Source organism: Gilliamella sp. Imp1-1 (assembly GCF_001690415.1).
GTDB classification, from domain to species: Bacteria; Pseudomonadota; Gammaproteobacteria; order Enterobacterales; family Orbaceae; genus Gilliamella; species Gilliamella bombi.
The window spans coordinates 1-41,988 of record NZ_LZHK01000124.1; the positions used below are offsets into that span (position 1 = coordinate 1).

The 41,988-nt window shown below is 34.7% G+C and carries 42 protein-coding genes, 4 pseudogenes and 1 riboswitch; of the genes and pseudogenes, 19 read left to right on the forward strand and 27 right to left on the reverse strand.

Annotated features, from left to right (window positions below; translation table 11 throughout):
• The 5 genes and pseudogenes from A9G38_RS10015 to ppdD all read right to left on the reverse strand — a co-directional run.
• Positions 1-269, reverse strand: a pseudogene (locus A9G38_RS10015) (HTH domain-containing protein); the annotation flags it as partial.
• Positions 270-384: 115 nt separating this feature from the next.
• Positions 385-1,134 (reverse strand): prepilin peptidase, encoded by a 750-nt coding sequence (locus A9G38_RS10020; RefSeq protein WP_051634201.1) that lies wholly within the window; start codon positions 1,132-1,134, stop codon positions 385-387.
• Entirely contained in the window at positions 1,134-2,309 is a 1,176-nt protein-coding gene (locus A9G38_RS10025; RefSeq protein ID WP_051634200.1) for a type II secretion system F family protein, read from the reverse strand. Before A9G38_RS10025 ends, A9G38_RS10020 begins: the two co-directional genes overlap by 1 nt.
• Positions 2,306-3,415 (reverse strand): ATPase, T2SS/T4P/T4SS family, encoded by a 1,110-nt coding sequence (locus tag A9G38_RS10030; protein WP_051634199.1) that lies wholly within the window; start codon positions 3,413-3,415, stop codon positions 2,306-2,308. Before A9G38_RS10030 ends, A9G38_RS10025 begins: the two co-directional genes overlap by 4 nt.
• Before the next feature lie 39 nt (positions 3,416-3,454).
• Positions 3,455-3,886, reverse strand: coding sequence for a prepilin peptidase-dependent pilin (gene ppdD / locus A9G38_RS10035; protein WP_034911395.1), 432 nt, complete (start codon positions 3,884-3,886; stop codon positions 3,455-3,457).
• 199 nt (positions 3,887-4,085) lie between these two features.
• Between ppdD and ampD the strand changes: the two are divergent.
• Both ampD and A9G38_RS12960 read left to right on the forward strand, forming a co-directional pair.
• Positions 4,086-4,634: pseudogene (gene ampD / locus A9G38_RS12955) on the forward strand (1,6-anhydro-N-acetylmuramyl-L-alanine amidase AmpD); the annotation flags it as partial.
• Positions 4,635-4,655: 21 nt separating this feature from the next.
• A pseudogene (locus A9G38_RS12960) lies at positions 4,656-4,964 on the forward strand (YqcC family protein); the annotation flags it as partial.
• A 73-nt stretch (positions 4,965-5,037) separates the two neighbouring features.
• Here the strand turns inward: A9G38_RS12960 and mltG are convergent.
• From mltG to A9G38_RS10055, 3 genes are all read right to left on the reverse strand, one after another.
• The gene (gene mltG, locus A9G38_RS10045) at positions 5,038-6,060 is read right to left on the reverse strand and encodes an endolytic transglycosylase MltG (RefSeq protein ID WP_034911392.1); all 1,023 of its coding nucleotides are present in this window, start codon (positions 6,058-6,060) and stop codon (positions 5,038-5,040) included.
• 8 nt (positions 6,061-6,068) lie between these two features.
• Entirely contained in the window at positions 6,069-7,154 is a 1,086-nt protein-coding gene (gene alr, locus A9G38_RS10050; RefSeq protein ID WP_034911389.1) for an alanine racemase, read from the reverse strand.
• Positions 7,155-7,360: 206 nt separating this feature from the next.
• Positions 7,361-7,690, reverse strand: a complete 330-nt coding sequence (locus tag A9G38_RS10055) for a nitrous oxide-stimulated promoter family protein (RefSeq protein WP_034911385.1) — start codon at positions 7,688-7,690, stop codon at positions 7,361-7,363.
• Positions 7,691-7,760: 70 nt separating this feature from the next.
• Between A9G38_RS10055 and A9G38_RS10060 the strand changes: the two genes are divergently transcribed.
• Positions 7,761-8,591, forward strand: a complete 831-nt coding sequence (locus A9G38_RS10060; RefSeq protein ID WP_034911381.1) for a shikimate 5-dehydrogenase — start codon at positions 7,761-7,763, stop codon at positions 8,589-8,591.
• Positions 8,592-8,652: 61 nt separating this feature from the next.
• Here the strand turns inward: A9G38_RS10060 and ycaO are convergent, their stop codons facing one another.
• Positions 8,653-10,419 (reverse strand): 30S ribosomal protein S12 methylthiotransferase accessory factor YcaO, encoded by a 1,767-nt coding sequence (ycaO, locus tag A9G38_RS10065; RefSeq protein WP_034911377.1) that lies wholly within the window; start codon positions 10,417-10,419, stop codon positions 8,653-8,655.
• A gap of 118 nt (positions 10,420-10,537) precedes the next feature.
• On the opposite strand from ycaO, the gene A9G38_RS10070 reads away from it, so the two are divergent.
• Entirely contained in the window at positions 10,538-10,894 is a 357-nt protein-coding gene (locus A9G38_RS10070) for a DUF4282 domain-containing protein (RefSeq protein ID WP_051634198.1), read from the forward strand.
• Positions 10,895-10,998: 104 nt separating this feature from the next.
• Here A9G38_RS10070 and tsaD read toward each other — a convergent pair whose 3' ends face one another.
• Genes tsaD through coaE form a run of 4 tightly spaced genes read right to left on the reverse strand, consistent with a single transcriptional unit; the run spans position 10,999 to position 13,617 of the window.
• On the reverse strand, positions 10,999-12,024 hold the full coding sequence (gene tsaD, locus A9G38_RS10075) for a tRNA (adenosine(37)-N6)-threonylcarbamoyltransferase complex transferase subunit TsaD (protein ID WP_034911373.1): 1,026 nt from the start codon (positions 12,022-12,024) through the stop codon (positions 10,999-11,001).
• Positions 12,024-12,239, reverse strand: a complete 216-nt coding sequence (gene yacG, locus A9G38_RS10080; protein WP_034911369.1) for a DNA gyrase inhibitor YacG — start codon at positions 12,237-12,239, stop codon at positions 12,024-12,026. The genes tsaD and yacG overlap by 1 nt, the downstream gene beginning before the upstream one ends.
• A gap of 29 nt (positions 12,240-12,268) precedes the next feature.
• Positions 12,269-13,006: a cell division protein ZapD gene (zapD, locus tag A9G38_RS10085; RefSeq protein ID WP_034911364.1), complete on the reverse strand. Its 738-nt coding sequence runs from the start codon at positions 13,004-13,006 to the stop codon at positions 12,269-12,271.
• A gap of 5 nt (positions 13,007-13,011) precedes the next feature.
• Positions 13,012-13,617, reverse strand: a complete 606-nt coding sequence (gene coaE / locus A9G38_RS10090) for a dephospho-CoA kinase (protein ID WP_034911360.1) — start codon at positions 13,615-13,617, stop codon at positions 13,012-13,014.
• A 253-nt stretch (positions 13,618-13,870) separates the two neighbouring features.
• On the opposite strand from coaE, the gene lexA reads away from it, so the two are divergent.
• Positions 13,871-14,497, forward strand: coding sequence for a transcriptional repressor LexA (gene lexA / locus A9G38_RS10095; protein ID WP_034911355.1), 627 nt, complete (start codon positions 13,871-13,873; stop codon positions 14,495-14,497).
• Positions 14,498-14,578: 81 nt separating this feature from the next.
• A complete protein-coding gene (locus A9G38_RS10100; RefSeq protein ID WP_034911352.1) occupies positions 14,579-14,953 on the forward strand; it encodes a hypothetical protein in 375 nt (124 codons plus the stop codon).
• A gap of 127 nt (positions 14,954-15,080) precedes the next feature.
• Here the strand turns inward: A9G38_RS10100 and hisM are convergent, their stop codons facing one another.
• From hisM to clpB, 4 genes are all read right to left on the reverse strand, one after another.
• On the reverse strand, positions 15,081-15,800 hold the full coding sequence (gene hisM / locus A9G38_RS10105; RefSeq protein ID WP_034911348.1) for a histidine ABC transporter permease HisM: 720 nt from the start codon (positions 15,798-15,800) through the stop codon (positions 15,081-15,083).
• Positions 15,801-15,806: 6 nt separating this feature from the next.
• Positions 15,807-16,490, reverse strand: a complete 684-nt coding sequence (locus tag A9G38_RS10110; RefSeq protein WP_034911345.1) for an ABC transporter permease — start codon at positions 16,488-16,490, stop codon at positions 15,807-15,809.
• A gap of 3 nt (positions 16,491-16,493) precedes the next feature.
• Positions 16,494-17,282 carry a lysine/arginine/ornithine ABC transporter substrate-binding protein gene (locus A9G38_RS10115; protein ID WP_034911343.1) on the reverse strand — a complete coding sequence of 263 codons (789 nt, stop codon included), beginning with the start codon at positions 17,280-17,282 and terminating at the stop codon, positions 16,494-16,496.
• 427 nt (positions 17,283-17,709) lie between these two features.
• Complete coding sequence (gene clpB / locus A9G38_RS10120) at positions 17,710-20,277, reverse strand: ATP-dependent chaperone ClpB (protein WP_034911339.1); 2,568 nt, start codon at positions 20,275-20,277, stop codon at positions 17,710-17,712.
• 285 nt (positions 20,278-20,562) lie between these two features.
• Positions 20,563-20,608, forward strand: a riboswitch (PreQ1 riboswitch).
• A 3-nt stretch (positions 20,609-20,611) separates the two neighbouring features.
• On the opposite strand from clpB, the gene queD reads away from it, so the two are divergent.
• The 5 genes from queD (at position 20,612) to A9G38_RS12965 (ending at position 22,825) form a co-directional block, all read left to right on the forward strand.
• Positions 20,612-21,034 carry a 6-carboxytetrahydropterin synthase QueD gene (gene queD, locus A9G38_RS10125; RefSeq protein ID WP_034911334.1) on the forward strand — a complete coding sequence of 141 codons (423 nt, stop codon included), beginning with the start codon at positions 20,612-20,614 and terminating at the stop codon, positions 21,032-21,034.
• Positions 21,035-21,036: 2 nt separating this feature from the next.
• Complete coding sequence (locus A9G38_RS10130; protein ID WP_051634197.1) at positions 21,037-21,651, forward strand: 7-carboxy-7-deazaguanine synthase QueE; 615 nt, start codon at positions 21,037-21,039, stop codon at positions 21,649-21,651.
• Positions 21,652-21,758: 107 nt separating this feature from the next.
• A complete protein-coding gene (locus tag A9G38_RS12655) occupies positions 21,759-22,073 on the forward strand; it encodes a DUF1176 domain-containing protein (RefSeq protein ID WP_080702326.1) in 315 nt (104 codons plus the stop codon).
• A 27-nt stretch (positions 22,074-22,100) separates the two neighbouring features.
• The gene (locus A9G38_RS12660; RefSeq protein ID WP_034911326.1) at positions 22,101-22,340 is read left to right on the forward strand and encodes a DUF1176 domain-containing protein; all 240 of its coding nucleotides are present in this window, start codon (positions 22,101-22,103) and stop codon (positions 22,338-22,340) included.
• 41 nt (positions 22,341-22,381) lie between these two features.
• On the forward strand, positions 22,382-22,825 hold the full coding sequence (locus A9G38_RS12965) for a DUF1176 domain-containing protein (RefSeq protein WP_442902868.1): 444 nt from the start codon (positions 22,382-22,384) through the stop codon (positions 22,823-22,825).
• Positions 22,826-22,968: 143 nt separating this feature from the next.
• On the opposite strand, the gene pgeF is transcribed toward A9G38_RS12965, so the two are convergent.
• Together pgeF and rluD are read right to left on the reverse strand one after the other, a co-directional pair.
• A complete protein-coding gene (gene pgeF / locus A9G38_RS10150; protein ID WP_034911320.1) occupies positions 22,969-23,739 on the reverse strand; it encodes a peptidoglycan editing factor PgeF in 771 nt (256 codons plus the stop codon).
• A gap of 5 nt (positions 23,740-23,744) precedes the next feature.
• Positions 23,745-24,719, reverse strand: coding sequence for a 23S rRNA pseudouridine(1911/1915/1917) synthase RluD (rluD, locus tag A9G38_RS10155; protein WP_034911317.1), 975 nt, complete (start codon positions 24,717-24,719; stop codon positions 23,745-23,747).
• A 92-nt stretch (positions 24,720-24,811) separates the two neighbouring features.
• Here rluD and bamD point away from each other — a divergent pair.
• The 6 genes and pseudogenes from bamD to infA all read left to right on the forward strand — a co-directional run.
• Positions 24,812-25,534 (forward strand): annotated as a pseudogene (gene bamD / locus A9G38_RS10160) (outer membrane protein assembly factor BamD); the annotation flags it as partial.
• A gap of 341 nt (positions 25,535-25,875) precedes the next feature.
• Positions 25,876-28,458, forward strand: a complete 2,583-nt coding sequence (gene leuS, locus A9G38_RS10165) for a leucine--tRNA ligase (protein ID WP_034911316.1) — start codon at positions 25,876-25,878, stop codon at positions 28,456-28,458.
• 35 nt (positions 28,459-28,493) lie between these two features.
• Positions 28,494-28,988: an LPS assembly lipoprotein LptE gene (gene lptE / locus A9G38_RS10170; protein ID WP_051634196.1), complete on the forward strand. Its 495-nt coding sequence runs from the start codon at positions 28,494-28,496 to the stop codon at positions 28,986-28,988.
• A 7-nt stretch (positions 28,989-28,995) separates the two neighbouring features.
• Entirely contained in the window at positions 28,996-30,000 is a 1,005-nt protein-coding gene (holA, locus tag A9G38_RS10175; RefSeq protein WP_034911313.1) for a DNA polymerase III subunit delta, read from the forward strand.
• Positions 29,994-30,647 (forward strand): nicotinate-nucleotide adenylyltransferase, encoded by a 654-nt coding sequence (gene nadD / locus A9G38_RS10180; protein WP_034911312.1) that lies wholly within the window; start codon positions 29,994-29,996, stop codon positions 30,645-30,647. The genes holA and nadD overlap by 7 nt, the downstream gene beginning before the upstream one ends.
• Positions 30,648-30,870: 223 nt before the next feature.
• Positions 30,871-31,089: a translation initiation factor IF-1 gene (gene infA / locus A9G38_RS10185; RefSeq protein WP_034911311.1), complete on the forward strand. Its 219-nt coding sequence runs from the start codon at positions 30,871-30,873 to the stop codon at positions 31,087-31,089.
• Between the two features lie 104 nt (positions 31,090-31,193).
• On the opposite strand, the gene A9G38_RS10190 is transcribed toward infA, so the two are convergent.
• The gene (locus A9G38_RS10190) at positions 31,194-32,648 is read right to left on the reverse strand and encodes an amino acid permease (RefSeq protein ID WP_034911310.1); all 1,455 of its coding nucleotides are present in this window, start codon (positions 32,646-32,648) and stop codon (positions 31,194-31,196) included.
• 203 nt (positions 32,649-32,851) lie between these two features.
• Entirely contained in the window at positions 32,852-33,118 is a 267-nt protein-coding gene (locus tag A9G38_RS10195; RefSeq protein WP_034911309.1) for a YkgJ family cysteine cluster protein, read from the reverse strand.
• 117 nt (positions 33,119-33,235) lie between these two features.
• Between A9G38_RS10195 and yeiP the strand changes: the two genes are divergently transcribed.
• Both yeiP and ttcA read left to right on the forward strand, forming a co-directional pair.
• A complete protein-coding gene (gene yeiP, locus A9G38_RS10200) occupies positions 33,236-33,808 on the forward strand; it encodes an elongation factor P-like protein YeiP (protein ID WP_034911308.1) in 573 nt (190 codons plus the stop codon).
• A 14-nt stretch (positions 33,809-33,822) separates the two neighbouring features.
• On the forward strand, positions 33,823-34,719 hold the full coding sequence (gene ttcA, locus A9G38_RS10205; RefSeq protein WP_034911307.1) for a tRNA 2-thiocytidine(32) synthetase TtcA: 897 nt from the start codon (positions 33,823-33,825) through the stop codon (positions 34,717-34,719).
• Positions 34,720-34,847: 128 nt separating this feature from the next.
• On the opposite strand, the gene glnE is transcribed toward ttcA, so the two are convergent.
• The 6 genes from glnE to A9G38_RS10235 all read right to left on the reverse strand — a co-directional run.
• Positions 34,848-37,691 carry a bifunctional [glutamate--ammonia ligase]-adenylyl-L-tyrosine phosphorylase/[glutamate--ammonia-ligase] adenylyltransferase gene (gene glnE, locus A9G38_RS10210; RefSeq protein ID WP_034911306.1) on the reverse strand — a complete coding sequence of 948 codons (2,844 nt, stop codon included), beginning with the start codon at positions 37,689-37,691 and terminating at the stop codon, positions 34,848-34,850.
• Between the two features lie 394 nt (positions 37,692-38,085).
• A complete protein-coding gene (locus A9G38_RS10215) occupies positions 38,086-39,129 on the reverse strand; it encodes a hypothetical protein (RefSeq protein ID WP_034911303.1) in 1,044 nt (347 codons plus the stop codon).
• Positions 39,130-39,148: 19 nt separating this feature from the next.
• On the reverse strand, positions 39,149-40,093 hold the full coding sequence (locus A9G38_RS10220) for a CYTH domain-containing protein (RefSeq protein ID WP_051634195.1): 945 nt from the start codon (positions 40,091-40,093) through the stop codon (positions 39,149-39,151).
• Positions 40,094-40,182: 89 nt separating this feature from the next.
• Positions 40,183-40,590: a ClpXP protease specificity-enhancing factor gene (locus tag A9G38_RS10225; protein ID WP_051634194.1), complete on the reverse strand. Its 408-nt coding sequence runs from the start codon at positions 40,588-40,590 to the stop codon at positions 40,183-40,185.
• A 49-nt stretch (positions 40,591-40,639) separates the two neighbouring features.
• Complete coding sequence (locus tag A9G38_RS10230; RefSeq protein ID WP_034911300.1) at positions 40,640-41,272, reverse strand: glutathione S-transferase N-terminal domain-containing protein; 633 nt, start codon at positions 41,270-41,272, stop codon at positions 40,640-40,642.
• A gap of 382 nt (positions 41,273-41,654) precedes the next feature.
• The coding region (locus tag A9G38_RS10235; RefSeq protein ID WP_065623264.1) for an IS3 family transposase at positions 41,655-41,988 on the reverse strand (334 nt) is incomplete at its 5' end.

Consider the following 41,988-nt stretch of genomic DNA (forward strand, 5'->3'; position numbering starts at 1 on the left):
TAGCGTTTAGCTTGCCGTCTTAATTTATCTTCAATCGATTTTTCGACTTTAACCAGACGTTTAATTCCATAACGAATGGTTTTATAACGTTCATTCTTACTGGTTAAAGGCACAAAAAGCTTCAATTGGGCTTTCTTTTGTACATTATAAATGGTAGGCCGACTGACCATAAAGCGTTTTGCCAAATCAGTGACCGTTATTTTTTCTTTATGATATAAGCGCCATATCTCATGTCTGTAATAAGGCGTTAGTTTTTTATGTATATTCAATACAGTACTGTATCAAATTACTGTAAACAATGCTAGTAAATCCTACAATTTATGCACTTTTAACACTTATTGATTAACAATAAATTGATTAAAACACCTATTTTCCTGAAACTTTTTAACAGAAATAATAAATCACATAACCAGAAATTAATAAGAAAGGGCCAAATGGAATAACTTTTGATTTTGGTTCATTGATCACATATCGCAAAAAAAGAGAATATATAATCCCCAATAGGGAAGCAAAAAATAATAACATTGGTAATAATGTATAAGGCAACCAAGCACCAAGAGCGGCAAGCAATTTGATATCGCCTCCCCCTAATCCCTGTTTTTTAAATACCAAATAAAATAAAGTAGCAGGTATTTTTAATAATAGATATCCCCAGAAGATACCTAGCAAAGCATCGGTTAAAACGATATTTGCCATATCAAAATAGGCAAGCATTACACCTGTCCACATTAATGGTTGGGTAAAAAAATCTGGCAATAAATAATATTTAAAATCGATTAAAGCTAAAAGCAAAAAATAACAACCAAGAATCATTAAAATGCCGCTTTGATAATTGATGCTTTTATCAATATAAATAAAAGTAAATAAAACAGCGACAAATAATTCAACAATAAGATATTGGCATGAAATATTGGTATTGCAGTAATAACAACGTCGTTTTAATATTAACCAAGAAATAATCGGTATCAATTGCCAAGCTTTAAGTTTACTATGACAATGTGGGCAAGCAGATCGATGAAAACAAATTCGACATAAATATCGGTATGGTGTTAGTGTTGGCAAATAACGATAATAAGCAACATAAACAAAACTACCGATACAAAGACCTAAATAGATAATAATAAATACTAACATTAGTGAATTACATCGCCCATTTGGAATATCGGTAAATACATAGCTACAATTAAACTGCCAATAATTAAAGACAAAACAAGCATTAATAATGGCTCGAATGCTTGTGATAAATTATCGGTTAAGGTTTGATTTTGTTCTTGATAATAAATTGCTAATTTATCGAGCATTAAATCTAGTGTGCCTGATTCCTCCCCCACATGAATTAACTGTGAACATAAATTAGGAAAGTATCGTTGCCCATGCAATACATGGCTAAATGGAAGCCCTTGCTCAATGCCTACAATAATTTGAGAAATACTATCACGATAAAGACAATAGCAAGTAGTATTAGCCGCCGCAGTTAAACCAGCTAATAATGGTATGCCAGCTTTTTGAGTGATTCCAATTGTTTGAAAAATCTGAGTTAAGCAAGTGGTTTGAATAATTTTTCCAATAAAGGGAAATTTTATTACTATCATTTCGATTTTACGTCGATAACGCACTTTTAAATAGCGTTGATAACAGAAATAACTAATAAAAAAGACGATACACCAAATTAACCAGCTTTGTTGTAAATAACTCGAAAAATCAATAACTCCTTGTGTAAAAGCTGGTAGTTCAGCATCGAAATTTTGATAAATATCGGAAAATTTTGGTAAAACGAATAATAACATTACCAAACTTGCCATCATTGCAATCAATAATAAAAATAACGGATAACGCATTGCCTTTTTTAGGCTTTTTTGCAGTTTAATTGATTTTTGAAGCAATAACGATAATTGTTCAAAACTTTCATCGAGCTGCCCAGTTAGTTCACCTGTTGCAATAATCTCACAATACAAAGAGGAAAACACCGATTGATGTTGCTGCAATACTTGAGATAAAAATTCGCCTTTAGCGACTTGTTGTTTGATATCAAGTAACAAATATTGCCAATGCGGTTTAGCTTGTTCTTGAGCAAGCAATTGTAATGTATCAATAATAGACAAACCTGCTTTTAACATAGTCGCTAATTGTTTGGTAATCATCAGTAGATCTGTACGATTAAAACTATGTGCAGTAATAATTTTACCAGCTTTAATCTTAATGGCAATTTTACCTTGCAATAATAACAGTCTTTTAGCTGCCTGTGTTGATTCGGCAATAATTTTGTGTTGATTAAAATCGACATCATACCAATAATAGAGCCGTTTCATACTGTATCACCCAAGACTCGATTTAATTCAGCTAACGTTGTCATACCCTGCTTCACTAATTTTTGCCCAGCTTTTTTTAATGAAATCATATTTGAGGATAAAATAGCTTGATTTGCTAAGATTTGTTGTTGAATTTCGGGGGTGATGACTAACAACTCGTATAGTCCAATTCTTCCTTTATAGCCACCAATACAATTAGAGCACCCTGAAGACAAATAATGTGTTACATGTTCATTACCAAACATAACCAGATCATTCGCTACTACCTTACAGTGTGAACACAATTTTCGAACTAACCGCTGAGCAATGATTAATTTTAAACTTGATGATAATAGATAATTTTCTATACCCATTTGCTTTAATCGTGTTATTGCCTCGACACTTGAATTAGTATGCAATGTAGATAATACTAGATGCCCTGTTTGCGCAGCTTGAATGGCAATTTCGGCGGTTTCACGATCGCGAATTTCGCCGATCATCATTACATCAGGATCTTGCCGTAGTAAAGCACGCAATACAATAGCAAATGTTAAGCCAGCCTTGAGATTAATCGCAGTTTGATTAATACCCTCTAGAGGAATTTCAATGGGATCTTCGACACTACAGATGTTACGTTCGGTTTTATTTAACCGCTTTAATCCACTATATAACGTCACCGTTTTACCGCTTCCTGTTGGACCTGTAACTAAAATCAATCCTTGTGGGTAGTCTAAAATTTGTTTGAATGTTAACAGATCTGCATCCGTTAACCCTAAATCATTAATGGTTAATTCAGATTCATGATTATCCATTACTCTTAAAACAATTTTTTCGCCATTCATTACAGGCAAAGTGGAAATACGCATGGTATAACGATCAATAATGAGTTGACCATCTTGCGGTAATCGATGTTCAGCTATATTTAGTTGAGACATGATTTTTAATCTTGCTGTTATCTGTTTCGCTAATGCAAGTGGGGGTGATAACATATCGTGCAAAACACCATCAATGCGCATACGAATACGATAGCTATGTTGGTAAGGCTCAAAATGAATATCCGAAGCACGCTTATCTAATGCTTCAAGTAACAATTTATCGATACTTTCAATTAACAGTTCTTCTTGCATAAAGGTGATTCCTTATTCGTCAATTATAAAATACAAACATTAGAATTTAAAAATATCTTCACAAGCACTGGTTAAACTGGTATCACTTGGCGATGTAGTACAAACTCGGCTCCAATCTAAATTGCCATTTGTAGCATTGATTGTTGGTGTTAGTGTAGTAGTTAACCCTGTTAAGGCGCTGGTTCCAACCAAGGTAATAACTCCGTTATTAACCGTAATAGAGGTAACATAATTTGATGTTCGACTCGCTGGTACGCCATTATTACCATTACTACAATTGGTTAAGCTACCTTGCTCTACAGCACAAATTTCGACAGCTGTTTTATACGAAGTCATCGTTTGTAACATATCGGTTAAGGCAGCTTTTTTTACATATCCTTGATAAGCTGGAACGCCGATAGCGGCTAAGATAGCGATAACAATAATAGCAATCATAAGTTCAAATAACGTAAAGCCCGATTGATTAGACATAAATACCTCTATTTTTAGTCAATGATTTAATCTAAGAGCCTTTATAGCAAAACAAAAAAATGGAATAATAATGAAAAAGTAAGATTAGAAAGTAAAATCCTTAATGTAGTTAATTATTACGTTGTATGTTCAATTTTTGCGAAGCAAATCGCAAAATAGACAAATCCATACATCGGTTTATCAAATAAGTGGAGTCACTATGTCCCTAAAAATTGTTAATGGCTGGTTACAAGGTATAAAGCAAGTTGTTTCGCCTTTTTATAATGAACGACCTATTAATAAACCGATATCACTACTTGTTATTCATAATATAAGCTTACCGCCCAATGAATATGGAGGTCCTTATGTTGAGCAATTATTTACTGGTCGGCTCGATCCCAACCAGCACCCGTACTTTGCTTCGATTCATCAACTTGAAGTATCAAGCCATCTGTTTATTCGACGTGATGGTGAAATTATTCAATTTGTTCCATTTGATAAACGTGCCTGGCATGCAGGAAAATCAGCATTTGAAGGGCAAGAAAATTGTAATGATTTTTCGATCGGCATCGAAATGGAAGGATGTGATAGCGATAATTTTACCGAACAACAATATCAGCAATTAGTAAACGTTACGTTATTATTACAACAAACTTATGCCATCAAAGATATTGCTGGGCATAGCGATATTGCTCCAAATCGAAAAACAGATCCTGGCCCCTATTTTGATTGGCTACATTATCAGAATTTATTAACACAAAAATCGCAAGGGCAAAAGCTACTAAATCAACTTGACCAAATTATTGAGGAATTACAAAAAATCGATTTATGGCAAACTATACCGCCAAATCCCAATGCATTTTTAAGCCAAGAACCTTTTGCTATCGATACCATGCAAGCACACGAATGGTTACAATGGATTTTTATTCCACGTATACAAGCAATGATTGACGCCAAAACAAATTTGCCCAAATTTGCCTTACACCCTTATTTTGAAGAAGCACTAAAAGAGCAAGAACAAGATGTTAATCATCTACTTTACCTAATTAAGCAACTTGATGATTTGTCGCAACTTAATTATGAAAAATTACCGCATTAATATGCGGTAATAATTAAAGTTAACAAACCTGAAAAAATGCTCAGGTATAGTATTGATTTTATTTAATTTTTATTTAATTTCCACTACTATTCATTCGACGATACTCATTAACTGCTTGCTGATGGTTACTGTAAGTTCTTGAGAATGTATGTCCACCTGTTCCATTCGCCACAAAAAACAGATAATTGGTTTTAGCTGGGTGTGCTGCAGCTTCGAGCGAGGCAATGCTTGGCATTGCAATTGGAGTTGGTGGTAATCCTTCAATAACATAAGTATTATAAGGATTTTCAGTATCGGTCAAATCAACGCGCCTAATAGTACCTTTATAGTCATCACCTAAACCATAAATAATGGTGGGATCAGTTTGTAACTTCATTTTTCTTTTTAGACGATTAACAAATACCGAAGCCACATTTGCCCGTTCAGAACTAATGCCGGTTTCTTTTTCAATAATTGATGCAATAATAAGGAGTTCATAAGGCGATTGGTAAGGAAGATCCTCATCGCGATTGTCCCAAATTTTTTGCAGATTACTTTTCATCGTCATATGTGCACGTTTTAGAATATTAATATCTAAAGTATCTGCGGTATAAAGATAAGTATCAGGCGATAACCAGCCTTCAATCGATCCTTCAATGCCTAACAACTTAGCAATTTCTTTATCTGTTTTTCCAACTAAGGTTTGCTCAATGTAAGGAGCATTTTGAATAACATTCAACCAATCTTTAGCACGTTTACCTTCCACAAACTGAATTGAAAAATTGCTTTCTTTGCCCGACACTAATAATTGCAAAAACTCTTCAACAGTCATATGCGGATGTAATTGATAAGTTCCTGCTTTAATGGATCTTAATGAGGGTTCTAATTTACATAAATAAGGAAGCAAATATGCCCTTTCGAGCAATTGGCTTTCTTTAACTTGCTCAACTAACTGATGCATGGATGTGCCTTTTTTCAAAACAAACATTTGATTTCCGGCAGTGACTTGCATCTGTTGTTTAGAAAACTGCTGCAAAAAGTAATAACCAATACTGATCGAGCCACCAACAATTAATATAAGGGTAAGTAAAGTGTATAAAAATATTTTTTTAATCATAACTAAATTTATCTACTATAATGAATTTTTGCGCGTGAAGTTAAGCGCGTTATTAATTCGTAAGCACTAATTCCTGTGTGCTTTGCAATTTCTTCAACGGGAAGTCCAGGTCCCCAAAATATGACTTCGTCACCGGGTTTTTCAAGGCAATTTATACCTAAATCAACCACAATCATATCCATTGAGACGCGACCTACAATTGGTACTTTTCGCCCATTAATCAATACAGGGGTATTTTCTGGAATATTTCGTGGATAACCATCACCATAACCCATTGCAACCACACCCAGTTTAGTATCTTGCTGACTACACCAAATTTGACCATAGCCAACTGATTCACCTTTTTTGTGTTTTCGTACTGCAATTAATTCAGATTTAAACGTCATCGCGGGTTGTAGCTCAGCAATAGGTTCATCAAAAGGTGAAACACCATATAAAGCAATACCTTGACGCACAACATCTCGCTGAGCTTTTGGCCAGGCTAATATACCGCCTGATGCAGCAATCGAGCGTTTGCCAATAAGTGATTTGTCATCAATTGAATTAATAAACTCATCAAATAGTTCTATTTGCTTTAACGTTTTCTCTGAAGAGAGATCATCAGCCGAACTAAAATGACTCATAATATTAATTGGTTTGCAAACCACTGAACAACTAGCCAAACGATAAAATTCTTCTTTTGCTTCATCAGGACAAAAACCTAAACGATGCATCCCTGTATCAAGCTTAAACCATGTGGTAATTTGATCTTTACGGAAGGATGTTTGCAATATGTCAATTTGCCATTTGCTATGAATAGCTGGTTGAACGTTAAAATCAATAAAATAATCTAAATCATCATGCGGGAAGAAACCTTCCAAAGCCAGAATCGGTGTGTTAATACCATTGTTTCGCAATTGCATAGCTTCGGTAAGGCGCGATACACCAAAATAATTCACTTTATCATGTAATAATTGAGCAATCTCCTCACTACCGTGTGCATAAGCATTGGCTTTTATAATCGCAACTAGTTGACTATTTGGAGCCATTTTTTTGAGATACTCAACATTATGAATAACTGCTTGACGATTAACTTCAACAACTGCAATAGACATTTCTTTAATCCAGACTCTTATCGAACCATTATTTTAAATTCTGTTTCTAATAATAACAAATTTTTTACAGTATACAAATCGGTGGAAATTTTAGGCTATTACGGAAATTAGTATTTTTAATCAATAGAATATACTAAACCATAATTTTAACTTTATGACGAGTTAATATTTGTTTTGTCATAGTAAACGTTAATAATGGTAATGACTTACCTACTCACCAAGTTTTTATAAAGATGCCTTAATGCCATTGTAGGATAATAAATTAACATTCTTGGACCAGAAAACCGCATTACCTGTTTAATTTTTAATTTATAATCTTTACGATAACAATGTTTAGGGCAACGTTCACATGTCGTTTTTTCTTCACCAAAACGGCACATTGTTAAGCGTTGCATAGCATATTGCAACAGGTCGTTGCATTCCTCACATAACTGATGATGTTGGCTATGATGTTGTTTAAAGCAATATAAATAGATCATTGCTCTTACTGTTGCTTTTTCTTGCTGTATTTTAGGACCGTTATTGTTTGCAACCATAATTACATACACGTTAATTAAGAAAGTGGTAAAATAAAATCATCTAATATGATCACAAGGATTTGTTGTAATGGCAAGAATTATCAATAAAGACACAACTGTTTGCATGTCCCTTTCAGCAAGACCAAGCAATTTTGGTACTCGCTTTCATAACTATTTGTACGAAAAACTCCATCTTAATTACTTATATAAAGCCTTTACTACCAATAATTTGAAAGATGCGATTTATGGCATTAAGGCCTTAGGTATTAGAGGTTGCGCCATTTCAATGCCTTATAAAGAAGCTTGCATTGAGTTTATTGATGAATTAGATGACTCGGTAAAATCTATTCAATCGATAAATACCATTGTTAACACCAACCATCATTTAAAAGCTTATAACACTGATTATATTGCCGTTGCTAAACTCATTGTAGAAAATAAGATTGATAATACAACACCATTTGTATTAAAAGGCAGCGGAGGCATGGCTAATGCGGTGATCGGAGCTTTTTATGATGCGGGATTTAAAAATGGTATTATTGCCGCACGTAACCAACAAAAAGGCGAAGCATTAGCCAAACGATATGGCTATAAATGGGTAAAGGATGAGCAAGAAATATTGCCACATCAAGCCAAATTGATTATCAATGTTACCCCAATTGGTATGCTTGGTGCTATTGAGTCTGAGGCGCTTGCATTTCCCACAACTATGATAAAAAATGCCGATATTGTGTTTGATGTAGTTGCCCTTCCCGTTGATACTCCCATGATAAAATATGCCCAAAAGATAAATAAAATCATTATTTCAGGTGCTGATGTTGCTGTTTTACAAGCGCTTGAACAGTTTGTGTTATATACCGGTGTAACCCCGAGCGATGAGTTAGTAAGGCAAGCAGAAGAATTTGCAAGGCAAGGTTAAATAAAGTTATTCATTCCACCGTGTTCACCGGTGGAATTTAAATAAAATTTAAGTTAATAATTTATAACATTGTCTGATGCAATTTATTATATACAGCTAATAATTTTTGGTGCATATCAAACTGTTCTAGATTGTTATTGGTCTGTTTCTCGATTTTCGTATAATTAGCTAAACCAAAAAATGTTTTGTCACCATTAGCGTATTGCCACATATCATCAACACAGGTTTTACCATACATTTTATTAAATGCGGCTTGATAGTTATTAAACTGTTTTTTGTCTCGTTGTAAAATAAAATTAACTAATGTCTGTAAACAACGATAAGCATGATTGCGCGATGGCGTGAATATAGACTCGTTCATTTCAATCGTCCAATCAATCCACTGTTGTGCTTGTATTAAGTCTTTGCCTGCCAATGCCAGCATTGCTTTTAACTCGCCAACGCGAAGAGTTAACCAAGCATTATCGTTACCTGTTGCTATGCCTAGCAGTTCGCGAATTCGAGCATAATCATCAAGCCCTTCATCATCAAGCTGTTCAATAATTGCTAGGTACTGTTTAGCTGTACGTTTTTGGTAAGGTAATGACAAAATAAGCTTTCGTAATCCAATAGCCATATTGCTATTGGCAATTATAAGATCTTCAGGAGGATAAATTTCAGACATACCAACGGCTAGAATTCGGCAAGCATAAACACCAAGGTGTTCGTAGTCCATAATTAACACTTCAGTTTTATGGTGGGTAAAAATAGTCATCAAATTTGCAAATTCTTGGTCGGTTGTACCAGAAAAGTCCCAATCGAAAAATTCATAATCTGCTTGTTCATTAAATAGATCCCATGAAATCAAACCGCTCGAATCAATAAAATGCGTTTCTAAATTACTAAGATCAGCAATATCATCATTATCAAAACTTGGAGGTGAAAACACATCAAGATCTTTTAAACTGCGTCCTTGTAGTAATTCTGTTACTGTTCTTTCAAGCGCAACGCCAAAATTTGGATGCGCGCCAAATGAGGCGTAACACGTTCCATTTTGTGGATTAAATAACACTACACAAATAACCGGAAACTCTCCACCCAATGAGGCATCAAAACAGTAAAGCGGAAAGCCTTCGCTTTCAAGCGTATCAATTGCAGATAAAACGGTTGGGTAACGGTTAATCACTTCAGTTGGGATAATTGGTAAGCTAATGCCTTCAGCTATAATCTTATTTTTAGTATAACGCTCAAAAATTTCAGATAACCCTTGTACTCGGGCCTCATTACAAGTATTACCGGCTGACATACCATTAGAGGCATATAAATTAGCAATTAAATTAACTGGCACATAAATAGTTTGTTTATCAGACTGCTGTTCAAAAGGTAAAGCGCAGATACCTCGATCACCATTACTTGATTGTAAATCAATTAAATCTGTTGCACTCAATTCATGATCAGGATCATAAAACTTAAGCAGTTCTTTGGATAATAGTCCTTTAGGTAGTGAATTATCTTCAGGAATAGTGAACCATTTTTCACTTGGATAATGCACAAAATCGGCATTCGCTATTTGCTCTCCTAAGTAAAAATCTGAAAAAAAGTAATTGGTTGATAATCGCTCAAAATACTCTCCTAAAGCCGATGCTAATGCCGCCTTTTTGCTTGCGCCTTTACCATTAGCAAAGCACAGAGGACATTTAGTATTTTGAATATGCACTGACCACACATTAGGTACTGGATTTAGCCAAGAACTTTCCTTTACTTCTAAATCATATTTTGCTAATTGCTGCTGAAAATAGTTGATCGAATCTTCAAGGGAAGCATCTTTACCAGGGATATAAGTTTTCATAAGTTAATCTCAAAATAATTTTATGTTATAATTGTTGTGCTTTTCAAAATTTATCACTTTATACGCAAATATAAAAAAATAGAAGTAATAAAATCAATCCAACTAAAAAGGAAATAAAATGAACAAAAAAATAGACTTTAAAGGCTTTACCATTAAAGACTTATTCTTCTTTGATAAAATGTTAACACCTTCTTGTATCACTATCGTGTATTGGATCGCATTATTACTTATTGGAATTAGTGCGTTCTCTATGATATTAGGTAGTTTTGCTGCATTTACTTATAGTTTTACTATGGGTTTAGTTGCTTTTTTCACCGGTATTGTTACCTTAGTTGTGGGCTTTATTTCAACTCGCATTGGTTTTGAATTAATTTGTGTACTATTTAATATTAATCAAAATATTCAAAAATTAGCTAATGAAAAGACCAATTCAGAAAAACAAGAAGAATGTTCTGATACAGATCCTATTAATTAATATCGTTTATTTAACTATATAGCATTAAAAATGCGGGAACAAATTCCCGCATTTTTATTTTTCATGTAATTTTAATTTACATGTTGTCAAATCAAAATAATCAGTTAACCAACATTAAGATCGCTAAGAGGCCATCTTGGTTTAACACTAATAACTAAATCTGAATACTGCCTCTCTTTTAAATGAATCATACCAGCATAAGCAATCATGGCACCATTATCGGTACAAAATTCGAGCCTTGGATAAAAAACTTTTCCTTTTCGTTGATGCATCAACTCAGTCAATTTAGTACGCAGTGTTTTGTTAGCACTTACCCCACCAGCAACTACTAAATTTTTAAATCCAGTTTGTTCAAGTGCTCGTCTTACTTTAATCACCAATGTATCAACCAAAGCATCCTCAAATGCTCTAGCAATATCTGCTTTAGTTTGTGGATCAATAATATTATTATCACTATGCTGATGAATCATATTAGCTGCGGCTGTTTTAAGGCCTGAAAAACTAAAATCAAGCCCAGGACGATCAGTCATTGGCCTAGGAAAATGGAATCGCGCTCCACAACTCTGTTCAGCCAATTTTGATAATTTTGCGCCACCGGGATAATCTAAACCAAGCAATTTGGCTGTTTTATCAAAAGCTTCTCCTGCAGCATCATCAATTGATTCGCCAATAAGTTCATATTTACCAATACCAGTTACACTAATAAGCTGTGTATGCCCTCCTGAAACTAATAATGCAACAAAGGGAAATTTAGGTGGATTATCTTCAAGCATCGGCGCAAGTAAATGGCCTTCCATGTGATGAACTGCAACAGCTGGTACGTTCCAAGCATAAGCAAGCGATCGTCCAATTGATGCGCCTACCATCAAGGCTCCAATCAATCCCGGACCAGCAGTATAGGCAACCCCATCAATATCTTGTGCGGTTAAATTAGCTTGTTTTAAAGCTGCTTGAATTAATGGCACGGTTTTACGAATATGATCGCGTGATGCCAGCTCTGGCACCACACCACCATAATCAGCATGTAATTTAATTTGTGAATAAAGCTGATTTGCAATTAAACCATTGACATCATCATAAATGGCAATGCCAGTTTCATCACATGAAGTTTCAATACCAAGGATCTTCATTAATGTCTACCTACAAAATCAGCAAAGTCTTGTTCACTCCATAGATCTTGTTCTGTTATATCTTTATCGGGAATACGATATTCTTCGGTTGCCCAATCACCTAAATCGATAAGCTGGCAACGCTTACTGCAAAATGGACGATAAAGACTGGTTTGACTCCATTCAACTTCTTTTTGACAAGTTGGGCACTTAACAAATGTAGTATTTTTATTCATTTCAACTCTTTTTTAATAACATTATTCAATCAACAACAGGCTAATTCAAATTCAATTTCATCAGTATTGACGTTATCGTAATTCTCAAGTGCTAAAAAGCGAATACTATAACGCGACAAATGACCAGATACTTGAGGATATACATTTTTATCTAAAGAAATTCGAATACGAATCAAATTAACATCACCATTTGTTTCTTGAAAAAAATTATTGGTATAAACAAATGGTCTAAATTCCCCTAACCGTCGAATTAATTGCATATAACATGTTAGAGATTTATCAAGTATTGATAAGTGTTGTAACCAATTTTTTATTTGATTATAACGCCTTTCTTGTGAAATTCTGAGCCATAAATGAAACGAAGGCAAGTCAAAACTACAACATCCCCCCGGAATCATTAAACGTTGACGAATGGCTGTAATAAATCGATCATCTTTTAATGGTTGTCCTAAACGTCCAATTGTATTAAATTGGACGATAAAATCATCAAATTGCTGAATCAGGTCATTGAGTAAATCATGATCCACGCCTTCGACATTTAACCACAAGATTAACTTTTGTTTTTGCGATTCAAGCTCTTTAACCAAATCACCTTTAATATCATTACGCTCAATAATCTCTAACAATTCAGACAATGCATGAAAAAAAATCAACGCACTATTGTCATTAAAATGACAATGTACATTTAATTGATTTAATAAAAATTCAACTCGAAGCCAAGTGCGCATTTTTTCATTTAATGGATGTTCAAAAATAATATTATTCATCTATTCTAAATCTTACTTTTAAAGCTATTTAAATATTGTTGATGCAATAGATTAACTTGTGTTGTTAGCGACAGCAAATTACCGTCATTAACTATAATATCATTAGCATAAGATAAACGTTTCTTTAAAGATACTTGTGACTGTATCATCTTTTTAGCTAATGATTCACTAACATTATCCCTTTTTACTAATCGTTCCAATTGTAGTGAAAATGGGGTATCAATTATCAGCACACGATCAGCCCAAGTATGCAAATTGTTTTCAATCAATAACGGCACAACCCAAATTAGATAGGTTGTACTTTGCATAGCAATTTGTTTTTGGGTTTCTTGTTGAATGATGGGATGCAATAAATCATTAAGCCAAAGCCGTTCATGATCATTATTAAAAATAATTTCACGAAGCTGACTACGATCAAGTTCACCATTAGCAAGCAAAATTTCTTGGCTGAAATGCTTAACAATTTGGTTAAACGCATAGCTACCTGCGTGCACAACTTGCCTTGCTATAATATCTGCATCAATAATAGGCACGCCTAATTTGGCAAACAAATCAGCAATAGTGCTTTTACCGCTGGCAATACCACCACTGAGCGCAACAACATAAGGCATAAAGCAAATTCCAATCCAACAAAAAATTGCTTTATTATAACATATATATAAGTTGATTAAATAATACTAATAAGGAGAAAGATTCAGTTGTTAATTAACTATTGCATTTCCAGAATAATTCACAAAATTAGCGCATAATAACCCCCCCCCATAAATTAACCACCAATTGAAAAATAAATTAAATAAAACAGTTGTTTTATATTATTAGCTGTATATAATCACATGTATCTGTATATAAAAACAGGAATATGTAATGAGACCGTTAACTGATCGCCAACAACAGATTTATGATTTAATAAAAAATAACATTAAAACTACCGGTATGCCGCCCACACGTGCTGAAATTGCTCAAAAATTGGGATTTAGATCTGCTAACGCAGCCGAAGAGCATCTGAAAGCTTTAGCTAAAAAAGGCGCAATTGAAATGATTGCCGGCTCATCGCGTGGAATTCGCCTTTTACTTGAAACACCTATTGAGCCAAACGAACAGGAAGGTTTACCGCTTATTGGACAAGTCGCGGCTGGATCGCCAATATTAGCGCAAGAGCATATTGAAAGCCATTACCAAGTTGATCCTTCACTATTTAAACCTCGCGCAGACTTTTTATTAAGAGTGCAAGGTATGTCAATGAAAGATATTGGTATATTTGACGGTGACTTGTTGGCTGTACATAAAACCCAAGACGTTAAAAATGGACAAGTTGTTGTAGCTCGTATTGATGATGAAGTTACGGTTAAACGGTTGTCGCGTAAGGGCAAGCATGTACATCTACTTGCCGAAAATGCCGAGTTTTCGCCAATCAAAGTTGATCTAGAACACCAAAATTTTGCCATTGAAGGATTAGCGGTCGGTATTATTCGTAACGGATCTTGGATGTAAGCAAACTCATAGACGCAAGTATATAGAAGTATAGCCAAAGTTAGTATAAAATAGCATTCAACTAACGTGTGGGAGATTACTATGTGGCTATTTTGGTTATACGAATTTTTAGGGTTTATAGCAGTTTTATTACTCGTTTTTGGGTACTGCCGTTTTAGAGGGATCGGTTTTTGGCTTTTTACTTGGAAACATCTAAAATGGGTTGCTTTAGCTGTATTAATTACTTGGTTAGGTATTGCATTACTTTGTCGCGTTGATTTATATAATGCAACTCACTGTTATTTTAGAGGGGAAAGTATGCGAGCTAACACAAAATATTCTATCTTTTTAGGCGAGTGCCAAGTAGAAACGCCTAGCGGCAGTTATGTTCCTATTGAACGAGCTAGAGCATTACCTGGCTCAAGTCACCATGATGATGATACCGACTCTACAAGCGATTTTTATCCTATAAATTAACATGTTGTCAAATCGACAAACAACCAAAATCCGGCAAATGTCATTACAATTGTCGGATTTTTTATTTTGAAAGATCAATAAAATCATAAATAAATTGCAAAATAATCTGTTTGTTTGAATCAAATTATTAATTGTTTTGCTTACTAGCCTGCTGAAAAGCCAAATAACGTTGCTCCAACTTTCTAAAACTAAAAATCAACATAAAGCTCACACAAAGATAAATCACAGCTGCAATACCAAAAGCATGAAAAGGTTGATAAGTTTCAGCATAAATATCGCGTGCAATCTTCATCACATCTGGCACAGTAACAGTAAAAGCCAGTGCAGTTGAATGCAACATAAAAATGACCTCGTTACTATAAGCTGGCAATGCAATACGAAATGCTCTTGGAAAAATGATATAACGATAAAGTTGAAAACGATTAAAACCAAGTGCTGTCGCAGCTTGAATTTCGCCATTTGGCACATTCCGCATAGCTCCAGCAAAAACTTCAGTAGTATATGCGCAAGTGTTTAGGGTAAAGGTTAACACCGTACAATTTAAACCACTTTGAAAAAAATCTCCTAACCAAGCATTATTTTTAACCACACTTAAGGTATATATACCAGTGTAAATAATCAATAACTGCACATATAAAGGCGTACCTCGAAAAATATATGTAAATAGCCAAATAGGTAATTTAATCAGTTTATTTTGCGCGTTTCGCCCTACCGCTAACACTAGCGACAAAATCCCCCCCATTAGAACCGATAAAATCAAAATCCACAGCGTCATCGCAAGACCAGTGATATTATAACCATCGGTCCATAGTAGTGATTGCCAATATTGTTGAATAATTTCTAACATGAGTTCTTATAATTTAGTTTTGGTAATGCCAATAGAATAATACCGCTCAAGCCACCATAAAATGATATTAGATATTGATGTAAAAAACAGATAAAACGCCGCAGCAATCAAAGCAAATAACAAAGGTTGGTACAGAGCTTCGCCTGCATTTTTAGTAGCTTTGACTAAATCCGATAACCCCAATAACGACACTAATGCTGTAGCTTTTAACACCACTAACCAATTATTAGCAATACCTGGCAGGGCAAAGCGCATCATTAAAGGAAACATTACATACCGAAACACTTGCACTTTACTTAAACCAAGCGCTGTTGCTGCCGCTAAGGTGTTTCTAGAAACCGCAAGATAAGCTCCTCTAAAAGTTTCGGTAAAATATGCCCCATAAATAAAGCCTAACGTAATAATACCAGCGATTAAAGGATCAACTTCAATAAAAGGAGCGTTAAAATAATCAGTTATATTATTAACCAAAAACTGCAAGCCAAAAAAGATTAGCATCATCAACACTAAATCGGGTACACCTCGAATTAACGATGTATAAGCCTGACAAAGCACATTACATACTTTTGAATGACTCAGTTTACCTAATGCACAAACAATACCAAGTATCATGGCCAGTAGTAGCGATGTCAATGCTAAAATAATAGTCAACCATGCACCTTGACAAATTAAAGAAATATACCCCTGCATGGTTTATTTTTTATTACCGTACACATTAAAATCAAAATACTTATTGTTGATTTTTTGGTAGGTGCCATCAGCTAAGAGGTCTTTTAAAGCTAGGTTAAAGGCTTCGCGCAACTCATTATCATTTTTACGAAAACCAATTCCTACTCCAACATCAAAGTAGTTCGCATCGGTTAGAGCATCACCAGAAAAAATAAAACCTTTACCTTGTGGCTGTTTTAAAAAGGCATAACTGCCTGTGACTTCATCTTGCAATGCCGCATCTAAACGACCTGCCACTAGATCAGAAAATACTTGTAACTGATTTTGATAAGGCACTATAACTACACCGTTCGGACGCCACATTTCGTTGGCAAAATGTTCTTGCGATGTACCTTGCTCAACACCAACACGCTTACCTTTCAATGACTCAGCATTAGGCATTAAATTAGTACCCTCTTTAACAATCAAACGTGAATAAGTCATAAAGATTTCGTCAGAAAAAGCGATCTGTTTTTTACGTTTTTCAGTCATCATTAGCGAAGACGAGATAATATCAATCTTTCTTGATAATAACGACGGAATCAACGCATCGAAGTCGGTCGATTGAAAAGTACATTTAATATTGATCTTTTCACACAATGCTTTCGTGATTTCAATGTTGAATCCAGTAACTTCACCATTAGCATCAATAAAATCAAAAGGCGCATAGGACGTATCCGAACCAACTTTAATCGATTCAGGTAAGGCAGCATAACTTGCCATTGGCAAGCTTAAACAACCGAAAATAACTAATTTTTTTAATAAATTTTTCATGTTTAATCTTTCCTTTTTTATTTATGGCAATAATATAACGTGTTCTAAGGTAATTTTATAATAAAAAAAAGTTATTATTGTGGTATGTAAAATTAGAATTACTTAATGGCAAAAACGCTAGACAAAATAGTTAAAGTTGTTACTTTTAACAACTAATAAAAGCTAGTTTGATTGAGCTTTGGTTGCAAAATTTTGAAAACGGTTTTAAAAAAATTTTGTCAAAAAGTTTCAGATAACTATATGTTAAAGTATAAAATGAGTTGTTTAGTTGGGTTCAGGTTTGTGTTGTTGTTATTTTATTCATCAGACATCCATTTTGCGAAAATAATGTTTGTCTGATTAAATTCTAAGTACTATAGGTAAACTAAATTGTATCAAGCATAAAAAACCGACCATAAAGGTCGGTTTGTCTTTTGAAGTTTTATTACTATTGAGCTTCAATGTTGCCGCCAACTAAATCTAGATGAATAGTTTTACCTGGGACTAATTTACCTGACAGTATTTGTTGTGCCAATGGGTTTTCGATCTCTTGTTGGATCGATCGTTTTAACGGTCTTGCGCCATAAATTGGGTCAAAGCCAACCTTAGCTAACTGTTCAAGTGCCGCATCCGAAATATCCAATTGGTAACCACGTTCTTCTAAACGTTTTTCAACGTGTGCTAACTGAATTTTTGCAATCGCTTTAATGCTTTCTTGACCTAATGGGTGGAATACCACTGTTTCGTCAATACGATTGATAAATTCTGGTCTAAAGTGTTTGGTTACAACCGTCATCACTAGAGATTTTATTTCGTCATAACTTAGTTCAACTTGACCTTGAATTAGGTCAGAACCTAAGTTTGATGTCATAATTATGACAGTGTTACGAAAATCAACTGTGCGACCTTGACCATCTGTTAAGCGCCCATCATCCAATACTTGCAGTAAGATATTAAAGACATCTGGGTGTGCTTTTTCGACTTCATCAAGTAAAATTACTGAGTATGGTCGTCGTCTAACTGCTTCGGTTAAATACCCCCCTTCTTCATACCCAACATAACCTGGAGGTGCACCAATTAAGCGAGCAACGGAGTGTTTTTCCATAAACTCTGACATATCTATACGCACCATAGCATCTTCGCTATCAAACATAAAGTTAGCCAATGATTTGCAAAGCTCGGTTTTACCGACACCAGTTGGTCCTAAGAATAGGAATGATCCAATCGGTTTATTTGGATCTGAAAGCCCTGCTCGGCTACGTCGAATCGCATTTGCAACCGCTAATACTGCTTCATTTTGACCTATTACACGTTTATGTAAGGCATCTTCCATGTGCAATAGTTTATCTTTTTCGCTCTCAAGCATTCTAGAAACTGGAATACCTGTCGCTTTAGATAATACTTCTGCAATTTCGTTATCGGTCACTTTGTTACGCAATAACTTCATGGTTTTGCCTTCTAACTGCGTTGCTGAAGCAAGTTTCTTTTCGAGCTCTGGAATTTTGCCATATTGTAATTCTGACATTTTGTTCAAGTCGCCAGCTCGACGAGCTTGCTCTATTTCAGTACGTGCCTTTTCTAGTTCTGCTTTGATGTTTTGAGTCCCCGAAACAGCTGCCTTTTCTGACTTCCACTCTTCTTCAAGTGAAGCATATTCCTTTTCTTTTTCAGAAAGTTCATCATTTAACATTTGTAGTCGCTTTTTACTCGCATCATCAGATTCTTTTTTAAGCGCTTGTTGTTCAAGTTTAAGTTGAATTATGCGCCTTTCAAGTCGATCTAAAGATTCTGGTTTTGAATCCATTTGCATACGAATACTTGATGCGGCCTCGTCAATTAAATCAATCGCTTTGTCAGGTAACATGCGATCAGAAATATAACGATGCGATAATGTAGCCGCAGCTACGATTGCCGGATCGGTTATTTGCACATGGTGATGCAGTTCATAACGTTCTTTTAAACCACGCAAAATAGCGATAGTATCTTCAACTGTTGGTTCGGCAACATATACTTTTTGGAAACGACGCTCTAACGCAGGATCTTTTTCAATATATTGACGGTATTCATCAAGCGTTGTTGCTCCCACGCAGTGTAATTCACCACGAGCTAATGCGGGTTTTAACATATTACCAGCATCCATTGCTCCATCGCTTTTTCCTGCGCCAACCATGGTATGGATTTCGTCAATAAATAATATAATGCGACCTTCTTCTTTTGCTAAGTCTTTAAGCACGGCTTTTAGGCGTTCTTCAAATTCCCCTCGATATTTGGCACCAGCAATTAATGCCCCCATGTCTAATGATAAAACGCGTTTATGTCGTAATCCTTCAGGGACTTCACGGTTAACAATACGTTGTGCTAATCCTTCTACAATAGCAGTTTTCCCTACACCTGGTTCCCCAATTAATACTGGATTATTTTTAGTACGACGTTGTAATACCTGAATAGTTCGACGGATTTCTTCATCACGACCAATAACAGGATCAAGCTTACCTTGTTCTGCTCGTTGAGTTAAATCAATGGTGTATTTTTTAAGTGCACCGCGTTGATCTTCTGCATTAGGATCGTTCACGTTATCGCTACCTCTTACTTGATTAACTGCTTGGCTAAATTTATCTTTATTAACACCTGATCTTTTAAGAAGATCGCCTAAACTGCCCTTATCTTCTAAAGCGGCTAATATAAAGAGTTCTGATGAAATATAGCTATCACCGTTCTTTTGGGATAATTTATCGCAAAGATTTAATACTCGAACAAAATCTTGCGATGGAATAACATCTCCACCCACACCTTGAACTTGGGGTAATCGGTCAATAGCTTGAGCTAATTCTTGTTGTAAATTAACAATATTTGCACCTGCTGCAATCAATAAAGGCATTACACTACTCCCTTCTTGATTAAGCATGGCTGATAGGACATGCACAGGCTCTATATATTGATTGTCTTTACCTAATGCCATTGACTGCGCATCAGCTAAAGCTTGTTGAAACTTATTTGTTAGTTTATCTAACCTCATAGTGTTTATCTCCTGAGCAATAAATTTGGATTAAACGCTTAACACATTTAATCCATTTGCATGTGATCTAAATGAGTGTTGCAACCTAAATTTCAAGAGCAAAGTTAAAATATTTTTTACAAAATTTATACAACAAGATTATCAAGTATGTAAGAATTAATTGACATAAAAATAAAGCTGTTTGCAATTCAAGCAATTACATCTAAATTTCGTTTTAAGATATACTGGTAAGATGACAAATTCACTTTTATCCCTTATATTGTTACCTTTATTTTGTTAGGTTCGCTAACCGTGGTTCGTAACCCATCCCACGAAAAAAAACTAGGAATATAAAATGTTCAAAATAGCCAAAGAGTTTCAATTTGATGCTTGTCACATGTTAGATGGGCACAATAAAAAGTGTCATAATCTGCACGGACACACTTATCGCCTATTAGTTGAAATTAGCGGAGAGCTTATTGATAACGGCTCAAGCCAAGATATGGTGATGGATTATGCCGATTTAAAGCTAATAGTTAAACAACATATTGTCGATCCGTTAGATCACGCCTATCTTTACTATCAACATAACCCTAATGAGTGCCGTATCGCGTCGTTACTACAAGAAATGGATCGTAAAATTTTTGCCTTTCCATGTAGAACCACCGCAGAAGGAATGAGCAAATTTATTTTTGATTGCTTATCGCAATATTTGCCTGTTTCGATGATCAAAGTATGGGAAACGCCAACTTCGTATTGTGAATATCATCGGAGTTAATGATGATTGAATTTCGTATTGTTGAAATCTTCGAATCCTTACAAGGCGAAGGTTATAATACTGGCATGCCTGCCGTTTTTATTCGTTTTGCAGGATGCAATTTAAATTGCGCCTGGTGTGACACTAATTTTCGCAAATTTACTCGATTCACGTTAGATGCTTTAATGACTAAAGTGGGCGAATATAAAAGCAAAAATATTATTATTACAGGTGGCGAACCGACAATGGTTAAAGCGTTACCTGAATTGCTTTTGCCACTTAAAAAAGCGGGTTATTTTATCGCCATTGAAAGCAACGGTCTTGGTAAAGTCGATCCGCTTATTGATTATATTGCGCTAAGCCCTAAATTTTGTTATCAGTCACGCTATCAAAAAATAGCACAACCAATAGCAAATGAAGTACGCATAGTAGCCGAAAATCACTGCAATTTTATTCCTTTTTGTCAATATATTGAAACTCATATCCAAGCCAAACACTATTATCTATCACCTTGTGAAAAAGATGGTGCATTTAATATGTTTGAAACGATAGATTTGTTAGGTAAAATCAACCAAAATCGACTGAATAATAAATGGCTTTTGAGTGTGCAAAGCCATAAGTTTGCCAATATAGAATGATAATTAGGACTAAAGAGAACTAATTAAATATTCATAAAATTAAAAAGTTTCATTAATTTTAATTAAATAATTATTTAATCTATAATAACCTCATATAAACTACTTATATGGAATTAACTGTCATGCGTTTTTGCTATTGTTTTTTGCTAACTTTGTTTACAACTCCAGTTATAGCTTGGGATATAGTTTGTGATAATACTTTAACTTGTCGTGTTATAGAATATAGTGATATATCTGATAAAGAAGTGATAAAATCGTCAATACTATTCAAGCGAAAAGCGGGAGCTAATCAGCCAGTTGAAATTTATGTTAGAACAAAAAATAACAAAGAAGAAAATGAAGAAGATATTGAAATTAAAAACACTCAACAATTGGATAATTCATTGGCTGCATTTATTAATCAAGAGTATTTAGGCGAATAAAAAGAGATACAAAATAATATTTATCAGTTGTCACAAAACCAAGCTACAAAAATTATTCAAGCGTTTACAAAAAATGAGAAAGTTATATTCCGTAACAATAGAAGTCAATCATCCTATACCAATGGCGGATTTTATGATGTCATGTTGACAATGGACAAAAAACAAGGATGGGTTGGTACAACTGGCGCAGTTATAGCACATGGTAATAAAAATGAATCAAACGTTTATGCACCAATACCTGTACCAACTATAAAAAAAGTAAAGTAATTGATCCAGAACAAAGTCAAGAACTTAATACCAATGAAGTAATTAAAATATTCCCTCAATTCAAAAAATGCTATATACATGAAGCTAAATGTGATGCTTATGATTTAGAAGATCCTTATTATGATGAAACACAAGGATATGATAAAAGATTTCGATTAATTAAATTAGATAATAACCACGATTTACTTGAAACTTGGTGTTGGTTTAGCGCTTATAACTCAGGTAACGCCTATTGGATAATTTCTAACACTGCTAAACCAAGTAATAAAAATATAAAATTTATAAATAATGAGGGTAATACATACAAAAATGGAACAATATCCAGTATAGCTAAGCTAAGAGGTGAGGGAGATTGTTTAGAAAAATCTAGTTGGACTTGGAATGGACATAAATTTATGCTTTCCTCTAATATAAGTACAGGTGAATGCTTAGGTTTTGACGGTGGGGCTTGGCAATTACCTTCTTTTGTTAGCGAAATAAAGTAATAATTGAACAATAGAAAACCTTCAGATCTTATGGCGGTTTAAATGTTATAATTTTGTATATTAACATTTACCGCAGATCTTTATACTATGAATATTTTACAAAACAGCTAAAAATTGAAAGTTTTTAGCTTAAAAAAACTATTTTATTCAAACCAGATCATTGATGCCATTCTACCAGTTCTATTTTCACGTCGATAAGAGAAGAATTCATCTTGTTCAGTATAAGTACAATAATCACCACCAAAAATTTGCGTTACTCCTACTGCTTGTAAACGTTGTTTGGCAATTAGATATAGGTCTGCTAGGTATTTTTGTTCAGTTGGGTTGATCAATTTAAACGCTTCTTGTGCTTTTGGATCGACTTTTTCAAATTGTTGTTTGACTTCAATACCTACCTCAAATTTTTTGACACTAATGGCTGGTCCCATCCAAGCAATGATGTTTGATGGTGAGCTTGAAAATTTTTTGATTGTTTCTTCTAATATACCATTACATAATCCTCGCCAACCGGCATGGGCAGCTGCAACTTCGTCACCTTTTGTTGTACAAAAAAGTACAGGCATGCAATCTGCGGTTAACACCACACTAACTTGCTTAGGTTGATTGGTATATGATCCATCAGCTTCAAAAGTTTGATAAGAATCGATGTTACCTGTTGGAGGCTGTAAAGCAATTTGTGATATATCAAGCACTGTTGTGCTGTGAGTTTGCGTTAACCAATACGGTTCGCTTGGTATTTGTTCGGCTTGAATAATTCTTCGGCGGTTTTCAGCAATATGTTCTGAATTATCACCAGTTCGATTTCCCATATTTAAACTTGCAAATGGCGCTAAACTAACGCCACCAGTCCGTGTTGAAGTAAAGGCATGAATTTTTTTTGGGGCTGTCCAATATGGGTAAATCGATTTAATCATATTTATCACCAATCTAGTTCATCTTTATGCTGTTCGGTATCTTCTTGTAAAGCTTGTATTAAATTTTGCATATCTTCAGGAATAGGAGCATGCCATTCCATTTGTTCACCTGTTATAGGATGATATAATCGCAACATGGTAGCGTGTAATGCTTGGCGATTAAAATCGCGTAAAGTTTGAATAAAAGATTCACTAGCCCCCTTAGGCGGCCTTGGTCTTCCACCGTAGAGTGGGTCACCAATTAGTGGGTGAGCAATATGTGCCATGTGCACTCGGATTTGGTGAGTTCGCCCTGTTTCTAAACGCAATCGCAAACGTGTATGTAGGCGATATTTTTCCATCACTCTATAATGGGTAACCGCTGGTTTACCCGTTGGGAATACAGCCATATGTGTACGTTTGGTTGGATGACGGGTGATAGGCTGATCAACGGTTCCTCCTGCGGTAATAATCCCCATGACCACAGCTTCATATTCGCGTGTAATTTCGCGTAGTTGAAGTGATTCGACCAAATGTGTTTGTGCCATAATAGTTTTAGCTACAACCATTAGCCCTGTTGTATCTTTATCTAGACGATGCACAATACCTGCGCGGGGTACGCGTGCTATCTCAGGATAATAATGCAATAAGGCATTTAATACCGTACCATCAGGATTACCTGCTCCAGGATGCACAACTAAATCACGAGGTTTATTAATCACCAAAATGTCATCATCCTCGTAAACAATATCAAGCTTTATATCTTCTGGTTGATGATAAGTTTCTTGTTCAATTTCAGCATTAATAGTTATTATTTCGCCACCGAGCACTTTTTCTTTTGGTTTATTAACGATAACATCGTTGACAGTGACTTTATTATTAATAATCCAATCTTTTATTCTTGAGCGTGAATAATCAGTAAAAAGCTCGGATAATGCTTGATCTAAACGCATTCCTAGTTGACTTTGTTCGATTTTAGTTGATAATTTTAACTCATGCATGTGTAATTTATCTATTTTAAGCTGTTATGTTTTAGAGTATTATATACTAATCATCGCCTTTAATGTTTAATTATATTTGGATCAAAAACTGAATGAAATTGCGTTTACACTCTTTGCTAGCTATCGCTTTAAGTGGCATGCTAATTGGCTGTACTTCTTCCAAGCCCGATGTTGAAAATGTACCCGAGATTGAACTACATAACAAAGCGAAGTCTGAGCTTGAAAATGGTAATATTAAATCCAGTATTACTATATTAGAGTCCTTGGACAAAAATTATCCTTTTGGTCCTTATTCTCAACAAGTTCAACTTGATTTGATTTACGCTTACTATAAATCAGCTGACTTACCGTTAGCAATTGCGTCAATTGACCGTTTTTTGAAATTGAATCCAACGCATCCAAATATTGATTGGGTTATTTATATGCGTGGCATTTCAAATATGGCACAAGACGACAATATGATCCAAGGTTGGTTTAATGTTGATCGTTCAGATCGCGATCCCGATTATGCTTCAGCTGCATTTAAGGACTTTTCTTATCTACTATCTAGTTTTCCAAACAGTCAATATGCAGCCGATGCGCAAAAACGCCTTGTATTTTTGAAAAATAGATTGGCTCGCTATCAGTTAAAAGTCGCACAATTCTATACAAAACGCGGTGCTTATGTAGCTGTGATTAATCGCGTGACTGAAATGTTAATTATGTTCCCAGATACCGATTCAACTAAAGAAGCATTGCTTTTAATGCGTAATGCTTATAATGAATTAGGCTTAGCTGATGAAACCCAAAAACTTGATCAACTGATTCAAGCAAATCTTAAAAACATTCCTAAAGAAGAACAACGATCATTTTTATCACGTTTTACTAGCGTTTTTAATGGCGGTTAGACTGTTTTATAATTAAGATACCTATCTTTAATTGCTATTTAATCACACTTAAATAGCAATTAATTTAACTTGTTGTACTCCTTTCACCTTAACCTATTAAAGCTTTGTTATTTATTAAATATCAGTAATAAGATATGCTCAATAACTTAGAATTTATCATAACAAGAAATCAATATCTTACTTCATATATCGTTTGTAAAACGAATCAATAACCAATACAATTAGCAGCATATTTTTATTAGTAATAATAGATAGGACATTAACTCGTCATGCAAGAACAATATCGCCCAGATGAAATAGAAGCCATAGTACAAAAACATTGGCAAGAAAATAAAACCTTTCACGCTACTGAAGACTCGTCAAAAGAAAAATATTACTGCTTATCGATGCTACCTTACCCTTCTGGGCGTTTGCATCTTGGTCATGTTCGTAACTACACCATTGGTGATACCATTTCACGTTACCAACGTTTAAATGGTAAAAATGTACTACAGCCAATCGGTTGGGATGCGTTTGGTTTGCCTGCTGAAGGTGCTGCAATTAAAAACAATACTGCACCTGCAAAATGGACCTATGAAAATATTGCTTATATGAAAAAGCAATTACAACTTTTAGGATTTGGTTATGATTGGGATCGTGAAATTACTACTTGTCGTCCTGAATATTATAAATGGGAACAATGGTTTTTTACTAAGTTATACGAAAAAGGCTTAGTTTATAAAAAAACATCGGCAGTTAACTGGTGCCCAAATGATCAGACCGTACTTGCTAATGAGCAAGTGGTTGAAGGTTGTTGTTGGCGTTGTAGTACCCCTGTTGAGCGCAAAGAAATTCCACAATGGTTTATTAAAATTACCGAATATGCCGAAGAACTACTTAATGATTTGGATACGCTTGAAAGCTGGCCAGAGCAAGTTAAAACCATGCAACGTAACTGGATTGGTCGTTCTGAAGGGGTTGAGTTTGATTTTGCTGTTGAAAATTATTCTGATAAATTACGCGTTTATACAACTCGTCCTGATACATTAATGGGCGTTAGCTTTGTCTCTATCGCCGCAGAGCACCCTCTTGCACAATTAGCAGCTCAAAACGATCCTAAAATTGCTGAATTTATTGCTGAATGCAAAAATACCAAAACAGCCGAAGCTGATATGGCAACCATGGAAAAGAAAGGTATTGCCACAGGCTTTTATGCTATTCATCCTTTAACAGGTAAAAAAGTCCCTGTTTGGATTGCTAATTTTGTGTTAATTGAATATGGTACAGGTGCAGTAATGGCTGTACCAAGTCACGATGAACGCGATTATGAATTTGCTTCTAAATATCACTTACCAATCAATCCTGTTATTTTAACTCAAGACGGTAACGCACCAGATCTTTCTGAAAAAGCATATACTGAGCATGGCAAGTTATTTAATTCAGGCGAATTTGATGGTCTTGATTTTGATCAAGCATTTAATGCTGTTGCTGATAAGTTAATTGCATTAGGTATTGGTAAACGTAAAGTTAATTACCGTTTACGTGATTGGGGTGTTTCGCGTCAACGTTATTGGGGTGCACCAATCCCAATGGTGACGCTTGAAGATGGTACAACCATACCAACACCAGAAGACCAATTACCCGTTATTTTACCTGAAAATGTTGAAATGAATGGTATTACCAGTCCAATTAAGGCAGATTCTAACTGGGCTAAAACAACCGTTAACGGTCAACCTGCACTACGTGAAACCGATACGTTTGATACCTTTATGGAATCTTCTTGGTATTATGCTCGTTACACTTGTCCAAACTACGACAAAGGTATGTTAGACGAAAAGGCGGCAAATTACTGGTTACCTGTTGATCAGTATGTTGGTGGTATTGAACATGCCATTATGCATTTACTTTATTTTAGATTTTTCCATAAATTAATGCGTGATTTTGGTTTGGTATCGTCAGATGAGCCAGCAAAACGCCTACTTTGCCAAGGTATGGTATTAGCTGATGCATTTTATTATACTAGCCCAACAAATGAACGTATTTGGGTTTCGCCAACTGAAGTCACTATTGAACGTGATGATAAGGGCCGCATTGCTAAAGCTGTCGATAGTCATGGCAATGAGCTAGTTCATGCTGGTATGACAAAAATGTCAAAATCAAAAAATAATGGCATCGATCCACAAGAGATGGTTGAAAAATATGGTGCTGATACCGTTCGATTGTTTATGATGTTTGCTTCGCCTGCTGATATGACTCTAGAATGGCAAGAATCTGGCGTTGAGGGTGCAAACCGATTTATTAAACGTGTATGGCGTTTAGTTTATGAACATACCCAAAAAGGTGTAGCAGCAAAACTAGACGTTACAGCTCTAGATAGTGAACAAAAATCATTGCGTCGTGAATTACATAAAACCATAGCGAAAGTGAGTGATGATATTGGCCGCCGCCAAACATTTAATACGGCTATTGCCGCTGTGATGGAATTTATGAATCGCTTACAAAAAGCACCACAAGAAACTGGGCAAGATCGCGCTCTAATGAATGAAGCTTTAAATGCGATTGTTCGACTACTTTACCCTATGATGCCTCACGCTTGTTTTGTTATGTGGCAAGCTTTAGGTAACAACGAATCGATTGATAATACAACTTGGCCTGTTGCAGATCAATCGGCAATGGTTGAGGACGAAAAACTCATTGTTGTACAAATCAATGGCAAAGTCCGCGGTAAATTTATTGTACCTGCCGATGCCGATCAAGATTTTGTTGTATCACAAGCAAAACAAGAGCCTAACATCCAAAAATATTTGAATGATGTTGCTATCCGTAAAGTGATTTATGTACCGGGTAAATTATTAAATCTTGTTGTTGGTTAATATTGTTTGATAACTAAATTTAGGCGGTTATTGATATGAAAAAATATTTAGCATTAATTATGTTATTAACAATATCCTTAACAGGATGTGGATTTCACTTGCAACATGAGACAGAAGTACCAGAAAGTTTTAAAACGATGTCTTACATAAGTTATGACCCTTATGGCCGGTTGTCTCGCAATATTAAAGAGTTATTACACGATAATGATGTGACAATAACGAATAATAATGCTTCAGGTCAGGTACCATTGTTAAAAATGGTAAGTGAAAACCTAAGTCGCAATACCATCTCGATTTATCAAGATGGTAAAGCTGCGGAATATCAATTAGTGCTAACGATTGAAGCACAAGTTGTTATTACTGGTCAACAGACTTATCCAATAAGCGTACGCGTGTTTAGAACGTTTTTTGATAATCCTGCTGAAGCTTTGGCTAAGACGGTTGAACAAGACTTGATTGAAAACGAAATGTTTAAACAAGCGGCTAAACAAGTCATCCGTAAATTAAAATCGATTCATGCAGTAAATTAACATTGACATGATTAAAATTAGCGCCGATCAAATTAACCATAAAGTGGGGGCACCCTATTATTTAATTTTAGGTAGTGATCCCTATTTACAGCATTATGTGCAAACTGAGTTACGCAAGGCCTTTTTACAAGAAGGATTTGACGAGCAACTTACTTTTGTAATTGATAATCAAACTGATTGGACAGCAATTTATGATAGCTGTCAGGCTATGAATCTATTTTCTGCAAATACTCTGATTTTTCTTGATTTTGGTGAGGGTTCATTAAACGCAGCTATCACTACCAAACTCAATACACTAAGTGAGGTTTTAACCCCTGGTATTGCGCTGGTTATTACACTTAACAAAATTACGAAATCGCAAGAAAACGCTACTTGGTATAAAGCTTTATCTGATAAATTGGTGGTTGTCAATTGCACTACACCCGATACTTTACAGTTACCACAATGGATTAAAAATCATTTGCAACAACAACAAATGACCATTGAACCAAAGGCAATTGAACTGCTTTGCTATTATTATGAAGGCAATTTACTAGCATTAACACAAATTATTGCACAACTTAAGTTGTTGTATCCTAATCAGAGCATTTCTTATGATGAAGTCGAAAATAATATAAATGATTCGGCAATATTTACACCATATCATTGGATTGATGCGATGATTGCCAATAAAACAAAGCGAGCCATTCATATTTTACAACAATTAAAAATAAATGAATTTGAGCCGTTAATTTTATTGCGGATTGTTCAACGTGAATTGATATTGATGATCAATTTAAAAAAAGGATTGCAACAAAAATCATTAAAACAAGTTTTCGATGAATATAAGGTTTGGCAAAATAAAAGAACGATATATACCAGTTATCTCAACCGTTGCGATATTAATGACCTATTTAATTTGTTAGCCAAATTGACAGAGATCGAAATCAGTTTAAAGCATGATAACCAAGCACGAATATGGGACGCAATATTTAATTTATCGATGCAATTTATGGGATTAGATAAATGTTAACTGCATTATTAGGAGGAACTTTTGATCCGATCCATTATGGACACCTTCGCCCTGCTATTTCGTTAGCAAATGAAGTCGGATTAAAGCAAATTAGTTTATTGCCTAATCATATCCCTCCTCATAAACCACAACCCGAAGCGAGTACTGAACAACGCTTGGCAATGTTAAAATTGGCTATCGAAGGTTTACCATTATTTGCGTTGAATGTAAGAGAGATCTTACCTGAAACTTCAACACGTCCTTCTTATACTATCGAAACTCTTCAAGCCTGGCGACAAGAAAATGGGAATAGTGAAGGATTGGCATTTATTATGGGACAAGATTCATTATTGAGTTTACCGACTTGGAATAAATGGAAAACGTTGCTTGATTATTGCCATTTACTAATTTGCCGTAGACCAGGTTATGCCCAAAAAACTGATAACATTGAGTTACAACAATGGATTGATGTGCATTATACCACAAACGTTAAAGATCTACACAATTCACCACATGGTTATATCTTTTTTGCACATACGCCACTTGAAGATATTTCAGCTACTGAAATCAGACAAAATATTAACAACCAAGTCAGCTGTGAAAATTTGTTACCGCCCAAAGTGTGGCATTACATTCATCAGCAAGGACTTTATACTGCAAAGAAATAGTAGAAAGGGCTTTACATCTGACAGTTTTTTCGGCATTATTTCGCCGCTGTGTTTATTTATTTTAAACTCAGCTTTTTGTGTTTATACTTAACTTTACTTTGTCATCGAATAAAACACCTTCTAGGTGACATAAAAGCGCAATGCTATATCTTTGCACTATGGTGCTTAGACGAGAAAAGTTAGTTGAGTATATTTAATTTGTACTTATTATTAAGAGGCCCCAATGGCAAAAGAAGATAACATTGAAATGCAAGGAACTATACTTGATACTCTTCCAAATACGATGTTTCGTGTTGAACTTGAAAATGGTCATATCGTTACTGCACATATTTCTGGTAAGATGCGAAAGAACTATATTCGTATTTTAACTGGTGATAAAGTTACTGTTGAAATGACACCTTACGATCTATCTAAAGCACGCATCATCTTCCGAAGTCGCTAATATCGTTATCAGAATAAACTTTTATAGCTATATAACTGTTTATTTTTCTCTTTTGTAATAAAAAAACCGTCGACAAAAGTCGACGGAGAAGTGAGATATTCAAACTAACTAGTGAGCGAATCATCTTTAGAAAAGTTCATTTGATCGTATTTAACCCATTTTGTTTTTTTAACTATTTTATAGCCAAAGTAAATCATTAAAAATAATGGTAAACCGATATAGGTTGCAATTACACTATTCCAATCAATAGAATCTTGTAGGAAGGCTTCGTAATTCTGGCCAAGTGTTATAATTAAACATAATACGAAAGCAAAAACAGGGCCAAATGGGAAGCAGCTTGATTTATATGGTAATTGATTAACATCATGACCTTGCATAAGGTAACCCTTTCTAAAACGATAATGACTAATTGCAATTCCTAACCAAGCAATAAAACCGGTCATACCAGACATATTGAGCAACCACAAATAAACAACCTGATCTTTATACATCGACGTTAAGAAGCAAAGCATGGCCACAAACGTCGTTGCTAATAACGCTGCACGGGGTACACCTGATGATGATAATTTTGCAAAGATTTTAGGTGCTTTACCTTCTTTAGCAAGAGCATAAAGCATACGGGTCGAAGCATAAAGTCCTGAGTTACCCGCAGATAAAACTGAAGTCAGTATAACTGCATTCATTAATGCCGCAGCTGATAATAATCCTGCATGTTCAAATACTAGGGTAAATGGACTAACACTTATATCGGTTTCATCATTACGTAGTAAATTAGGATCAGTATAAGGAATAATTAAACTGATGACTAAAATCGCAAAGATATAAAATAACAGTATTCGCCAAAAGACTTGTCGCATTGCTTTAGGAATATTTTTTTCTGGATCTTTTGATTCACCAGCTGCAATTCCAATTAATTCGGTACCTTGAAATGAAAATCCAACTACCATTGCTACACCAATCATTGATGAAAATCCACCTGCAAAAGGCGCTTCTTTGATGGTCCAATTTTGCCAGCCCGCACCTTCTGCACCATGGAAAATACCAATAATCATTAATAAACCAACAATAATAAAAACAATAACGGTGACGACTTTAATTAATGAAAACCAAAATTCAGCTTCACCAAAACCTTTAACTGAAATATAGTTTAAACAAAAGATGATACTTAAAAACAATAAACTCCATAACCAGCTATAAGAACCGGCATCAAACCAATAAGAAATAACTAGCTGAGCGGCAACTAGGTCAACCGCAACCGTAATTGCCCAGTTATACCAATAGTTCCAGCCAATGGCAAAACCAAACGCTTCATCTACATAACGTGAACCATAAGTTGCAAAGGTGCCTGAAACAGGTAAATATGCAGCAAGTTCCCCTAAGCTAGTCATTAAAAAGTACACCATTACACCTATAATGGCATACGAAAGCAAAGCTCCACCGGGACCTGCCTGAGCAACAGTTGCTCCTGAGGCAACAAATAGCCCAGTGCCAATTGAACCACCAATGGCGATCATGGCTAAGTGACGCGCCTTCAAATCTCGTTTTAATTTGTTTTTCATATCAATATTCTTCTTTGTTAAGGAGAGTAAATCTTATGGAGCATAACTTTTTATACTCCACATTATTTAACAGCCAAGTAGGCAGCTAAAAATTTATATTAATCATTACAGATAAATAAAATGAGTGAAAGTGTATCAAAAAAAAATGATGGCGGGATAAATAATTCTAATAATCGAACTGTTTTGTTAACTATATACAATAATTAACCTTTAGTTAGCTGTTCTAATTGAGTTAAATAATTCAATGCTTGCGAACGGTTATTACCACACATTTTGATACAAGGTTTTAATCGACCACAAACTGTCGGTCTTGATGGGTGAAAAAACAATTTACATTGATAATTGTTATCTAAATGAATACAAGCAATACCAGCTGGTTTGCCCTTAGGCATATCAGGGATAGCTGATGAAATTGAAGGAGCAATACAACAGGCACCACAGTTTTTTCGACATTGGAGTGAATCTGTCATGGTATTTCCTTTATTTTAAGTTTATTTAATAAATTTTGATGGTGACAATAGCAAGTTGGCGGTAAAATAGCGAGCTAATTTTTTAACCTTTTTTATTAATCATGAAGAATATATATTATGGCTAAAGCAAATGAAATAAAACGTGGTGACGCGGTCACCTATAATGGTAAATTATTACTTGTTAAAGATATTGATGTTCAAAGTCCAAGTGCACGCGGTGCCAGTACACTTTATAAAATGCGTTTTACCGATGTAAAAAATGGTGGGAAAGTTGAGGAACGCTTTAAAGGTGATGATATCCTCGAAACAATTGAACTATCCCGTCGACCTGTTAGTTTTTCGTATATTGATGGTGATGAATATGTGTTCATGGATAATGAAGATTTTACCCCTTATATTTTCAAAAAAGAACAAATTGAAGATGAATTATTGTTTATCCCTGAAGGCGGTATGAATGGTATTCAAGTGCTAATGGCTGATGGTGAAGTTCTTGCCTTGGAATTGCCACAGACTGTTGAACTTGATATTGTTGAAACCTCGCCAAGCATTAAAGGCGCTTCAGCAAGTGCACGAACCAAGCCTGCCACCTTATCAACAGGGCTTGTTATTCAGGTTCCTGAATATATTGATAACCACGAAAAAGTCAAAATTCATATTGCTGAACGTCGTTACATGAGCCGTGCCGAATAACAAATAAAATTGTGATGAATACATATAATCAAAATAAACTACATAAACGATTGCGTCGCTTAACTAGCGAGGCAATCGCTGACTTTAATATGATCGAAGAAGGTGATCGTATTATGGTTTGCTTATCAGGTGGTAAAGATAGTTATACTTTACTCGATATTCTTATCAACTTAAAAATCAGTGCACCAGTACATTTTGATCTAATAGCGGTTAACTTAGATCAAAAACAACCAGGATTTCCTGAACATGTATTGCCTGAATATTTAAATTCGTTAGGCATTGAATATAAAATCGTGCAAGAAAACACCTACGGTATTGTCAAGGATAAAATCCCTGAAGGTAAGACAACTTGCTCGCTTTGTTCACGGCTACGTCGTGGCATTTTATATCGCACAGCAACAGAACTTGGTGCAACAAAAATTGCCCTTGGCCATCATCGAGATGATATTTTAGAAACACTATTTTTAAATATGTTTTATGGTGGCAAACTCAAAGCAATGCCGCCAAAGCTAATGAATGATTCAGGTGAACATATCATTATCCGACCACTAGCTTATTGCAAAGAAAAAGATATCGCCAAATACGCTGAAATTAAACAATTTCCGATTATTCCTTGTAATCTTTGTGGCTCACAACCCAACTTACAAAGGCAAGTAATTAAAGAAATGCTCAATGAATGGGATAAAAAGTTCCCCGGACGCATTGAAACCATGTTCCGAGCAACACAAAACATCACCCTATCCCATCTGTGTGATACCAATTTGTTTGATTTTAAAGGGATTAAAAAAGGTGATCTTGCTGTTAATGGTGGCGATATTGCTTTTGACCGCGAAGATATGGCAACAACCATCGGCTTTGATGCTTCAGAACTTGAAAAACAAGATATGATTTTATGGAAGGAAGCAAAATAGTGGCTTAATATACATATACTTTAACTTTTTTCATCAATGCCATTAATGTGGCATTGATTTTTACATTTCCTAGAAATTTTAAATCCACAATAAAGTTAAACCAAACATTAAAATAAAAAGCCAATTTATTATGTTAACCATTTTAGCCAGCATTGGTTGACTATTTGTTTTTCTTGCACAAATTGCGAACTATTAACCGTGCTAGATTGTAATTGCAATGCTAATCTATGAATTTTGTTGCGCATATCGATATAGGCTTGTGTTAGCTGCTCTGCTTCTTGGCTATCCATTATTTGATAATTTGTCGCAAGTTCTAAAATCCGAACATTATCGCTCCACTTTGTCATTTTAGGATATTTATTAGCATAATTAAGCACAAGATATTGCGATATAAACTCAATATCTCCTATTCCTCCTTCATCAATTTTTAAGTTAAATAAATTGTTTTGAGTGCTACCTAGATGTACTCTCATTTTTTCACGCATTTCACGCACTTCTTTTTTTAATACAACTTCATCACGCTTTTTACAAAGTACATTATGACGAATTTGGTTAAAACGTTTTATTAATTCACCTTCTCCATATATAGCTCTTGCTCTGACTAATGCTTGATGCTCCCAAGTCCAAGCTTCATTCATTTGGTAATCTTCGAACGAATCTAAACTACAAGCAAGCAATCCTGCATCACCCTGAGGGCGAAGCCTTACATCAACTTCATATAAAATCCCAAAACTAGTACGAACATTAAATAGATGAATAATTCGCTGAACTAAACGCAAATAGAATTGACGACTATCTATCTGCTTATTGCCGTTAGTTATACTATTAACTGGACAATCATGTAAAAAAACCAAATCGAGATCCGAACCATAACCCAGTTCCCAACCGCCTAATTTACCATAGCCAATTACCACCAAGCCTTTATGATTATCAGCCAAATGCTCAGGCTTGCCATAGCGAGTAATCATTTGATTCCAAGCCATTTGTATGACAAAATCTAATAATGATTCAGCCACATAAGTTAGGTGATCACTGACCTTCATGGTAGTTAATACATGCTCAACATCGCAAGCAGCTATATGCAACAATTGCATCTGTTTAAATTGACGTAAAGCTTCAAGTTGTTGTTCTTCGTCATCAACTTCAATACGCAATAAATATTGATAAAGCTGGCTTTTATATTCATTTGGAGCAACAGTCTGATAAAGCGAATTGATATCAATAAGCTCATCTAATAATATAGGGTAATGAGCCAGCTGATCGCTAATCATTGGTGAAGCACTACATAAGCGAATCAATTGCTTCAAAGCAGTTGGATATTCAAGTAACAGTTCTAAATAAGTGGTACGACTAACAATATTAACAAGTAACGGCAAAATCCTTGATAGCACCATTGTTGCTTGCTTTTCGCTACAGACAGCTTCTAACAAACGTGGCATTAACTGATCGAGGATTTCACGCCCCCGTACGCCAATGGTACGTTTACCTATATTATCACGAAATTGCACTAGCATTTGGTAGATCTGCGTAACTTCTGTTTCTGAATAGGTAGGTAATATTGCACTAACATCGCTTATTTGAAGATCAGGCACCCAAAGATCGTCAAATTGATCGTTATAAGGCTTAGTCGTTGAGGTAGCTTCTGATTCGTTTTCGCCAATAAGTTCATTAAAAATTTGGCGGTTATGTTGCATCCGCACTAATAACGCTTGTTCAAAATCATGCCAATGATTAAAGCCCATGCTTGTCGCTAAACGAGCTTGATCCAGTGCATTATCTGGCAAGGTTTGGGTCTGTTCGTCAGCAGTAGCTTGTAGAAGATTTTCACAACGGCGTAAAAATAGGTAATTTTCTCGTAATAACGATACTTCATTCGATGCAAGTAGCGATTCTTGTTCAATCACATCAAGCGCATTTAATAGCGAACGAGTTTGCAACCCCACTACTCTTCCACCACGAATAAGCTGAAAAACTTGTACAATAAACTCTATTTCACGAATCCCACCAGCACCAAGCTTAATGTTATTTTTTAAACCACGACGACGCACTTCACGTTCAATCATGCTTTTCATATTACGCAATGATTGTAAAACACTAAAATCAATATAGCGACGATAAACAAATGGTTTTAACATTTGATAAAGCTCACTGACATAAGGAGATTGTTGATCACCAAGCACTTTAGCTTTAACCATTGCATAACGTTCCCAATCGCGCCCTTGTTCTTGATAGTAATCTTCCATAGCAGAAAAACTCAGCACCAAAGGTCCACCATCACCAAGTGGCCGCAAGCGCATATCAACGCGATAAACAAATCCATCTTCTGTAATTTGGTCTAACGCTTTGATCAAACGTTGTCCCAAACGTGTAAAGAATACAGCATTATCTAACTCTTTCCGCCCTCCTTGTGTTTGTCCATGTTCAGGATAGGTAAAAATCAAATCAATATCGGACGAAAAATTAAGTTCTCCACCACCTAATTTTCCCATACCTAAAATCAGCAGTGGCTGAGTCTGACCTTGAGCATTGTAAGGTGTCCCCCACTCTTTGCAACTAAGCTCATAAAGCAAATTACGTGCTGTAACAATTATCACCTCAGCTAGTTCACTTAATTGTAATAAGATCTGCTCGTCATTACTGATATGAACTAGTTGAGACCATGCTAACCGGACTAAAATATAACGACGAAATTGCCTTAAAATCTTCATGAATTCAGTTTCATCTGAAACTGCTATTAATTTTTCATTTAACCAAGTTTGGTAATACTGTCTTTCGTCTGGTTGTGGTGGATTTTGGCTGATTTCTGTTAGCCAGTTAGGAAATCGATAAAATGCATCTACCAAAAAATTACTTTGCACTAAAATATCTAGATTAGCTTGTATTTCGTTTGATTGACATTGTTTAAGTTGAGAGGCAACTTTTTGCTTTTGTTGTTCAAGCAAAGAAGAAACTGGAAGGTTAAATTCTGACATAAGCAAGCTCTCTTAGAAATTTCTTCACAAAATAATATTAGCAAAATAAGAATATATTATAAGTAACTTTTGTAAGTTATATAGTATTTTATATACAAAATAAAAACGTGTCGAAAATAATGAGATGATGTTTTAATTGAGTATTGTTTTTAGGAATGATTCATAAAGAATATACAACTTCTTTAAACCTTTTATTTTATATTGCCATAGGTGCAAAGTCTTTTTGGAGAAAAAGACCTTTACTGGAGCTATATATAACCATATATCCTAATAAAAACCGTCATTATATTGTTGTATAAATAAAAACATATCATACCGAAAAAAGTAAAAATTTCAGGCAACAATTCTTACAATTAATGTAAAAATGTTACCACTAAACTAATTTGTACAAATTCTATTCTGACTTTGACTCAACAAAACTGGATAAATTAACTTTTTTCCCAAAAAATGCTTTTGCTGTTTTACTAACAACTACCGAACCTATTACACATAGAGTAAGAAGAAATAATATAATATCTGTTATAACAATAGCCATTATTTCGCTGTCTGTTAATGAGTCTGCAACCTCATCAAACCATTTCAGACAATATATATTGAAAAATAAAACAATTATTGCTGTCAGCGATGTTAACACAAAAGCAATGACAGAACTTGAAATTAATGACTTCACCTGTAAATTATCATAAACAGTTTTAAATTGTTTTCGCAAAACAAAATAACCAATCGTATTTACAATCAGTAAAAAAACTGAATAAAAAATAATAGTTCTAATGTGGTATTCAAGGGGGCCTATAGAATCCAGAGGATCTTTAGGAACAAAAAAGAAATTTAAACAAAATAAAGCAATAGATAAATAATAGAAATTAAATAATAGAATAAATAAAGATAAATGAGTTTTTTGACTATTGTCCGAGGATAATACAATCATATCTGGCTCTGTTACAAAAACTGTTCGCAGTAGCTTTATCCCTAAACAAATCACCATTATTATCCAAATATAACAAGCTAATCTAAATACGCCTATATAGAGACTTTCTATATAAGGAAAATAATATGGCGGTATAGCAGAATATAAAAATCCAAGAACCTGTCGCTCAAATATCACCTGATAACCATTGATGCCTATTATTATAAAAATAACAATTAAGAACACACAAAGCAAATTCTTTTTATTGGCCCGATAGACAGAATTCTTGTACAAAATTATGGCTGAAGTAATAAAAATTAAAACTAGATTTGCTAGCTGATTAAAAGTATTAGGTAAAACAATATAAATAATTAATGATAAAAAAGAATCGGCCCAAATATATGGGTTAACCTTTGCATAGCTAAAAACCATATTGTCAACAAGGAATTCTCGTCCAACTAAAAAAGTGCTATCTAGCACCCCATAAAACAGCAGGAATAAGAACGGTAATTTAAAAAAGGAGAGCTTCATTATTTTACTTTTTATCCTATTAATTAATAGTCAGATTTGCGATCAACATAAGCTTGAACTTTGTATTAATCTCACTAAAAGCAAATTCTTTTACAGAGTTAATAGTCAATAATGCCATTTGCCATTGAGCAAATTCAGGCTCAAAAGAAAGATTTTTATCTATTAGAATATAATTTATTTGGTTTAGCGTTTGTTGATATAATGCTAAATCATTAACTTCTAATGCATATTCTTCATTTTGTTGCCAAAATTTTAACAGGTTTGCTAGATCTTGATGGGCTTGAAGATCAAATTGACAAGTTTTAAGTGATGCATTTTTCAGTAAGCAATAGCCCCTAGCAGCTTTACTTTGTGAAAAAAGATGCAAATGGAAGCGGCTTAACTCAAGAGCAAAATTAAACAGGTCTTGTTTATTACCTTGTTTAAGTTCTAATTCGACTTCTTGAATGATTTTAACTTTTTTGTTTGATTTAATTTCCCCTAGGTCTAGTGCCACCTCAATTTCGCTACTCGCAAAAAAAATTAGCCAAGTTTGCCTTTTGAAATCGGTACTGAACAATGGTAATAAATCTCGTTGTAACCGCTCAATATCGCAATTATAGGGTAATGCCATATGTGGTAATACAGCTAAATTGGGTTCTGAATTGGGTAAGTCAACATTAAATTCAGCACGCTCATGTAAACCAGCCACAGACTTGCTATCTCGCTTTAAGGTGATTTCAAACTCTTTTTGGTGATCACTTTCATATCCCCTTACTCGCAATCCACACTGATTATTACGTAGGTAGTAATCGCTTGTGTCATAATAGGTACTAGTCAAATTGAGTTTTGTAGAACTGCGTTTTGCTGGTGATATCGTTGAAAATTCAACTTGGTCGCTATCAGCCCATTGATCTAGAAAATATCTTAAATTAGCAATATCACTAGTATTAATTTCAAACTTTAATTCGATTTCGTTACTCATTCATCTATTTTTCACTATTTTTAACATTATCAACGATAAATCTACTGCATACATCATAGTGAATCACCGTTAATTAACAATATTACAAATTATTTTACAACACGAAATGGATTAGGTTTTGATTTAGATTGTTCAGGTTGTGAGGACAAAGATTCATTCTGTATGCTATATTGTGGTTCATCTTCAAATCCCATACCCACACCATTTTCACGAGCATAAATTGCCTCAATCGCCGCCATTGGTACCACAATATGTTGTGGTATACCAGAAAAGCGAGCATTAAATTCAATTTGTTCATTAGTAGCCAAATATTGGCCAACTGATTGTGGGGCAATATTTAGTACAATTTGATTGTTTTGGATAAATTCCTGCGGTACTAACACCCCATATACAGAAGTATTAACAACAATGTAAGGTGTTAAATCATTATCCAAAATCCAGTCATAAAAAGCCCTAAATAGATAAGGGCGACGTGGCGTCATTTGTTCAAGTTCCATCAAGGCTACCTTGTCTAAAATTATCGTAAATAAAGATAAATTTAATTGTTTATGATCTTATTTTTTTTTCTGCTTCAGTTAATGAATTAATAAAAGCAGGACGTTCAAAAATCCTCGCCATATAGGCTAAATAATTCTTTTCAGCCACTTTTGGTAATTCAATATCAAGCAATGGCAAACGCCAAAGTAACGGAGCAAAATAACAATCACATAATGTAAAATCATCACTCATAAAATAATCTTTTTCTTTAAACATAACCGAAATCGAAACAAGATCATCAAGAAGATTTTTTCGTGCTGTTTTAGCCTCCTCACTATAAGGGTCAGCAATAATTGTTTTGTATTCACTATACCACTCTTTTTTAATACGATACATTGTTAATCGTGAATTAGCACGAACGATAGGATAAACAGGCATTAATGGTGGGTGTGGAAAGCGTTCATCCAAATATTCTAACGCAATATGCGGTTCATATAACGTAAGATCACGATCAATTAGAGTTGGAATTGAGCCATAAGGATTAAGATCCAATAATTCTTGTGGTAAATTATCCGCCGTTACAAACTCTATTTCCGCAGTTACCCCTTTTTCTGCCAAAACAAAACGAATCTGATGCCCGTAAATATCTGTTGTATCACAAAATAATGTCATTACAGAACGTTTATTAACAGCAACAACCATATCCACTCCAAATTTATAAAATTAAAATAAGTCTAGTTGCCGTCTATTCTAACAAATTGGATAACAAAATTGTTAAAAAAAATAAATTTTCTTTAATTCTTTTCCTCAAGCCCTAATTTTGACAAGCAGTTTCATAAAACATGTGCTTAAGTATAGGATTTATTAAATTAGTTAACCTAATAATATTAAATAATATTTATTTCCTAAATAATCTTAATTCTTAAAAATATTTAACCTAGGTAGTTTAGCTTTTTAATTAACCAAATCAGCATAAAAAAACCCAGCATTCGCTGGGTTTTGAAACAAAATTGTAACGTTTTTGTAATATTGCTAGTCGGGTAGCAGTGGTATGTCCACACTTTTTAGTACCAAAAAGATAAGGTCATCGATTTCTTTTGTATTCAATCGGCGACTGGTAATTTAATGTTGAATGAAGTCGATTATAATTAAACCAATCCACATAGTGATTAAATTCCAATTTAAGTTGCGCCAGTGAATCAAAAATAGTATTTGACACAAATTCTGTTTTCACTGCTTTGAATGTGCTTTCTGCAATTGCGTTATCATAGGGGCAGCCTTTGCGACTTAAAGACCGTTTAATTCCAAATGCTGTTAAACATTCATCAATCAAATGATTATCAAACTCTTTTCCTCTATCAGAATGAAACAACTCAATCGTCTGTAAGTTCATTGGAATTTGACTCATAGCTTGCATG

Coding starts and splice junctions, on each gene's coding strand:
- ttcA (WP_034911307.1), top strand. CDS start 33,823: ATGAATACATATAATCAAAATAAACTACATAAACGATTGCGTCGCTTA.
- queD (WP_034911334.1), top strand. CDS start 20,612: ATGTTCAAAATAGCCAAAGAGTTTCAATTTGATGCTTGTCACATGTTA.
- A9G38_RS10060 (WP_034911381.1), top strand. CDS start 7,761: ATGGCAAGAATTATCAATAAAGACACAACTGTTTGCATGTCCCTTTCA.
- coaE (WP_034911360.1), bottom strand. CDS start 13,617: ATGCCTTATGTTGTTGCGCTCAGTGGTGGTATTGCCAGCGGTAAAAGC.
- A9G38_RS10020 (WP_051634201.1), bottom strand. CDS start 1,134: ATGTTAGTATTTATTATTATCTATTTAGGTCTTTGTATCGGTAGTTTT.
- alr (WP_034911389.1), bottom strand. CDS start 7,154: ATGTCTATTGCAGTTGTTGAAGTTAATCGTCAAGCAGTTATTCATAAT.
- A9G38_RS12655 (WP_080702326.1), top strand. CDS start 21,759: ATGGAATTAACTGTCATGCGTTTTTGCTATTGTTTTTTGCTAACTTTG.
- clpB (WP_034911339.1), bottom strand. CDS start 20,277: ATGAGGTTAGATAAACTAACAAATAAGTTTCAACAAGCTTTAGCTGAT.
- pgeF (WP_034911320.1), bottom strand. CDS start 23,739: ATGATTAAATCGATTTACCCATATTGGACAGCCCCAAAAAAAATTCAT.
- ycaO (WP_034911377.1), bottom strand. CDS start 10,419: ATGAAAACTTATATCCCTGGTAAAGATGCTTCCCTTGAAGATTCGATC.
- tsaD (WP_034911373.1), bottom strand. CDS start 12,024: ATGAAGATCCTTGGTATTGAAACTTCATGTGATGAAACTGGCATTGCC.
- ppdD (WP_034911395.1), bottom strand. CDS start 3,886: ATGTCTAATCAATCGGGCTTTACGTTATTTGAACTTATGATTGCTATT.
- rluD (WP_034911317.1), bottom strand. CDS start 24,719: ATGCATGAGTTAAAATTATCAACTAAAATCGAACAAAGTCAACTAGGA.
- A9G38_RS10030 (WP_051634199.1), bottom strand. CDS start 3,415: ATGCAAGAAGAACTGTTAATTGAAAGTATCGATAAATTGTTACTTGAA.
- glnE (WP_034911306.1), bottom strand. CDS start 37,691: ATGTCAGAATTTAACCTTCCAGTTTCTTCTTTGCTTGAACAACAAAAG.
- A9G38_RS10055 (WP_034911385.1), bottom strand. CDS start 7,690: ATGGTTGCAAACAATAACGGTCCTAAAATACAGCAAGAAAAAGCAACA.
- infA (WP_034911311.1), top strand. CDS start 30,871: ATGGCAAAAGAAGATAACATTGAAATGCAAGGAACTATACTTGATACT.
- lexA (WP_034911355.1), top strand. CDS start 13,871: ATGAGACCGTTAACTGATCGCCAACAACAGATTTATGATTTAATAAAA.
- A9G38_RS10130 (WP_051634197.1), top strand. CDS start 21,037: ATGATTGAATTTCGTATTGTTGAAATCTTCGAATCCTTACAAGGCGAA.
- hisM (WP_034911348.1), bottom strand. CDS start 15,800: ATGTTAGAAATTATTCAACAATATTGGCAATCACTACTATGGACCGAT.
- yacG (WP_034911369.1), bottom strand. CDS start 12,239: ATGAATAAAAATACTACATTTGTTAAGTGCCCAACTTGTCAAAAAGAA.
- A9G38_RS10220 (WP_051634195.1), bottom strand. CDS start 40,093: ATGAGTAACGAAATCGAATTAAAGTTTGAAATTAATACTAGTGATATT.
- A9G38_RS10110 (WP_034911345.1), bottom strand. CDS start 16,490: ATGCAGGGGTATATTTCTTTAATTTGTCAAGGTGCATGGTTGACTATT.
- A9G38_RS10230 (WP_034911300.1), bottom strand. CDS start 41,272: ATGGTTGTTGCTGTTAATAAACGTTCTGTAATGACATTATTTTGTGAT.
- A9G38_RS10225 (WP_051634194.1), bottom strand. CDS start 40,590: ATGGAACTTGAACAAATGACGCCACGTCGCCCTTATCTATTTAGGGCT.
- A9G38_RS10190 (WP_034911310.1), bottom strand. CDS start 32,648: ATGAAAAACAAATTAAAACGAGATTTGAAGGCGCGTCACTTAGCCATG.
- A9G38_RS10115 (WP_034911343.1), bottom strand. CDS start 17,282: ATGAAAAATTTATTAAAAAAATTAGTTATTTTCGGTTGTTTAAGCTTG.
- yeiP (WP_034911308.1), top strand. CDS start 33,236: ATGGCTAAAGCAAATGAAATAAAACGTGGTGACGCGGTCACCTATAAT.
- A9G38_RS10195 (WP_034911309.1), bottom strand. CDS start 33,118: ATGACAGATTCACTCCAATGTCGAAAAAACTGTGGTGCCTGTTGTATT.
- leuS (WP_034911316.1), top strand. CDS start 25,876: ATGCAAGAACAATATCGCCCAGATGAAATAGAAGCCATAGTACAAAAA.
- mltG (WP_034911392.1), bottom strand. CDS start 6,060: ATGATTAAAAAAATATTTTTATACACTTTACTTACCCTTATATTAATT.
- zapD (WP_034911364.1), bottom strand. CDS start 13,006: ATGAATAATATTATTTTTGAACATCCATTAAATGAAAAAATGCGCACT.
- A9G38_RS10215 (WP_034911303.1), bottom strand. CDS start 39,129: ATGAAGCTCTCCTTTTTTAAATTACCGTTCTTATTCCTGCTGTTTTAT.
- nadD (WP_034911312.1), top strand. CDS start 29,994: ATGTTAACTGCATTATTAGGAGGAACTTTTGATCCGATCCATTATGGA.
- A9G38_RS10100 (WP_034911352.1), top strand. CDS start 14,579: ATGTGGCTATTTTGGTTATACGAATTTTTAGGGTTTATAGCAGTTTTA.
- holA (WP_034911313.1), top strand. CDS start 28,996: ATGATTAAAATTAGCGCCGATCAAATTAACCATAAAGTGGGGGCACCC.
- A9G38_RS10070 (WP_051634198.1), top strand. CDS start 10,538: ATGAACAAAAAAATAGACTTTAAAGGCTTTACCATTAAAGACTTATTC.
- A9G38_RS10025 (WP_051634200.1), bottom strand. CDS start 2,309: ATGAAACGGCTCTATTATTGGTATGATGTCGATTTTAATCAACACAAA.
- lptE (WP_051634196.1), top strand. CDS start 28,494: ATGAAAAAATATTTAGCATTAATTATGTTATTAACAATATCCTTAACA.